Annotated in this window: 56 protein-coding genes (1 of these 56 running past the window's edge); 21 read left to right on the top strand and 35 right to left on the bottom strand. The window is 51.8% G+C overall.

Going from position 1 to position 57127, the window contains the following annotated elements:
• Positions 1-242: 242 nt before the first annotated feature.
• The 3 genes from shiA to FDX24_RS21760 all read left to right on the top strand — a co-directional run bounded on the left by shiA (position 243) and on the right by FDX24_RS21760 (position 4926).
• Positions 243-1559 carry a shikimate transporter gene (shiA, locus tag FDX24_RS21770; RefSeq protein ID WP_061068116.1) on the top strand — a complete coding sequence of 439 codons (1317 nt, stop codon included), beginning with the start codon at positions 243-245 and terminating at the stop codon, positions 1557-1559.
• A gap of 118 nt (positions 1560-1677) precedes the next feature.
• Positions 1678-3132, top strand: a complete 1455-nt coding sequence (locus FDX24_RS21765) for an AMP nucleosidase (RefSeq protein WP_005128994.1) — start codon at positions 1678-1680, stop codon at positions 3130-3132.
• 15 nt (positions 3133-3147) lie between these two features.
• Positions 3148-4926: an aminopeptidase P family protein gene (locus FDX24_RS21760; protein WP_137364902.1), complete on the top strand. Its 1779-nt coding sequence runs from the start codon at positions 3148-3150 to the stop codon at positions 4924-4926.
• Between the two features lie 55 nt (positions 4927-4981).
• On the opposite strand, the gene ptsG is transcribed toward FDX24_RS21760, so the two are convergent.
• From ptsG to yceD, 14 genes are all read right to left on the bottom strand, one after another.
• The gene (gene ptsG, locus FDX24_RS21755; protein ID WP_005128998.1) at positions 4982-6415 is read right to left on the bottom strand and encodes a PTS glucose transporter subunit IIBC; all 1434 of its coding nucleotides are present in this window, start codon (positions 6413-6415) and stop codon (positions 4982-4984) included.
• 293 nt (positions 6416-6708) lie between these two features.
• Complete coding sequence (locus FDX24_RS21750; protein ID WP_137364901.1) at positions 6709-7506, bottom strand: metal-dependent hydrolase; 798 nt, start codon at positions 7504-7506, stop codon at positions 6709-6711.
• Between the two features lie 10 nt (positions 7507-7516).
• Complete coding sequence (gene holB, locus FDX24_RS21745; RefSeq protein WP_048211241.1) at positions 7517-8521, bottom strand: DNA polymerase III subunit delta'; 1005 nt, start codon at positions 8519-8521, stop codon at positions 7517-7519.
• Complete coding sequence (gene tmk, locus FDX24_RS21740) at positions 8518-9159, bottom strand: dTMP kinase (RefSeq protein ID WP_048211240.1); 642 nt, start codon at positions 9157-9159, stop codon at positions 8518-8520. Before tmk ends, holB begins: the two co-directional genes overlap by 4 nt.
• The gene (yceG, locus tag FDX24_RS21735) at positions 9149-10171 is read right to left on the bottom strand and encodes a cell division protein YceG (RefSeq protein WP_061068119.1); all 1023 of its coding nucleotides are present in this window, start codon (positions 10169-10171) and stop codon (positions 9149-9151) included. Before yceG ends, tmk begins: the two co-directional genes overlap by 11 nt.
• A 2-nt stretch (positions 10172-10173) precedes the next feature.
• Positions 10174-10983, bottom strand: a complete 810-nt coding sequence (pabC, locus tag FDX24_RS21730; RefSeq protein WP_061068120.1) for an aminodeoxychorismate lyase — start codon at positions 10981-10983, stop codon at positions 10174-10176.
• Positions 10984-11113: 130 nt separating this feature from the next.
• A complete protein-coding gene (gene fabF / locus FDX24_RS21725; RefSeq protein ID WP_005129014.1) occupies positions 11114-12355 on the bottom strand; it encodes a beta-ketoacyl-ACP synthase II in 1242 nt (413 codons plus the stop codon).
• A gap of 86 nt (positions 12356-12441) precedes the next feature.
• Positions 12442-12678, bottom strand: coding sequence for an acyl carrier protein (acpP, locus tag FDX24_RS21720; protein ID WP_000103754.1), 237 nt, complete (start codon positions 12676-12678; stop codon positions 12442-12444).
• Positions 12679-12833: 155 nt separating this feature from the next.
• Entirely contained in the window at positions 12834-13568 is a 735-nt protein-coding gene (fabG, locus tag FDX24_RS21715) for a 3-oxoacyl-ACP reductase FabG (protein ID WP_003036255.1), read from the bottom strand.
• 12 nt (positions 13569-13580) lie between these two features.
• Positions 13581-14510, bottom strand: coding sequence for an ACP S-malonyltransferase (fabD, locus tag FDX24_RS21710; protein WP_061068121.1), 930 nt, complete (start codon positions 14508-14510; stop codon positions 13581-13583).
• Between the two features lie 15 nt (positions 14511-14525).
• Positions 14526-15479 carry a beta-ketoacyl-ACP synthase III gene (fabH, locus tag FDX24_RS21705; RefSeq protein WP_137345648.1) on the bottom strand — a complete coding sequence of 318 codons (954 nt, stop codon included), beginning with the start codon at positions 15477-15479 and terminating at the stop codon, positions 14526-14528.
• 78 nt (positions 15480-15557) lie between these two features.
• Entirely contained in the window at positions 15558-16637 is a 1080-nt protein-coding gene (gene plsX, locus FDX24_RS21700) for a phosphate acyltransferase PlsX (protein WP_071887359.1), read from the bottom strand.
• A gap of 122 nt (positions 16638-16759) precedes the next feature.
• Positions 16760-16933 carry a 50S ribosomal protein L32 gene (gene rpmF / locus FDX24_RS21695; RefSeq protein ID WP_003036242.1) on the bottom strand — a complete coding sequence of 58 codons (174 nt, stop codon included), beginning with the start codon at positions 16931-16933 and terminating at the stop codon, positions 16760-16762.
• A gap of 16 nt (positions 16934-16949) precedes the next feature.
• Positions 16950-17471, bottom strand: a complete 522-nt coding sequence (gene yceD, locus FDX24_RS21690; protein WP_003036239.1) for a 23S rRNA accumulation protein YceD — start codon at positions 17469-17471, stop codon at positions 16950-16952.
• A 197-nt stretch (positions 17472-17668) separates the two neighbouring features.
• Between yceD and FDX24_RS21685 the strand changes: the two genes are divergently transcribed.
• On the top strand, positions 17669-18253 hold the full coding sequence (locus tag FDX24_RS21685) for a nucleoside triphosphate pyrophosphatase (RefSeq protein ID WP_137364900.1): 585 nt from the start codon (positions 17669-17671) through the stop codon (positions 18251-18253).
• A 116-nt stretch (positions 18254-18369) separates the two neighbouring features.
• On the opposite strand, the gene rluC is transcribed toward FDX24_RS21685, so the two are convergent.
• Positions 18370-19323: a 23S rRNA pseudouridine(955/2504/2580) synthase RluC gene (rluC, locus tag FDX24_RS21680; RefSeq protein ID WP_170927351.1), complete on the bottom strand. Its 954-nt coding sequence runs from the start codon at positions 19321-19323 to the stop codon at positions 18370-18372.
• Between the two features lie 699 nt (positions 19324-20022).
• Between rluC and rne the strand changes: the two genes are divergently transcribed.
• Positions 20023-23283, top strand: a complete 3261-nt coding sequence (gene rne, locus FDX24_RS21675) for a ribonuclease E (protein ID WP_137364899.1) — start codon at positions 20023-20025, stop codon at positions 23281-23283.
• Between the two features lie 41 nt (positions 23284-23324).
• Here rne and FDX24_RS21670 read toward each other — a convergent pair whose 3' ends face one another.
• Positions 23325-24260 carry a LysR family transcriptional regulator gene (locus FDX24_RS21670; protein WP_048211232.1) on the bottom strand — a complete coding sequence of 312 codons (936 nt, stop codon included), beginning with the start codon at positions 24258-24260 and terminating at the stop codon, positions 23325-23327.
• Positions 24261-24371: 111 nt separating this feature from the next.
• On the opposite strand from FDX24_RS21670, the gene FDX24_RS21665 reads away from it, so the two are divergent.
• The gene (locus tag FDX24_RS21665) at positions 24372-25571 is read left to right on the top strand and encodes an MFS transporter (RefSeq protein ID WP_137364898.1); all 1200 of its coding nucleotides are present in this window, start codon (positions 24372-24374) and stop codon (positions 25569-25571) included.
• 78 nt (positions 25572-25649) lie between these two features.
• Here FDX24_RS21665 and flgL read toward each other — a convergent pair whose 3' ends face one another.
• From flgL to flgB, 11 genes are all read right to left on the bottom strand, one after another.
• Positions 25650-26603: a flagellar hook-associated protein FlgL gene (flgL, locus tag FDX24_RS21660; protein ID WP_048211231.1), complete on the bottom strand. Its 954-nt coding sequence runs from the start codon at positions 26601-26603 to the stop codon at positions 25650-25652.
• 14 nt (positions 26604-26617) lie between these two features.
• Positions 26618-28276, bottom strand: coding sequence for a flagellar hook-associated protein FlgK (flgK, locus tag FDX24_RS21655; RefSeq protein WP_048211230.1), 1659 nt, complete (start codon positions 28274-28276; stop codon positions 26618-26620).
• A 64-nt stretch (positions 28277-28340) separates the two neighbouring features.
• Positions 28341-29291: a flagellar assembly peptidoglycan hydrolase FlgJ gene (gene flgJ / locus FDX24_RS21650; RefSeq protein WP_137364897.1), complete on the bottom strand. Its 951-nt coding sequence runs from the start codon at positions 29289-29291 to the stop codon at positions 28341-28343.
• On the bottom strand, positions 29291-30367 hold the full coding sequence (locus FDX24_RS21645) for a flagellar basal body P-ring protein FlgI (RefSeq protein ID WP_086523801.1): 1077 nt from the start codon (positions 30365-30367) through the stop codon (positions 29291-29293). The genes flgJ and FDX24_RS21645 overlap by 1 nt, the downstream gene beginning before the upstream one ends.
• Before the next feature lie 33 nt (positions 30368-30400).
• Positions 30401-31099 carry a flagellar basal body L-ring protein FlgH gene (gene flgH / locus FDX24_RS21640; RefSeq protein ID WP_003836756.1) on the bottom strand — a complete coding sequence of 233 codons (699 nt, stop codon included), beginning with the start codon at positions 31097-31099 and terminating at the stop codon, positions 30401-30403.
• A gap of 57 nt (positions 31100-31156) precedes the next feature.
• Positions 31157-31939 carry a flagellar basal-body rod protein FlgG gene (flgG, locus tag FDX24_RS21635; RefSeq protein WP_005129045.1) on the bottom strand — a complete coding sequence of 261 codons (783 nt, stop codon included), beginning with the start codon at positions 31937-31939 and terminating at the stop codon, positions 31157-31159.
• Positions 31940-31952: 13 nt separating this feature from the next.
• Positions 31953-32708, bottom strand: a complete 756-nt coding sequence (locus FDX24_RS21630) for a flagellar basal body rod protein FlgF (protein ID WP_048211227.1) — start codon at positions 32706-32708, stop codon at positions 31953-31955.
• Between the two features lie 20 nt (positions 32709-32728).
• Positions 32729-33940: a flagellar hook protein FlgE gene (gene flgE, locus FDX24_RS21625; RefSeq protein WP_048211226.1), complete on the bottom strand. Its 1212-nt coding sequence runs from the start codon at positions 33938-33940 to the stop codon at positions 32729-32731.
• 26 nt (positions 33941-33966) lie between these two features.
• Positions 33967-34665 carry a flagellar hook assembly protein FlgD gene (gene flgD / locus FDX24_RS21620; protein WP_040230672.1) on the bottom strand — a complete coding sequence of 233 codons (699 nt, stop codon included), beginning with the start codon at positions 34663-34665 and terminating at the stop codon, positions 33967-33969.
• A gap of 11 nt (positions 34666-34676) precedes the next feature.
• On the bottom strand, positions 34677-35081 hold the full coding sequence (gene flgC / locus FDX24_RS21615; RefSeq protein ID WP_045441655.1) for a flagellar basal body rod protein FlgC: 405 nt from the start codon (positions 35079-35081) through the stop codon (positions 34677-34679).
• Positions 35082-35084: 3 nt separating this feature from the next.
• Complete coding sequence (gene flgB, locus FDX24_RS21610) at positions 35085-35501, bottom strand: flagellar basal body rod protein FlgB (RefSeq protein ID WP_137364896.1); 417 nt, start codon at positions 35499-35501, stop codon at positions 35085-35087.
• A 157-nt stretch (positions 35502-35658) separates the two neighbouring features.
• On the opposite strand from flgB, the gene flgA reads away from it, so the two are divergent.
• From flgA to flgN, 3 genes are all read left to right on the top strand, one after another.
• Complete coding sequence (flgA, locus tag FDX24_RS21605; RefSeq protein WP_061068834.1) at positions 35659-36318, top strand: flagellar basal body P-ring formation chaperone FlgA; 660 nt, start codon at positions 35659-35661, stop codon at positions 36316-36318.
• Between the two features lie 93 nt (positions 36319-36411).
• Positions 36412-36705, top strand: a complete 294-nt coding sequence (flgM, locus tag FDX24_RS21600) for a flagellar biosynthesis anti-sigma factor FlgM (RefSeq protein WP_005129057.1) — start codon at positions 36412-36414, stop codon at positions 36703-36705.
• 3 nt (positions 36706-36708) lie between these two features.
• Entirely contained in the window at positions 36709-37131 is a 423-nt protein-coding gene (gene flgN, locus FDX24_RS21595; RefSeq protein WP_048211225.1) for a flagella biosynthesis chaperone FlgN, read from the top strand.
• 88 nt (positions 37132-37219) lie between these two features.
• On the opposite strand, the gene murJ is transcribed toward flgN, so the two are convergent.
• From murJ to rimJ, 4 genes are all read right to left on the bottom strand, one after another.
• A complete protein-coding gene (murJ, locus tag FDX24_RS21590; protein WP_048211224.1) occupies positions 37220-38755 on the bottom strand; it encodes a murein biosynthesis integral membrane protein MurJ in 1536 nt (511 codons plus the stop codon).
• 223 nt (positions 38756-38978) lie between these two features.
• Entirely contained in the window at positions 38979-39902 is a 924-nt protein-coding gene (locus FDX24_RS21585; protein WP_061068125.1) for a Gfo/Idh/MocA family protein, read from the bottom strand.
• 1 nt (position 39903) lies between these two features.
• A complete protein-coding gene (locus FDX24_RS21580) occupies positions 39904-40551 on the bottom strand; it encodes a YceH family protein (protein WP_137364895.1) in 648 nt (215 codons plus the stop codon).
• 35 nt (positions 40552-40586) lie between these two features.
• The gene (rimJ, locus tag FDX24_RS21575; RefSeq protein WP_005129064.1) at positions 40587-41171 is read right to left on the bottom strand and encodes a ribosomal protein S5-alanine N-acetyltransferase; all 585 of its coding nucleotides are present in this window, start codon (positions 41169-41171) and stop codon (positions 40587-40589) included.
• A gap of 260 nt (positions 41172-41431) precedes the next feature.
• On the opposite strand from rimJ, the gene mdtH reads away from it, so the two are divergent.
• The 9 genes from mdtH (at position 41432) to FDX24_RS21530 (ending at position 48352) form a co-directional block, all read left to right on the top strand.
• On the top strand, positions 41432-42640 hold the full coding sequence (mdtH, locus tag FDX24_RS21570; RefSeq protein ID WP_048211221.1) for a multidrug efflux MFS transporter MdtH: 1209 nt from the start codon (positions 41432-41434) through the stop codon (positions 42638-42640).
• Between the two features lie 116 nt (positions 42641-42756).
• On the top strand, positions 42757-43317 hold the full coding sequence (locus FDX24_RS21565; RefSeq protein ID WP_061068127.1) for a lipoprotein: 561 nt from the start codon (positions 42757-42759) through the stop codon (positions 43315-43317).
• 105 nt (positions 43318-43422) lie between these two features.
• Positions 43423-44469, top strand: coding sequence for a dihydroorotase (gene pyrC / locus FDX24_RS21560; RefSeq protein WP_137364894.1), 1047 nt, complete (start codon positions 43423-43425; stop codon positions 44467-44469).
• 74 nt (positions 44470-44543) lie between these two features.
• The gene (dinI, locus tag FDX24_RS21555; protein ID WP_048211218.1) at positions 44544-44789 is read left to right on the top strand and encodes a DNA damage-inducible protein I; all 246 of its coding nucleotides are present in this window, start codon (positions 44544-44546) and stop codon (positions 44787-44789) included.
• A 339-nt stretch (positions 44790-45128) separates the two neighbouring features.
• A complete protein-coding gene (gene bssS / locus FDX24_RS21550; protein ID WP_003036154.1) occupies positions 45129-45383 on the top strand; it encodes a biofilm formation regulator BssS in 255 nt (84 codons plus the stop codon).
• Positions 45384-45662: 279 nt separating this feature from the next.
• Positions 45663-46778, top strand: a complete 1116-nt coding sequence (gene solA / locus FDX24_RS21545; RefSeq protein ID WP_115643183.1) for an N-methyl-L-tryptophan oxidase — start codon at positions 45663-45665, stop codon at positions 46776-46778.
• Between the two features lie 55 nt (positions 46779-46833).
• On the top strand, positions 46834-46947 hold the full coding sequence (locus FDX24_RS21540) for a YceO family protein (protein ID WP_071887361.1): 114 nt from the start codon (positions 46834-46836) through the stop codon (positions 46945-46947).
• Positions 46948-47208: 261 nt separating this feature from the next.
• Positions 47209-47775, top strand: a complete 567-nt coding sequence (locus FDX24_RS21535) for a cytochrome b (RefSeq protein WP_005129081.1) — start codon at positions 47209-47211, stop codon at positions 47773-47775.
• A gap of 1 nt (position 47776) precedes the next feature.
• Positions 47777-48352, top strand: coding sequence for a YceI family protein (locus tag FDX24_RS21530; protein ID WP_061068131.1), 576 nt, complete (start codon positions 47777-47779; stop codon positions 48350-48352).
• Positions 48353-48399: 47 nt separating this feature from the next.
• Here the strand turns inward: FDX24_RS21530 and FDX24_RS21525 are convergent, their stop codons facing one another.
• A complete protein-coding gene (locus FDX24_RS21525) occupies positions 48400-49452 on the bottom strand; it encodes a rhodanese-related sulfurtransferase (protein ID WP_040230660.1) in 1053 nt (350 codons plus the stop codon).
• A gap of 219 nt (positions 49453-49671) precedes the next feature.
• On the opposite strand from FDX24_RS21525, the gene FDX24_RS21520 reads away from it, so the two are divergent.
• Together FDX24_RS21520 and mdtG are read left to right on the top strand one after the other, a co-directional pair.
• Positions 49672-50592: a Kdo(2)-lipid IV(A) acyltransferase gene (locus tag FDX24_RS21520; protein ID WP_137364893.1), complete on the top strand. Its 921-nt coding sequence runs from the start codon at positions 49672-49674 to the stop codon at positions 50590-50592.
• 154 nt (positions 50593-50746) lie between these two features.
• Positions 50747-51967: a multidrug efflux MFS transporter MdtG gene (mdtG, locus tag FDX24_RS21515; protein WP_005129095.1), complete on the top strand. Its 1221-nt coding sequence runs from the start codon at positions 50747-50749 to the stop codon at positions 51965-51967.
• Positions 51968-52060: 93 nt separating this feature from the next.
• On the opposite strand, the gene FDX24_RS21510 is transcribed toward mdtG, so the two are convergent.
• Positions 52061-53392 (bottom strand): sensor domain-containing diguanylate cyclase, encoded by a 1332-nt coding sequence (locus FDX24_RS21510; RefSeq protein WP_115602400.1) that lies wholly within the window; start codon positions 53390-53392, stop codon positions 52061-52063.
• Positions 53393-54054: 662 nt separating this feature from the next.
• Between FDX24_RS21510 and FDX24_RS21505 the strand changes: the two genes are divergently transcribed.
• On the top strand, positions 54055-54435 hold the full coding sequence (locus FDX24_RS21505) for a MysB family protein (RefSeq protein ID WP_061068133.1): 381 nt from the start codon (positions 54055-54057) through the stop codon (positions 54433-54435).
• On the opposite strand, the gene FDX24_RS21500 is transcribed toward FDX24_RS21505, so the two are convergent.
• Both FDX24_RS21500 and mdoH read right to left on the bottom strand, forming a co-directional pair.
• Positions 54436-54675: a YceK/YidQ family lipoprotein gene (locus FDX24_RS21500; protein ID WP_202927478.1), complete on the bottom strand. Its 240-nt coding sequence runs from the start codon at positions 54673-54675 to the stop codon at positions 54436-54438.
• 62 nt (positions 54676-54737) lie between these two features.
• Positions 54738-57127, bottom strand: the 3' portion of a protein-coding gene (gene mdoH, locus FDX24_RS21495) for a glucans biosynthesis glucosyltransferase MdoH (RefSeq protein ID WP_040230656.1). The gene runs 139 nt beyond the window's last position; only the last 2390 of its 2529 coding nucleotides appear in the window; its start codon lies beyond the right edge, outside the window; the stop codon is at positions 54738-54740.

Below are 57127 nucleotides of genomic sequence, written 5' to 3'. Positions count from 1 at the left end.
GGTTCGAGTCCAGTCAGAGGAGCCATATTTAGAGAAGCCCGCTTAAGGAAACTTAAGCGGGCTTTTTGCTTATTAATTTCTTCAATCGTCTTATTTTTCATCTTGTCCTCTTGTAAGGGATAAAATCGTTTTATCTTCTCGTCTGTCGCGGTAGTCTCATTACAGTCGTTTATACCTCGACTGCAATGTGCGTAACCTAACTCCAATACTAATAATTAAAAAACAGTACAGACAGGATAACTATGGATTCCACCCTCACCTCCACGGGTCCCCAGCAGGACACCTCATCGCTTAACCGTGCCCGACGTGCCGCACTCGGCAGCTTCGCGGGTGCCGTGGTCGACTGGTATGATTTTCTGCTTTATGGCATCACCGCCGCGCTGGTCTTTAATCGCGAGTTTTTCCCGCAGGTTAGTCCGGCGATGGGAACACTTGCCGCATTCGCCACCTTTGGCGTCGGATTTTTGTTCCGTCCGTTAGGCGGGATAATCTTCGGCCACTTCGGCGATCGTCTGGGCCGCAAACGTATGTTGATGCTTACCGTCTGGATGATGGGTATTGCCACTGCGCTGATCGGGATTATTCCCTCTTTTGACACCATTGGCTGGTGGGCTCCTGTGCTACTGGTGACGCTGCGCGCCGTTCAGGGATTCGCCGTTGGCGGTGAATGGGGTGGCGCGGCGTTGCTCTCGGTCGAAAGTGCGCCGAAAAATAAAAAAGCCTTCTACAGTAGCGGCGTTCAGGTCGGTTACGGCGTCGGGCTACTGCTCTCTACGGGGCTGGTCTCGCTGATTAGCTCGCAAACAACCGATGAGCAGTTCCTGAGCTGGGGCTGGCGCATTCCGTTCCTGTTCAGCATTGTGCTGGTTCTGGGCGCGTTGTGGATGCGCAACAGAATGGATGAATCGGCTGAATTCGAACAGCAAAAACAGGCCCCTCAACCGGTGAAAAAGCGGCTGCCGGTTATCGAGGCGCTCACCCGTCACCCAGGAGCATTTCTGAAAATTATCGCCCTGCGTCTGTGTGAGCTCCTGACGATGTACATCGTCACCGCATTTGCTCTCAACTACTCCACGCAGAACCTGGGGCTGCCGCGCGAATTGTTTCTGAATATCGGGTTACTGGTTGGTGGGCTGAGTTGTTTGACCATCCCCTGCTTTGCCTGGCTTGCCGATCGCTTTGGCCGTCGGCGCGTCTATATTACCGGTGCGCTGGTCGGTACGCTGAGCGCCTTCCCATTCTTCATGGCGCTGGAAGCGCAGTCCATTTTCTGGATAGTGTTCTTCGCGATTATGCTGGCCAACATTGCGCACGATATGGTGGTCTGCGTACAGCAGCCTATGTTTACCGGCCTGTTTGGCGCAAGCTATCGCTACAGTGGCGCAGGCGTGGGTTATCAGGTTGCCAGCGTTGTCGGCGGTGGTTTTACGCCTTTTATTGCCGCTGCATTAGTGACTTTCTCCGGTGGCGACTGGCACAGCGTTGCCATTTACCTGATGGCCGGATGCCTTATTTCGGCCGTGACCGCAATGCTGATGAGAGATAAGCAACACGCGTAAACCTTTATGCGAAGGCCATCGGGTCTTCGCATAATCTTCCTCAACGTCTGACTTTTGTTTCACATTCCTGTGACATACTATCGGGAGAGCAGTACATCTGTGGAACAAGGAGACAGACATGAACAATAAGGGCTCCAGCCTGACCCCGGCTCAGGCATTGGATAAACTGGACGCGCTGTACGAGCAGTCGGTTAAAGCACTGCGTAGCGCCATTGGTAAGTATATTGAAACAGGGACGCTCCCTGACGACATCGCCCGCCAAAACGGTCTTTTTGTTTACCCATCGCTTTGTGTCACCTGGGATGGCAGCGCCACCAATCCCCCCAAAACCCGCGCCTATGGCCGTTTTACCCATGCAGGCTGCTATACCACAACCATCACCCGCCCGTCGCTTTTTCGCCCTTATCTTGAAGAACAACTGACGCTGCTGTATCAGGATTATGATGCGCATATTTCCGTCGAGCCGTCGCAACATGAAATTCCCTATCCGTATGTCATTGACGGCTCTGAACTGACGCTCGACCGCTCGATGAGCGCCGGATTGACGCGCCATTTTCCGACCACCGAGCTGTCACAGATTGGCGATGAAACTGCGGATGGTACCTATCATCCGGCGGAGTTCTCCCCGTTGTCGCACTTCGACGCGCGACGAGTCGATTTCTCGCTGGCGCGACTGCGTCACTACACGGGAACGCCGGTTGAGCACTTTCAGCCCTTTGTACTGTTCACCAACTACACCCGCTACGTCGATGAGTTCGTGCGCTGGGGTTGCAGCCAGATCCTCGATCCGGACAGCCCGTATATCGCGCTGTCATGCGCGGGCGGGATCTGGATCACCGCGGAAACTGAAGCGCCGGAAGAGGCCATCTCCGATCTGGCGTGGAAAAAACACCAGATGCCCGCCTGGCATTTAATTACCGCCGACGGTCAGGGGATCACGCTGGTTAATATCGGCGTCGGCCCTTCTAACGCCAAAACCATTTGCGATCACCTGGCCGTACTGCGTCCTGACGTCTGGCTGATGATTGGTCACTGCGGCGGTCTGCGTGAAAGTCAGGCAATTGGCGACTATGTTCTGGCCCACGCTTATCTGCGTGACGACCATGTACTGGATGCCGTATTGCCGCCGGACATTCCGATTCCGAGCATTGCGGAAGTGCAACGCGCCCTGTATGACGCTACCAAAGAAGTCAGCGGCATGCCCGGCGAAGAGGTTAAGCAGCGTTTACGTACCGGAACCGTCGTCACCACCGACGACCGTAACTGGGAGCTACGCTATTCCGCTTCTGCGCTACGTTTTAACCTCAGCCGCGCGGTAGCTATCGATATGGAGAGTGCCACCATCGCCGCTCAGGGCTACCGCTTCCGCGTCCCTTACGGCACGCTGCTATGTGTTTCCGACAAACCACTGCATGGCGAGATCAAACTGCCTGGTCAGGCCAACCGTTTTTATGAAGGTGCCATTTCTGAACACCTGCAAATAGGTATCCGGGCTATCGACCGTCTGCGTGCTGAAGGCGACCGACTGCACTCCCGTAAATTACGTACGTTCAACGAACCGCCGTTCCGTTAAGGCCTGAAGGTAACTATGCACAACTCAACTCCTCTTTCCGCCCTGCGCAGTCTGCTGTTAGCGCATGGACTGGATGGCATGATTGTTCCGCGCGCCGACGCTCACCAAAGTGAAGATTGTACGCCACATGACAATAAACTGGCCTGGCTCACCGGCTTTAGCGGTTCCGCTGGTCTTGCATTGGTACTTCGCGATCGCGCGCTGATGTTTGTCGATGGGCGCTATCAGGTCCAGGTGCGTAACGAAGTCTCTCTCGATGATTTTGAAATCCATCATTTGCACGAGGAACCTCTGGCCGACTACTTGCAGGCTTACGTCACCTCTGGTGCGCGTATCGGCTTTGAACCTCTGCTGATGGTCAACAGCCAATTTGAAGCACTGTCGGCCACTCACTGCAAACTGGTTCCGATGGAACGCGATCCCTTCGACCAGATCTGGCTCGACCGTCCAGCCGCCCCCTGTGGTGTAATTCGTGAAATGCCCGTTGAGATAAGCGGCGAAAGCAGCGCACATAAGCGCGAACGAATAGTGGAACAACTGGCCCAGCATCAGGCCGACGTGCTGGCGATCACGCTGCCGGATAACATCGCCTGGCTGCTGAATGTGCGCGGTTCGGATCTGGCTATGGTGCCAGTGCCGTTTTCGTTTGCCCTGCTCCATCGCAGCGGCGAACTGGAGTGGTTTGTTGATAATAATAAGACGCAGCAGCTGCCTGCATCGTTGCTGGAGACGATCACGCTGGCCCCGCAAGAAAACTTTCTTCCGCGCTGCCAGCAACTTGCCCAAGGAAAGCGTTTCCTGGTTGATAAAGACTATGCGCCAGTCGCGCTGCGGTTCGCCATTGAACAAAACGGAGGAGAGGTTCTCTGGACCCCCGACCCCATCACATTGATTAAAGCTCATAAAAATGATGTTGAACTGGCAGGGTATCGGGAATGCCATGAACAGGATGGCGCCGCATGGGTAAACTTTCTGGCCTGGCTGGCGCATGAGGTTCCGCTGCGCGAGGCAGCAGGTAATCCTGTCACTGAACTGGAAGCACAAGCCAAGCAGCTGGCGTTTCGCCAGCAGCAGCCAGGATTTATAGAGCAAAGTTTCAGTACTATTTCCGCCTCTGCCAGCAATGCGGCGATGTGTCATTACCATTCCAGCGAGAAAACAAACACCCCCATCAACACACAGGCAATGTACCTGAATGATTCCGGCGGCCAGTATCAAAATGGCACTACAGATACAACAAGAACGCTCGCCTTTGGTCCACAGGATCCGCAGCGTCGTCTGCATTACACCGCCGTGTTGAAAGGCTTTTTATCGCTTATCTCACTGCAGTTTCCCACCGGTACTCAGGGACATCAACTGGATGCCTTTAGTCGTCGGGCGTTGTGGGATTTAGGTCTGGATTTTGATCACGGTACCGGCCACGGTGTGGGTCATCAGTTACTCATCCATGAGCAACCCCATCGCATCGCCAAAAAAGTAAACCCCTGGCCTCTGGTTGCGGGCAATATCATTACCATCGAGCCGGGTTATTATCTGGCCGGACAATATGGGATCCGTATTGAGAATCAGGTGGAGATTATCAACAGTCGCCCTGGCTTCTGTCGTTTCTCAACGCTGACGCTGGTGCCGATTGATTTGAATCTGGTTGAACTGCATTTGCTCAGCGATGCAGAAAAACAGTGGATTGATGATTACCACCAGCAGGTCAGAGAGACGTTATCCCCCCGCGTGAACGCAGAGGCTCGTCCGTGGCTGTTCGCCGCCACCGCGCCGATTCGCGTTCAGGCCAATTAAGGCAATAAAAAAGGCAGCCCGCAGGCTGCCTTAGTTCTCCCCAACGTCTTACTGCTTAGCTGTTACGGATGTACTCATCCATTTCAGTTTTCAGGTTATCGGACTTGGTACCGAAAATAGCCTGAACACCAGAACCCGCGACAACAACGCCCGCCGCACCCAGTTTCTTCAGGCCAGCCTGATCCACTTTGGCAACATCAGCAACGCTGACGCGCAGACGCGTGATGCACGCATCGAGGTTAGTGATGTTTTCTTTACCGCCGAACGCGGCAACCAGGGCAGGCGCCATTTCGCCAGTCGCGCCCGCTTTGTTGTCTTCAGTCGCATCTTCACGACCCGGCGTTTTCAGGTCCAGCGCTTTGATCAACACACGGAAAATGGTGTAGTACACGATCGCATAACCGATACCGACAATCGGGAACAGCCACAGTTTGCTGCTGTTACCGGACAGAACGATAAAGTCGATCAGACCGTGGGAGAATGATGTACCGTCGCGCATACCCAGCAGAATACAAATCGGGAATGCCAGACCAGCCAGGATAGCGTGGATGATGTACAGGATCGGCGCCACGAACATGAAGGAGAACTCGATCGGCTCGGTAATACCGGTCAGGAACGAGGTCAACGCAGCGGAGATCATGATACCGCCCACTTTCGCGCGGTTTTCTGGTTTAGCAGAATGCCAGATAGCGATAGCAGCAGCCGGCAGACCGTACATTTTGAACAGGAAGCCACCGGACAGTTTGCCCGCAGTCGGGTCACCCGCCATATAGCGAGGGATGTCGCCGTGGAATACCTGGCCTGCAGCGTTGGTGTATTCACCGATCTGCATCTGGAATGGAACGTTCCAGATATGGTGCAGACCAAACGGCACCAGGCAGCGCTCAATGAAGCCATAGATACCGAACGCCACGACCGGGTTCTGGTATGCAGCCCACTGGGAGAACGTCTGAATAGCAGTACCGATCGGCGGCCAAATGAAGGACAGAACCACACCTGTGAAGATGGCAGCCAGACCAGAAATAATAGGAACGAAGCGCTTACCGGCAAAGAAGCCCAGATACTCAGGCAATTTGATACGGTAGAAGCGGTTGAACATATACGCTGCGATCGCACCGGAGATAATCCCCCCGAGAACACCCGTATCAGCAAGGTGTTTAGCGGCGATCTCTTCAGCAGGTAAATGCAGAACCAACGGCGCAACAACAGCCATGGTCTTGACCATGATGCCGTAAGCAACAACGGATGCCAGAGCGGATACGCCGTCGTTGTTGGTGAAGCCTAACGCAACACCGATAGCGAAAATCAGCGGCATGTTCGCAAAAACAGAACCGCCTGCTTCTGCCATTACGTGCGATACAACGGCTGGCAGCCAGCTGAAGTTAGCGGAACCGACGCCCAGCAGGATACCTGCGATAGGGAGTACGGATACCGGCAGCATCAGCGATTTACCGACCTTTTGCAGGTTAGCAAATGCATTCTTAAACATAATTAGGAGTGCTCCTGAGTATTTGTGCTTTTCTACGTTCTCACGCATTGGCGAGGGGAGAGAACCTCGCCGTGGACAGGGTATCTAAGTACCCTTTATTTATTACACAGAGTAAAATAATTCAGTTCGTTTTTGTTTGACGGCTATCACAATTCAGCTGTGGATGGCCGAAAAACTCGCACATTCCGATAAAATGAGTATCTGAATGTTTCAAACTGGTTATTCACCGCCCATTTAATGGCGGTGAACTTTACTCGCTTTGTTTATTAATTACGAGCTTTAAAAAAACTCAGTTAGCGTACTGATTGCAGGCGAGAGGCGTCGATGTGAAACAGGCGGGCAAAGTTATCTGTGGTGATTTGCGCCAGTTCTTCAACGGCAACACCTTTCACTACGGCCATGTACTCTGCAACGTCACGAGTCATGGCGGGCTGGTTCTCTTTTCCACGATGCGGTACAGGCGCAAGGTAGGGAGAATCCGTCTCGAGCAATAACCGGTCCAGAGGCACATAGCGGGCGGCATCACGGAGCTGCTCTGCATTTCGGAACGTGACGATGCCGGAAAACGAGATATAAAATCCGAGATCCAACAATTTGCCCGCCGTTTCTCTGTCCTCTGTAAAACAGTGTAGTACGCCGCCACAATCCGTCACTTTTTCTTCGTGCAGAATAGACAGCGTATCAGCACGCGCATCGCGGGTATGAACAATAACCGGCTTGTGTAACTCACGGCCAATCTGGATGTGGTGGATGAATGATTCCTGTTGGCGAACTTTAGTTTCCGGGGTGTAAAAATAATCCAACCCCGTTTCACCCATCGCAACTACGCCCTCTTCGGCGGCAAAACGACGCAAATCCTCGACATCATAGGTTTCGTCCTGATTTAACGGATGCACGCCGCAGGAGAAAACCACATTGTCACGCTCACCAACCAGTTTGCGCATACTGCGGTACCCCGGTAGCGTGGTGGCAACGGCAAGGCAGAATTTCACATCGCGTGCGGCCGCTTTCGCCAGCACGTCATCCACGTCCTTATGCAGAGAATGATAATCCAGGCCATCAAGATGGCAGTGCGAGTCGACTAAAAACATAATGTCTCTCTCAAAGATGGGGAACAGGCAGTATGGTGCCTGGTTGCAGATAATGCTCAGTACGGAGAATAAGATCGGTTAATACCAGTTCACGGTTTACGCCTGTCACGTTCAGCAATTGCTGACGACAGTGACAAACGTCACCGAGTATCGCCTGTATCTGCGCGACGGATAACCGCTCAGCGATGGACGATATCAACGTCAGAGCATCAGGATTGGTTAAATGGGCAACACCATACGGACGTTTGAGGGCATCTGTAAACAACGTTGCCAGCCAGTGTAAACGGGTCGCAGCTTGCTCATGGTTGAGTGCTGCCAACAGGATATACCAGTCGTCGGACTGCAATGTGTTCGCCAGTGCCGCACAGAAGTCGGTCCGGTGCGCCCAGCTTTCGGCCTGTAACAGCGAGAGTGCCGCACCGGGCGAACCTGCACTAAGGCGTAACGCGCTCAACAACGCTTCTGACGACGCTGTTACTTCACGGGCAAGCCAGGAAATTGCATACGACTCAGGCGGCGGCGCAAGATGGTGTAACCGGCAGCGGCTACGTAATGTCGCCAGCAGGCGAGCTGGCTCTGTGCTGGCAAGAAAAAACCAGGTTTGCGCGGGCGGTTCTTCCAGCGTTTTCAGCAACGCATTGGCGGCGGCATCGGTTAACTGAGCGGCATCCGGGATCCACACCACTTTCGCACCGCCAAGGCGTGAATGCTCGTACAGCTTCTCGCTGACTTCACGTACCGCATCAATACCCAGCGTGCTTTTGCCTTTTTCCGGCAGCAACGAATAGTAGTCCGGGTGTGTACCTGCCTGCATCAATTGACAGCCACGGCACTGTCCGCAGCTTTTATGTCCTTCTGGCTGCTGGCACATTAAATAGCGGCTAAGAGCGTAAATCAGCGCGTCGTCACCCATGCCGGGTAACGCCTGAATCAGTAGCGCATGGTGACCACGACCCGCCTGGTAGCTGGCTACCAGTTTTTCAAAATCCGGTCGTAACCATGGATACCATTTCATGCGCCCTGCTCCTTCACCCACTCGGTGATGGTAGTGCGGATATCCTCCATCACGACATCAAGCGGCTGTGTTGCATCAATTGTACGAATGCTGGCGTCTTGGGCAGCCAGTTCAAGGTAGCGTGCGCGGGTGCGATTAAAGAAATCGAAAGACTCCTGTTCAATACGATCCAGTTCGCCACGTGCTCGAGCGCGTTTTAGTCCTACCTCAGGTGTCACATCCAGATACAGAGTCAGGTCAGGGCGAAAATCACCAAGCACGGCATCACGCAGTGTTGCCAGCATGTGTTGATCGATGCCACGACCGCCGCCCTGATACGCCTGGGTCGACAGATCGTGACGATCGCCAATAACCCATGCGCCTTTTGCCAGCGCCGGCTTAATCACCGTTTCAACCAGTTGTACGCGCGCGGCATAAAACATCAGGACTTCGGCTTTATCGGTAATCACCTCATCGCCGACCGATTTAATGTCCAACACCAGACTTCTTAATTTCTCCGCAAGCTGCGTTCCACCGGGCTCGCGGGTAAATACCATGTCGCGAATCCCGAGTTGCTCAAGAGTCTCTACCACCACATTACGCGCAGTAGTTTTTCCGGCGCCTTCCAGGCCCTCGATAACGATATAGTTACTGCCCATTTTTTTCCTTAAGCACTTTCAGATAATCCTGCACGGAGCGGTTGTGGCTGACAAGATTAGTGTTAAACGTGTGGCCGCCTTTACCGTCAGCCACGAAATAGAGATACGGCGTTTTGGCCGGATGCGCTGCGGCCTGCAACGAAGCCTCACCCGGCATGGCAATCGGGCCCGGCGGCAAACCTGTGATGGTATAAGTGTTATAGGCTGTCGGCATTTCCAGATCCGCACGCGATAATTTGCCATTATACCGTGCCCCCATACCGTAAATCACGGTCGGATCGGTCTGTAACCGCATACCGATACGTAAGCGGTTAATAAAGACCGAGGCCACCTGATCACGCTCACTGGCAACAGCGGTCTCTTTCTCAATAATTGAGGCCATCGTCACCAGTTGATTTTTGTCTTTATACGGCAAGCCGTCAGCACGACTTTCCCAGACGGTGTCCACCGCTTTAACCATTTTTTGATGCGCACGTTTTAGCAACGCCACGTCGGTGGTATTCGCGGTGTACATCCAGGTATCTGGCCAGAACCAGCCTTCCACCCATTGCGGGTTTTCCAGCTTCAGCGCCTGGGCAACGGTCTCGTAGTTATCATCACTCAGCGTATGCTTGATATACGGCGCATCGCGCAGTTGTTTGAGGTAATCGCTCAGGCGCATCCCTTCAACCAGGCGCAACGGGAACTGTGCCTCTTTACCGCTTTCCAGCAGTTGCAGCATGTCCCGCACCGTCATGTCGGGCGTAAAACGGTAGGTTCCGGCTTTAAAATGCGACAGGTCGGGTTCCACACGTAGCAGCCACTGGAACACGCGCGGGCGATTGATAACCTTGTCCGCATACAGCTGTTCGCCAAGGGCCAGACGGCCCGTACCCGCTTTCAGCGTAAAAATCGTCTCTTCTTTAATCAATAACTTACTGTCCGCCAGATGGCGAACTTTCCACATTCCCACTCCCGCGGCAATGCCCAGCACAACCAGCAATAACAGGACAACGAGTAACAGTTTTTTCATGACTAATTCGGGTGCTCACAAAGTGGGGCTAAAAAATCGAATAACAAACGTGATGACAGCAATGTGTCGCCACAGGCACGCACGGGAATAACAGGCATTAACGCATTACAGACGACGATTTCATCGGCCTGCATAACCTCTTCCAACCCGGCATACTTTTCGACAATACTGAACGGCGATTGTGCCAGCATCCGGATACAGAATTGTCGCATAATGCCGTTCACGCCAGCCTGATCCAGCCGGGGAGTGTAAACCACATCACCCTTACGCCAGAACAAATTAGCCGCACAGCATTCCGTAACCCATCCCTCACTGTCAAGAACCAGTGCTTCATCTGCGTCCGTCTGCTCAAGATGAGAGCGAATCAACACCTGCTCGAGTCGATTCAAATGTTTAAGCCCGGCAAGCATCGGATTGCGCCCCAGACGAACAGGACTTAACGCCAGCACGATGCCTTGCTTTCGCCAGCTATCATAATGCGCAGGGTAAACAGAGACGGAGAGGATACGGGTCGGCTCATGGCAGCTTGCCCCACTGTAACCGCGACCGCCACTGCCACGACTGATAATCACTTTCAGTACGCCACGCGCATGCCCTGCAGCCAGTTTTCCCATTTCAGCTTGCAGTTCTGACCACTTATCGAAGGGGATAAACAATGTTTGGCATGCGTCCTGTAAACGCTGGAGATGCGCTGCAAAAAAGCAAATTTCGCCGTCGGTAATACGCGCAGTGGTAAAGCAGCCATCGCCAAACTGCGTCGCCCGATCGCTTGCAGCCAGCATATCCTGCTCACGGCCATTAATTAAGAACATAGTGGCTCCTTATTCGTGGTCCGCTAGTTTGGCAGGATGAGTCAACCAGGACAAGGACTGAAAGCTGAATAAAAAAAGGCCCGACAAGCGGGCCTTTTCTCTTAGAGCCAGGTAAGTTACCTGCTGGTGCTTAGATCTTTTTGAAGATCACAGAACCGTTGGTGCCACCGAAGCCAAAGGAGTTACACAGTGCGTATTCCATACCGCTAACCTGACGCGCCTCGTGCGGAACGAAATCCAGGTCACAACCTTCATCTGGGTTATCCAGGTTGATGGTTGGTGGAACAGCCTGATCGCGCAGCGCCAGAATAGAGAAAATAGACTCTACCGCGCCCGCAGCACCCAACAGGTGTCCGGTCATGGATTTGGTTGAACTAACCATCACGCTACGTGCAGCATCACCAAACACCGATTTCACGGCCTGGGTTTCTGCTTTATCACCTGCTGGTGTGGACGTACCATGCGCATTGACATAGCCAATACGACCAGGTTCAATCGCCGCATCACGCAGCGCATTGACCATCGCCAGTGCAGCACCTGCACCATTTTCCGGAGGTGATGTCATATGGTAAGCATCGCTGCTCATACCAAAGCCAACCACTTCAGCATAGATTTTTGCGCCACGTGCTTTCGCATGCTCGTACTCTTCCAGCACCACCATACCTGCGCCGTCGCCCAGCACAAAACCGTCACGCTCTTTATCCCACGGACGGCTTGCCGCTTGCGGGTTATCGTTACGCGTAGACAGCGCACGTGCTGCGCCAAAACCACCCACACCCAGCGGTGTACTGGCTTTTTCTGCACCACCCGCAACCATCGCGTCCGCATCGCCGTATGCAATGATACGCGCGGCATGACCGATGTTGTGCACGCCTGAAGTACAGGCCGTGGCGATGGAGATGCTTGGCCCTTGCAGGCCGTACATGATGGTCAGATGACCCGCCACCATGTTAACAATCGTCGACGGAACGAAGAACGGGCTGATCTTACGCGGTCCACCATTTACCAGAGAGGTATGGTTTTCTTCGATAAGACCGAGACCGCCAATACCGGAGCCGATAGCGGCGCCAACACGGTGAGCGTTCTCTTCCGTAATTTCGAGGCCAGAATCCTGCATGGCCTGAACGCCAGCGACAATTCCATATTGAATGAAGGCATCCATCTTGCGCTGTTCTTTGCGCGAGATAATGTCGTCACAGTTAAAATCCTTTACTAAGCCAGCAAATTTCGTTGCATAGGCGCTAGTATCGAAATGGTCGATCAGGCTGATGCCACTCTGACCGGCAAGGAGAGCTTTCCAGGTAGACTCTACGGTATTGCCGACAGGAGACAACATGCCCAGTCCGGTCACAACTACACGACGCTTAGACACGGTTGTCCTCCAGGGAGGGAAAAATAATTCAAGTGGGAAAAAAAGATAAAACTCAGGCGGTCGAATGACCGCCTGGAGATGTTCACTTACGCCTGGTGGCCGTTGATGTAATCAATGGCAGCCTGAACGGTAGTGATTTTCTCAGCTTCTTCGTCCGGAATCTCAGTATCAAACTCTTCTTCCAGAGCCATTACCAGCTCAACGGTGTCAAGAGAATCCGCGCCCAGGTCTTCAACGAAGGAAGCATTGTTAGTAACTTCTTCCTGCTTAACGCCAAGCTGTTCGCCGATAATTTTCTTAACGCGTTCTTCGATAGTGCTCATACTCTTAAATTTCCTATCAAAACTCGCTTTCGCGATGGTTTTCGTAGTGTATAAAATGTTGAAAAATTTGCAACTAAATCCCGGCAGGTCTTACCACGATTTTGCGCTATTTTGAGGCCATTCACCCTAATAACGCAAATATTTTTCAATCGTGGTTAAACCATGTACATCCCGCCGTTGACGTGCAAAGTCTCACCTGTGATGTAACTTGCTTCGTCGGAAGCTAAAAATGCAACCGCACTGGCGATTTCCTGAGCGCCACCAAGGCGACCCGCAGGAACCTGCGCCAGAATACCCGCACGCTGATCATCTGACAGCGCACGCGTCATGTCCGTTTCAATAAAGCCCGGAGCAACAACGTTTACAGTAATACCACGGGACGCGACTTCACGCGCCAGTGATTTACTGAAGCCGATCAGACCCGCTTTCGCCGCAGCGTAGTTAGCCTGACCCGCATTTCCCATGGTACCAACCACAGAACCGATAGTGATAATACGACCATGACGCTTTTTCATCATAGCTCGCATTACCGCTTTTGACAGACGGAAAACAGATGACAGGTTGGTTTCGATGATATCGTTCCACTCGTCATCTTTCATGCGCATTAACAGGTTATCACGAGTAATCCCGGCATTATTGACCAGGATATCGACTTCACCAAATTCTGCACGAATATTTTCCAGAACCGATTCGATAGATGCAGGGTCGGTCACATTCAACATCAGACCTTTGCCATTTGCACCTAAGTAATCGCTAATGGCCTGCGCGCCGCTTTCGCTTGTGGCAGTACCGATAACTTTCGCGCCACGGGCAACGAGTGTCTCAGCAATTGCGCGGCCAATGCCACGGCTTGCACCGGTAACCAGCGCGATTTTTCCTTCAAAACTCATGGTTTTCCTCTTTTATTGCTCTAGCGCCGCAGACATCGCCGCCGGCTCATTCAGTGCCGAAGCAGTCAGGGTGTCAACAATACGTTTCGTCAAACCGGTGAGGACTTTACCCGGACCGACTTCATACAGGTGCTCTACGCCCTGAGATGCCATAAATTCAACGGTCTTAGTCCACTGAACCGGGCTGTAAAGCTGACGAACCAGCGCATCGCGGATAGCATCGGCAGTGGTTTCGCACTTCACGTCAACGTTGTTCACAACGGAAACAGTCGGCGTGTTAAAGGTAATTTTTTGCAGTTCAACAGCCAGTTTCTCGGCTGCAGGCTTCATGAGCGCACAGTGAGATGGAACGCTAACCGGTAACGGTAACGCACGCTTAGCGCCAGCAGCTTTACAAGCTGCACCTGCACGCTCTACAGCTTCTTTGTGCCCGGCAATAACCACCTGACCCGGTGAGTTAAAGTTTACCGGTGAAACCACCTGACCTTCAGCAGACTCTTCGCACGCTTTCGCGATAGCGGCATCATCCAGACCGATGATAGCAGACATGCCACCTGTGCCTTCCGGTACGGCTTCCTGCATAAATTTGCCACGCAGTTCAACCAAACGTACGGCATCGGCAAAACCGATAACACCCGCACATACCAGCGCAGAGTATTCACCCAGGCTGTGACCTGCCATCAGCGCAGGCGTTTTACCACCCTGCTGCTGCCATACGCGATACAGCGCGACAGATGCGGTCAACAGCGCTGGCTGCGTCTGCCAGGTTTTGTTCAGTTCTTCTGCCGGACCTTGCTGAGTCAACGCCCAAAGATCATAGCCCAGCGCCGCTGAAGCTTCAGCAAAAGTTTCTTCAACAATTGGGTAGCTTGCTGCCATATCAGACAACATTCCAACGGTTTGGGAACCCTGACCGGGGAACACAAATGCAAATTGCGTCATGTTAAAATCCTTATACTAGAAACGAACCAGCGCGGAGCCCCAGGTGAATCCACCTCCGAAGGCTTCAAGCAATACCAACTGCCCTGCTTTAATTCGCCCGTCGCGGACGGCTTCGTCCAACGCGCACGGTACGGAAGCAGCGGACGTATTGCCATGTCTGTCCAGCGTGACGACGACATTATCCATCGACATCCCCAGCTTTTTCGCTGTTGCGCTGATAATGCGAAGGTTTGCCTGATGCGGCACCAGCCAGTCCAGCGCAGAACGGTCGAGGTTATTTGCTTCCAGCGTTTCATCAACGATGTGCGCAAGCTCGGTCACCGCGACTTTAAAAACTTCGTTACCCGCCATCGTCAGGTGAATCGGGTTTTCCGGGTTCACGCGATCGGCATTAGGCAGCGTCAGCAGTTCACCATAGCTACCGTCAGCGTGCAGATGGGTGGAGATAATACCTGGCTCTTCTGATGCGCTCAGTACAACTGCACCCGCGCCATCACCAAAAATAATGATCGTCCCACGGTCGGTTGGATCACAGGTGCGCGCCAGCACATCCGATCCGACAACCAGCGCATGTTTGACCGCGCCAGATTTTACATACTGATCGGCAACACTAAGTGCATAGGTAAAACCAGCACAGGCCGCTGCAACATCAAACGCCGGACAGCCTTTAAGCCCCAGCATACTTTGGATCTGGCATGCCGCGCTTGGAAATGCGTGGGTTGATGACGTGGTAGCAACCACAATCAGACCAATTTGTTCTTTGTCGATGCCGGCCATTTCAAGTGCACGGTTAGCGGCGGCAAAGCCCATCGTCGCAACGGTTTCATTTGGCCCAGCAATATGGCGTTCGCGGATACCTGTACGAGAGACGATCCACTCATCAGATGTCTCGACCATTTTTTCCAAATCGGCGTTAGTACGCACTTGTTCAGGCAGATAGCTGCCAGTACCAATAATCTTCGTATACATGTACGCTCAGTCACTTTTTGGTTATATACCGCCACGAGCAAATCGCTGGTACGTTGACAGCACCCTCAGCCGGCACTGTTACCTGTGCACTCGTGAGTTGATACTTTCGCCACCGTCCAGCAGTTCGAATCCAGCTGGGTATACAGATTCCAGGCGAGCGGCAATTCGCTGAGGAACTTGTCGCTGCACCGCCTGCACTGCCTGTTCAATCGCGACTTCAAATGCTCGCTGATTGGCAGCACCATGACTCTTAATCACCGTGCCGCGCAATCCTAACAGACAGGCGCCATTATACTGGTCGGGGTTGAGGTGACTAAATCGCCTTGTCAGGCTTTTTTGTAACCAACGTTTTAATAACAGCAGCCACCACGACCGTTTTTTGCCCTCACCCTGAGATTTCAGCAGTGAAAGGAACATTCTGACAACACCTTCCATCGTCTTTAATGTGACATTACCTGTAAAGCCGTCACAGACCAACACATCCGTTTTGCCAGTCAGCAACTCATTGGCTTCAAGATAGCCTATATAATTGATAGAAGGGATTGTTTTTAGCACAGCAGAAGCGTCCCGAATACTGTCGAGACCCTTAGTTTCTTCTTCGCCTATATTGAGTAACGCAACGCGAGGCCTGGCAATCCCAACCACCTCTTCTGCCAACACGGAACCCATAACGGCAAATTGCACCAACATCGTACTGTCGCAATCCACGTTGGCGCCTAAATCCAGCACCACCGTTTTGCCCTTTTGCTGATGCGGTAAAACCGTGACCAGCGCAGGACGCTCAATACCCTCAAGGGGTTTGAGCAAGAGTTTCGCAAGACCCATTAGTGCGCCCGTATTACCAGCGCTGACACAGGCTTGCGCTCGACCTTCTTTCACGAGCTCCAGGGCAACACGCATTGAGCTTCCACGACTGGCGCGGATTGCTTGCGAGGGCCGGGCATCACTGGCAATAACTGACTGAGCAGGGATAATCTGCAGACGTGAACGTTGTTCGAAGTCAGCTTTGGCAAGTAATGGCGTGATTGTATCGGGATCCCCGACTAAAAGAAGTGTGAGTTGCGAATTAGAATTCAGTGCCTGCAATGCTGCAGGCACTGTCACGGTAGGGCCAAAATCTCCCCCCATGACATCTAACGCCAGGGTTAGACGTGTCAAGGTATCGTCGCTGCCCGGTTAGGTGTTTCCCCAGTTACCCGGGGAAAGCCTCACTAAGCTTCATCACGCGTGTACTCTTTGTTTTTCTCACCAAAGTGGGAAATCCATTGAGTCATGCGTGATTACTTAGCGATTACCTTACGGCCACGGTAGAAACCGTCGGCAGTGATGTGGTGACGCAGGTGTTGTTCACCAGAAGTTTTGTCTACAGACAGGCTGGTGACTGCGGTCAGAGCGTCATGAGAACGACGCATGCCACGTTTGGAACGGGTTGGTTTATTCTGTTGTACGGCCATGGACCTTACTCCTCAATTACTTACGCTTTAAGCTGGCTAATACGGCAAATGGGTTTGGTTTTTGCGCTTCATCAGGCAATTCGCCAAAGACCATGTCCGCCTCGGACACTTCACAGTGTTCAGAATCATGCACCGGAACTACCGGCAAGGAGAGGATAATCTCATCTTCAACCATTGCAAGCAGATCGATTTCACCGAATTCGTTAACCTCAATCGGCTCATACGCTTCCGGGAGTGCTTCAGCCTGCTCGTCAGAACGGACAGGACTAAAACAATATGTTGTGTGAACATGAAGTGGGAACGGTTTCCCGCAACGCTGACACTCGAGCGTAACCGAAACCTTCGCATCACCGGTTATAACGGCAAGGCGCTGGTTATCGATAGCGAACGACATGGAGCATTCCACATCACTGTCCACACTGACTACAGAATCGGCGACGCGCTCAACCAGATCAGAAGTATAGATACCTTCATAATCGAGGCGTTTTTGAGCCGTACGAACCGGATCAAGAGTCAGGGGTAATTTTACCTTTTGCATAGGGCGCGCATATTAACTTTGTAACGTCATATAGTCAAAGAAAAAGGCAGCCTGTGGTTGCCTTTTGCCAATAATTCGCACACATTGCGGGTCATCGACTTAAAATCGATCACGACAAGCCATCGCAGCCAGCTTGAAGGACGCAGTCCATAGTTTAAAATGGCTCTCATCATTACGCTATATGCGGGGGAAAAAATATGCCTCAACTTATTCTTGCGTCTACCTCTCCCTGGCGTCGCGCTTTGCTCGAAAAATTGGCCATCCCGTTTGAATGCGCAGCCCCAGAGGTTGATGAAACCCCCTTACCCGGCGAAACACCCCGGCATTTAGTGTCACGCCTGGCACAGGAAAAAGCGCAATCCCTTGCCCATCGGTTTCCATCACATTTGATAATTGGGTCTGATCAAATTTGTGTTCTTGATGGTGAAATAACCGGCAAGCCGTTAACGGAAGAAAACGCCAGACAACAATTAACCAAAGCCAGTGGAAATATTGTCACGTTTTATACCGGGCTGGCGCTTTATAATTCAGCTAATGGTCATCTACAAACCGAAGTTGAACCGTTCGATGTCCATTTTCGCCATTTAAGTGAAATGGAAATTGAAGATTACGTGCGTAAAGAACGCCCGTTACATTGCGCAGGTAGTTTTAAAAGTGAAGGATTAGGTATCGCACTCTTTGAGCGTCTGGAGGGCCGCGACCCTAACACACTGATTGGCTTGCCGCTGATCGCGTTGTGTCAGATGCTGCGCAGGGAAGACATGAACCCGCTGAACGCCTGATTAAAGAACTCCTGTACAGGCGTAATCAAGTAGGCCTGATAAGCGCAGCGCCATCAGGCGCGACGTAAATGTCTTATCCGGCCTACGGGTTTAACGCGATAAAATCGCAACGCGCATCAGGCTTTGCTGCGTAATACCTCGAGGCAGCGCTTCAACTGTTTATCTATTGGCGCTTCAATACGCATCACTTCCCCCGTACCCGGATGAGTAAACTTCAACGCTGCGGCATGCAGAAACAGACGGTTCAACCCCGTACCCGCCAGTTGCTTATCGAACTCACGGTCGCCATAGCGGTCATCAAAAGCAATCGGATGTCCGGCATATTGCGTATGCACACGAATCTGGTGCGTGCGTCCGGTCACGGGGCTGCAGCGGACAAGCGTGGCAAACGCATAGCGCTCCTCCACTTTAAAACGGGTTTCCGACGGTTTCCCTTCCTGATTTACCCGCACGATACGCTCGCCGCTTTGCAGAATGTTCTTTAACAAAGGTGCCTGCACAGCTTTGACATGCGATTGCCACTGACCCCTTACCAGCGCCAGATAGTCTTTTTGCATCCCTTTTTCACGCAATTGTTCATGTAGTGAACGCAGCGCCGAGCGCTTTTTGGCGACCAGCAAAACACCGGAGGTATCACGGTCCAGGCGATGCACCAGTTCAAGGAAACGCGCTTCCGGACGTAAGGCACGTAAACCTTCGATCACACCAAAGCTTAATCCGCTGCCGCCATGGACGGCGGTGCCAGAAGGTTTGTTAAGCACCAAAATATGGTCATCTTCATACAAAATGACATCCGTCAGCGCAGCGACCTTCTGCAAATTCGGAGAAATCGCTTCTTCTTCACGCTCAGCGACACGCACTGGCGGAATACGCACAATATCCCCGTCTTCGAGTTTGTACTCAGGTTTGATGCGTTTTTTATTCACCCGCACTTCGCCTTTACGCAAAATGCGATAAATCATACTTTTCGGCACGCCTTTAAGCTGGGTGCGCAAAAAGTTGTCGATGCGTTGCCCTGCTTCATCGGCAGTAATGGCAACTATTTTTACGGCTGGAGTCTCTGTTTTCATGGGGGCCGATTTTAAATAGCCATCAAGATTCGCGCCACACATTTTTCTATGCTTATATTAACTGCTATACCTGATTACTTAAGTTTGACAGAACCGATTTGGTGGTTATTAAAGCAATCACCAGGCGGAAGTGTAAAAACTGTGAGTAACCGGGTGATAAATGGCAAAAGTCATCTTGCTATAACAAGGTTAGCAGTGGAATAATGAGCTTGTTTCCGTGTTGAATCTTGTTAAAACAAGAACTTTTCCGGAATGACCCAATTTTGCCCGACCGATCATCAACGCAGCAATGGCGTAAGACGTATTGATCTTTCAGGCAGTTAGCGGGCTGCGGGTTGCAGTCCTTACCGGTAAGTGCTCTATGGATTTCGCGTTGTAGGAAGGCGGCAAGTCTGGGAACCCCCAGAAGCTTACTCCTGTAAGTGTCTGGGGTGAGAAGATGAAGCCAACGCACCAACAGCGTGAAAGACGACAAGCACAATGGAAGCTTCTCTGGAGAGTAATACCCAGACTGTTCCCCTGATAATTGCGCTGTGTTTCCGTATGAAATACAGGCAACCGACACTCTGCGCCTCTTTGAGCTGACGATAACCGTGAGGTTGGCGACGCGAATAGACACGAGGCCATCGGTTCACACCCGGAAAGGCATTTCTCTGCCCGCAGCTTAGTCGTCAATGTAAGAATAATGAGTAAGTTACGATGAAAAGAATGTTAATTAACGCAACTCAGCAGGAAGAGTTGCGTGTCGCCCTTGTAGATGGGCAGCGTCTGTACGATCTGGATATCGAAAGTCCTGGACACGAGCAGAAAAAAGCCAACATCTATAAAGGTAAAATTACCCGTATTGAACCGAGTCTGGAAGCTGCTTTTGTTGATTACGGCGCTGAACGTCACGGTTTCCTCCCGTTAAAAGAAATTGCCCGCGAATATTTTCCTGCAAACTACAGTTCCCATGGCCGCCCCAACATTAAAGATGTGTTGCGTGAAGGTCAGGAAGTTATCGTTCAGATAGATAAAGAAGAGCGCGGAAATAAAGGCGCAGCACTGACAACCTTTATCAGTCTGGCAGGCAGCTATCTGGTTTTGATGCCAAACAACCCGCGTGCGGGCGGTATCTCTCGTCGCATTGAAGGCGATGACCGTACCGAATTAAAAGAAGCGCTGGCAAGCCTCGAATTGCCTGATGGCATGGGGCTTATCGTACGTACCGCGGGTGTCGGTAAATCGGCCGAAGCACTGCAGTGGGACCTGAGCTTCCGTCTGAAACACTGGGAAGCCATTCAAAAAGCGGCTGAAAGCCGTCCTGCCCCGTTCCTGATCCACCAGGAAAGCAACGTTATCGTGCGTGCCTTCCGCGACTATCTGCGCCAGGACATCGGCGAAATCCTCATCGACAACCCAAAAGTCATGGAGATGGCGCGTCAGCACATCGCTGCGCTGGGTCGTCCGGATTTCAGCAGCAAAATCAAACTGTACACCGGTGAAATCCCGCTGTTCAGCCACTACCAGATTGAATCCCAGATTGAATCCGCCTTCCAACGTGAAGTGCGTCTGCCTTCCGGCGGCTCAATCGTTATCGACAGCACTGAAGCGCTGACTGCTATCGATATCAACTCCGCACGCGCAACCCGCGGTGGCGACATCGAAGAAACAGCGTTCAACACTAACCTTGAAGCTGCCGATGAAATTGCGCGTCAGTTGCGTCTGCGTGACCTTGGTGGCCTGATCGTCATCGATTTTATCGATATGACCCCGGTTCGCCACCAGCGTGCGGTAGAAAACCGTCTGCGTGAAGCCGTTCGTCAGGACAGAGCGCGTATTCAGATCAGCCATATTTCTCGCTTCGGTCTGCTGGAAATGTCCCGCCAGCGTCTGAGCCCGTCGCTGGGTGAATCCAGTCACCACGTCTGCCCGCGTTGCTCCGGCACCGGTACCGTACGTGATAACGAATCACTGTCGCTGTCTATTCTGCGTCTGATCGAAGAAGAGGCGCTGAAAGAAAATACGCAGGAAGTTCACGCTATTGTTCCTGTGCCGATCGCATCCTACCTGCTTAACGAAAAACGTACCGCGGTCAATGCCATCGAGACGCGTCAGAACGGCGTGCGCTGTGTGATCGTGCCAAACGATCAGATGGAAACCCCGCACTACTCCGTGCTGCGTGTACGCAAAGGGGAAGAAACGCCTACCCTGAGCTACCTGCTGCCGAAACTGCACGAAGAAGCGATGGCGTTGCCGACGGAAGAAGAATACGTTGAGCGTAAGCAACCTGAACAACCGGCACTCGCCACTTTCGCGATGCCTGATGTTCCGCCTGCCCCTGCACTGCAGGAGCCAGCCGTTAAAGCTGCCGCGCCTAAAGCTGCTGCCGCGACCGCACCTGTCGCTGCGCAGCCGGGTTTGATTAGCCGTTTCTTCGGCGCGCTGAAGTCCATCTTTGGCAGCAGTGAAGAAGTGAAACCGGTTGAACAACCGGCACCGAAAGCTGAAGAGAAAACGGAACGCCAGCAGGATCGTCGCAAACCGCGTCAGAACAATCGTCGTGACCGTAACGAGCGTCGTGATAATCGTGACAACCGTGGTGACCGTGACAACCGTAATGAGCGTTCAGAAAACGGCGAAAACCGCGATGAAAATCGTCGTAATCGTCGTCAGGCGCAGCAGCAGACTGCTGAAACTCGTGACAACCGCCAGCAGTCCAGCGATGTAGCAGACAAAGCGAAATCCGGTGACGAGCAGCAGGCTCCTCGTCGCGAACGCAACCGCCGTCGCAACGATGACAAACGTCAGGCGCAGCAGGAAGTTAAAGAGCTGAACCTGGCTGAACAGCCTGCGCAGGATTCCGAGCAGGAAGAACGCGTGCGTCAGCCGCAGACTCGTCGTAAACAGCGTCAGTTGAATCAGAAAGTTCGATTCACTGACAGCGCGCCGGTTGAAGCTGAAGCGGCGACCGCAGCCATTGTTGCTGAAACCGCCGTTGCTCAATCTGTTGAACAGTCCGCCCCGGCTCAACGTACCGAACTGGCTAAAGTCGATTTACCCGCAGTCGTTGCATCAGAGCAAGAAGACAACAACGAAGCACGTGATAATAACGGTATGCCTCGTCGCTCGCGTCGTTCTCCTCGCCATCTGCGCGTAAGCGGGCAGCGCCGTCGTCGCTATCGTGACGAACGCTATCCGGTTCAGTCGCCGATGCCGTTAACGGTTGCCTGTGCTTCTCCGGAATTAGCGTCCGGCAAAGTCTGGATTAGCTACCCTGTTGCCCGTACTCAGGACATGCAGGTTGAAGAACAGCGCGAACAGAAACTGGAGTTGGAACAAAACGCATCTGTGGCAGTAGAGCCTCAAGCCGCTGCAGCTGTCGTTGAGCACATCGTGGATGTCCCTGCACAGGCAGACGTCGCGCAACCCGATGTTAGCGTAGTGGAAACGCAGACCGTTGTGGCTGAAACGGCACACCCGGAAGTGATTGCTACTCCGGTCGAGCAGCAACCGCAAATTATCGCTGAATCTGACGCACCGGTTGCCGAGGAGATCGCTGCGAAAGCCGAACCTGTGGCTGAAGTTGTGGCTGAAGTTGTGGCTTCGCCGGTTATCGAAGAACCTGCGGACGTCGTTGTCTCCCAGCCTGAAGCGGTTGAAGAGATTGTCGAGGTTGTGGAAACAGCGCCTGTTGTTGAAGAGGTTGCAGCGCCGCAAGAAGTTGTTGCAGCACCTGTCGTCGAAACCGCAGTCGTTAAGTCTGACGCTGTCGCAACCCGTGTTGACGCAGAACATCTTCACAGCCATGCGACCGCACCGATGACCCGCGCTCCGGCTCCGGAATATGTGCCTGAAGCGCCGCGTCATAGCGAGTGGCAGCGCCCGGCATTCGCCTTTGAAGGCAAAGGTGCTGCAGGCGGACACAGTGCCAGCCATCAGGCAACCGCGCCAGCAACGCGACCGCAGTCTGTTGAGTAAGTCCTAAGCAATGAAAAAGCCGACCTCAGGGTCGGCTTTTTTTATACGTCGTGAACGCCCCTCATCCCTGCTACCTGTGGCATAACATCTTTCATCAACGCCAGAAATTTGCGTAAGCGGGTTGGATAATAACGAGCCCAGGGATAAACCAAATGCACGGGCAATGACGACGCATGCCAGTCAGGTAATAGCGTAATCAATCTTCCGCTGGCGATATCGTCTTCAACCATCCAGCTTGAGACAAGCGTAACCCCCAGCCCCGCAAGTGCAGCATTTCTGGCGACATAAATACTGTCGGTACTTAATCTGGGAGAAATATTTAACGTGATAGCTTCGTTACGCCGGTGGTGAAGTAACGACACGCTGTGCTGATAAAATGTATTTACCGCGATCCAGGGCAGCGCCGATAGCTGTTCAGGGTGAGTCAAAATCCCAAATTGCGCGAGAAGCTCAGGGCTTGCCACCATACTTCGCGGGACTTCAGCCAGTAAAACCGAGACCGTAGCAGGATCAACCTCAGCCCCAACCCGGATAGCGCAGTCGATATTGTCGCTGAGAAAATCAACGGTCTTATCATTCAGCATCCACTCAACAGATAACTGTGGATAGCGGGAAAGGAACTGCAGAAGCGGCTCAAGGAGTTGTTGTTGGCCGAACGCATGTGGCGCCCGAACCCGCAACGTCCCCACCGGTTCATCCTCCGTGATGTTCAGTCCGTCCTCCAGCGCCAGCCAGGCATCAATAATGTGTTTGGCATGCTGATACCCTCGCTCACCATCATCAGTCAGCTTCATTGCATGGGTGGTACGCATAATCAGCTTAACGCCCAACAGCGTCTCAAGGGATTGTAACCGCCGACTGACAGTTGCCTGGGTGGTGCCCATTTGCTTTGCCGCCGCTGAAAGCGAACCGGCCTCGACGATGCGCACAAACGTGCGCATCAATTCCACCCTATCTATACGTTCAGTTTTTATCATTTAGTCGTTATTCATACGCGTAACGTATAACTGTTTTACCACTGCGCTCGCTACCGTGCTACCGGTTGAAGGATAAAAATAGCCGCACATCCCGTGATTGAGGAATCATTTGTGAACACACACACCGCACTTTCCCGTTGGGTTATTTTTGTTCTGGCACTGGGCGCTGGGTTCAGCGTTGCCGCAATCTATTATGCCCAGCCTCTTTTACCTTTAATGGGTCAGGACCTGGCCTTAAGCGTCACCGGCATGGGGCTTGTGCCAACGCTCACCCAGGCAGGATACGCGCTGGGCATTTTGTTTTTGTTGCCGCTGGGCGACCGTTATGACCGCCGGACATTAATCCTGCTAAAAAGCGTCTCTCTTGCCGCGCTGCTGTTGGCCTGCAGCTTTACCGGTCAGTTGCATTCGCTACTGCTGGTTAGCTTATTGATGGGGATGGCAGCGACCATGGCTCAGGATATCGTGCCAGCCGCAGCCATCCTTGCGCCTGAGGGCAAGCAGGGAAAAACAGTAGGTACCGTCATGACCGGTCTTCTGCTGGGGATCCTACTCTCGCGGACCATCAGCGGGCTGGTAGGTGAAGCCTATGGCTGGCGGGAAATGTACCAACTTGCCGCCGTCAGTATTGCCGTGATTGCCGTACTGATGTGGAAAATGCTGCCCCGCTTTACGGTCTATTCCACGCTGAGTTATCCGGCATTAATGTTCTCCATGGCGCAACTGTGGCAGCGTTATCCTGCACTGCGCCGGGCGGCGTTGGCACAGGGCTTCCTGTCTATTGCCTTTAGCGCCTTCTGGTCAACACTGGCGGTTATGCTCTCTGAGCATTACCACATGGGCAGTGCGATGGCGGGAGCATTTGGTATTGCAGGGGCAGCCGGGGCGCTGGCAGCCCCTATGGCAGGTCATCTGGCAGATAAAGTAGGTGCCGGACGGGTAACACAGTTGGGGGCGCTGTTCGTCACGCTTTCATTTGCCCTGATGTTCTTGCTTCCGGCCCTGCCAGTACAGGGGCAGTGGCTGCTGATTGCCCTGTCAGCGATAGGCTTTGATCTCGGACTGCAATCCAGCCTGGTCGCCCACCAGAACCTGGTTTATAGCCTGGAGCCTCAGGCAAGAGGTCGTCTGAATGCGTTGCTATTTACCATGGTGTTTATCGGCATGGCGCTGGGTTCTGTACTCGGAAGTCAGGCCTATGCGCTGGCAAACTGGGAAGGCGTGGTGACACTGGCCACTTTCAGCGGCGTTGTTGCGCTGGTAATTAGACTGACCGGTAAATTGCCTGTTAGCCAGACAACTGCAGCCTAAAAAAATGCCCGCTCCGGGGTGTATGTGGAGCGGGCAGACAAACATATCCAGTTTCATGATATGTTTCAAAAAGGATCGTTACCGGTTGAGCTGGAACAGTGACATTCCCTGCATATCGGTAAACGTTTTATACGATGCCTGTAGCGCAGCCTGCTGCATAACATACGAAGAAATCGCCGCATTCCAGTCAACATCAACCAGATTGCTCATCTGCTGCGTTTGACCCAACGCGCGATCGGCCCCCAGCGAGTCCAGAGCGCTAAGTTCACTGAGTTGCGTACCGAGTTCAGCACGAACAGACAGCACGTTATTCAGTGAGTTCTTCAGACCACGGTTGGATTTATCGATGGCTGCTTTGGCTGCATCTCTTGCCGCATCATCGCCTTCAATCGGCGTATTCAGGGCCGCAATAGCGGAATCCAGCATGGCGAATAAGTTCGTTTCTGACTTGCTTCCATCTGGCTCCGGAACCGCGTTGCTGGTCACCGAGTCAAAAATCTTATCCCCGGTATGACCAATCACCATTGACCGAGCGGCATCGACCTGTTGGGTAATATTTTGCGTTCCACCACTATAGGCACCATCAGTCTGGGCAAATGGTGGGGCTTCCGTTTTGTAGCCGCCAAAGATATAACGACCATTACCGTCGGTACTGTTCGCCAGATTCATTAACTGATCGCGGATCCCTTGCAAATCAGTTGCCAACGATGCCCGGTTATCATCACTCAATGTCCCATTGCCAGCATTGACAATTTTTTCCTGTGCCGCGGTAATAGCGGTCGTCGCCCGGCTTAACACGTTCTCTTCCAGTGACACTTTTTGCGTCGCGAAAGTACGCGCCAGCGTATATTGGCTGTTCTGTGCCTGAGCCTGTGAAAGCACCACGGCCTGTGATGCGGCAATCGGATCGTCAGACGGGTTGTTCACGCGTTTCCCCGTTGACATCTGCTCGCCAAATTTCAACCATTCAGCCTGAGAGTTGGTGATGCCGCGCATATTCTGCTGGTACATCATCTGAGTACTGATACGCATTGAGTTCCTCTCCCTTAGCGAATATTCAGCAGTGCATCAAAGAGCGAATTCGCCGTTTGCAGTACCTGAGCGTTGGCCAGGTAATACTGCTGATAACGCTGCAAATTCCCGTACTCTTCGTCGAGGTTAACCCCGGAAATAGACTGTTGCTGATTTGAAAGCTGCGTGACCACGTTGTTTTGCGTGGTGCTGCTGGTTTTTAAGGTCGCCGTTTTGTTCCCGACATCGCTCACCAGCGTAGCGTAAGCATCGTTAAAGGTTTTATTCCCGATGGTTGCCTTGGTTTGCAGATCCAGCAGTTTCTGGCCGTTACGGTTATCGCTTTTACCTTTATCAACATTGGGATCAGTGTCATTTTTGGACACTTCAGCCATGGCGATTTTCGACTCATCGGTCACCGCCACTTTCATATTAATAATGGCGTCACCCACGGGTTTCACCGTAAAGCTGTCATTTGCCAGCGCACCATTTTTGACGGTGATTTCCAGCCCATCAAACGACATTTTTCCGCCAGTAACCGTCGGCTTAAAGCTGGTATTGTCAGCCAGACGGGTTACCTGCCAGTCAGTACCATCAAACGTAATTTTATAGTCGGTTGCCTGCACCGACGAGCTATCCGTCATTTTAACATCAAGCGCACCGGTCCCTTTATTCTTCGTATTGCTAAGGACTGCCGGGCCACCAATATCGAAAAAGTTTTTGCCCGGGTCGCCGTTGGCATCAAAACCTTCTTTGTGCTGCGTGTTAAACGCATCAGCAAAGGCGAGGGCCAACTGACCAAGGGTATTACGCGTCTGGTCGAGTTCCTGCGAACGGAACGTCAACAGCCCGCCCAGCGAACCGGTCGTGATCAGTTTTTCCGGGATGGCAACTTCTCCGGCCACGCCGTCAACATAAGCGACGGTCGTGCGAGAGGGATCATCGCTGGAAGGTACAGCAGCCAGTTGGCGAGCATTGCTGCCTTGCACCAGCGAATAGCCATTCGCCATGGTCACGTTGTAGGTGCCGCCGTCCTGAATGCTGACTTCCACACCGACAATCTTGTTCAGATCACTCACCAGTTGATCGCGCTGATCGAGCAGATCGTTAGGTGATGCACCCGCACCAACGCCGGTCAAACGGGAGATTTGGTCGTTAAGGCTGGCAATTTGCTTCGAATAGTTGTTGATTTGATCGACGCTGGCCTTAATCGCAATATTGACCTGCTTATCCTGATCGCGCAGATATTGGTCCGTCGTTCTGAACTGATTGACTAAGCCATCAGCTTTACCGATAAGTGCCTGACGCGCCGCCGGATCTTCTGCGTTACTCACCAACGTCTGCAGGCTGGTAAAAAAGCCCTGCATCGACGTTGAGATCGAACTGGTTTTGCTGGCGAGCAGGTTGTCGATTTTTGACATTTGCTCGTAACGTGTCGTCAGACCGCTGCTCTGGTTCTGCGCCGCACGTAACTGATTAGTGATAAATGAGTCATACTCACGCTGTACGCCAGAAACATAGACACCATTGCCGACCCAGCCCCCCGCACCCAGCGTGCTGTTCGCTTGCGCCATAATTGTCGTTTGTCGGGTATAGCCGGCAACGTTATAGCTGGAGATGTTATTACTGGCAGTGTTCAACGCGGCCTGCGCTGCGCTGAGTCCACTCATCGCGTTATTAATCAAGCTGGACATGGAGGTTCCTTGTAATCCTTCAATACTCGGTATTATCGGCAGCAGGTCAGCAGACTTGAGCTATTTAAAAGAGATTATCGAGATTCGTGCTGTAGGTTTTACTCACCTTTTCGCTCATCGATTTTAGCTGCTGGATCATGCTGGTTAATTTGCGCGCATAGTTAGGGTCAGTGGCGTACCCCGCATTCTGCAATGCCTGGGCACCCTGCTCTGCGGTCGCGGCACCGGTCACCGCTGCGTAACGCGGATTGCGGGATATCAGACCGACATAATCCGACAGTGCTTCAAGATAGGAGCTATAAACACGGAATTTAGCTTTCACTTTTTTCGCCTCACCGTTTTCGTATTCGGTGGTGGTGATTTCAGTGGTCGGCCCTTTCCAGCTTCCCGAGGCTTTCACACCAAAAATGTTAAAACTCGGCTCGCCGTTCTCCCGTCGAATTTGTCGTTGCCCCCACCCGGACTCCAGCGCCGCCTGCGCCAGAATCAGATGATGAGGAACCCCACTCTGCTGACTGGCCAGTTTTGCCGGCAGCGAAAGTTGAGCCAGGAAGTCTTTGCTGTCACCCGACAGCGGCTCATCATTGCTTTCCGTCGCCCGGGGAATGGCTTTACGCACCAGTTGCGTCAGCGCCTGATTTTGATAGCTGGTCACCGTTTCCAGCGAGAACTTCATCGGCACCTGCGGCGCATCATCCGCAGGTTGCACCTGCCCTTCGGTCATCTGCTTGACCATCATTTCAGCCAGCCCCAGACCTTTTCCTGCCGTCATCTGCTGGGCGATCTGTTGGTCATACATGCTGGTGTATAAACGCGTGGAGTCGCTGCTAAACACACCGTCTTTTGGCAACGCCTCGCGCATACTTTTCAGCATCATTTGCACGAACATCCCTTCAACCTGGCGGGCGACCGGGCGGATATTTGCCGCCGGGTCCTGACCCGCTTTCGCTTTCAGTTCGTTCAGTGATTGTGCATCCCAGGCGGCGCTGGTCAGCAGTTTGCTATCACCAATCATCAGATGATTTCCAGTTTGGCGCGCAGACAACCCGCACTTTGCATGGATTGCAGGATAGACATCAGGTCCATCGGTGTTGCTCCCAGCGCATTCAATGCACGTACGACGTTGTTCAGGTTGGCGCTGGAACGAACGCTCTGCAACGAACCACCGCTCTGGCGCAGATCGATCTGCGTTTGTGGCGTCACCACGGTTTGTCCACCACCAAACGGTGTATCCGGTTGGCTGACATTCGCCTGGCGGTTAACCGTAATCGACAGATTGCCTTGTGCAACAGCGCAACTATCCAGCGTCACCTCGCGGTTCATGACCACCGATCCCGTACGGGAGTTAATAATCACCTTCGCGTCCTGCGGCGTGACGTTCACTTCCATATTCTGGATATCCGCGAGGAAACGTACCTGCGAGCTATTGCCATTCGGGACGCGTACCTGGATCGTGCGTGCATCCAGCGCTGTTGCGCTGCCAAAGCCGCGCGAGCGGTTAATGGTGTCGGTAATTTGCTGTGCCATGGTGAAATCTTCATTATTCAGCTGCAAATTAATGGTGTTACCGCCGCCGAACTGGCTGGGTAATTCGCGTTCGATGGTCGCGCCGTTGGTAATACGTCCGCCATTGAGCTGGTTCACCTGCACGCTGCTACCACCCGCTGCGGCGCCTGCACCACCGACCAGAATATTCCCCTGCGCCAACGCATACACCTGGCTATCGACCCCTTTCAGCGGCGTCATCAGCAGCGTTCCGCCGCGCAGGCTTTTGGCGTTACCCATTGAAGAGACCACTACGTCAATAGTTTGCCCCTGACGACCAAAGGCCGGGAACTGCGCGGTGACCATTACCGCTGCCACGTTTTTCAGCTGCATATTGGTGCCGGTAGGCACGGTGATCCCCAACTGCGACAGCATGTTATTCAGCGTTTGTGTCGTAAACGGTGTCTGGGTGGTCTGGTCACCCGTACCGTCCAGCCCGACCACCAGCCCGTAGCCTATCAGCGAGTTTTCCCGCACGCCCTGCACGCTGGTCAGATCACGAATGCGATCGGCATGCGCAAAGGTGGTAGCCAGTACCAGTACCATTCCAACAAGAGTTTTAAACACTGGATACCTCGCTTACATCGGCGATAAATTAAGGAAGAAACGCTGCAACCAGCCCATATTCTGCGCTTCATTGATATAGCCGTTACCGACATATTCAATACGCGCATCCGCAACCTGCGTTGACGGTACAGAGTTGCTGCCGCTAATGGTGCGCGGGTTAACAACCCCAGAGAAGCGAATGAATTCAGTGCCCTGGTTAATGGCGATCTGTTTTTCACCCACGACATGTAAATTGCCATTCACCAGTACCTGGTCAACCGTCACAGTCAACGTACCACTGAAGGTGTTCCTGGCGTTCGCGCCGCCTTTGCCGTTAAACGAGTTGCCGCCAGAAGCCTCTACGTCGGCGCGCTCGTTGCCAAATAATCCCTGCAGGTAACGTGGTACCGTGTCAAACCCAAAGTTAGTTTTGCCATCACGACTGGCATTCGCCGAGGAGCTTTTGCTCGCACTGACGTTTTCCTGCAATACGATAGTCAACGTATCGCCAATATTGCGCGGACGGCGGTCTTCAAATAACGGCTGGTAGCCATAATTAATCGGCTGCGCAGACTGAAATATTGATCCATTCGCCACCGGCGTCGGGCCTGGAACTGGCTGGGCAGTCGTCGCGCCCTGCACGAGCGGAGTGGCCGGGATCCAGGCGCATCCTGTCAGTGAAACCACCAGCAGGGCCAAAATCGGGTATGGGTGAAGCGCGTATTTTCGCATTGCCTTCATCTTCAAAATCAGTGCGCCGGTGAGGTTTTCACCCCACCGGACGTCACTTTAGAGTTGCGTCAGTTTCTGCAGCATCTGATCGGTGGTCGATACCGCTTTACTGTTGATTTCATAAGCACGTTGAACCTGGATCATGTTGACCAGTTCTTCCGCCACGTTGACGTTAGAGGTTTCCACATAACCCTGGTACAACAGGCCCGCACCGTTCAGCCCCGGCGTGCTTTCGTTCGGTGCGCCGGACGATTGCGTTTCGGTGTACAGATTCTCACCAATACTTTCCAGACCGGTATCATTCATGAAGGTCGTCAGGTTGAGCTGTCCCACCTGAACAGGCGCAGCCTGGCCCTGCTGAGTCACACTGACAATACCGTCGCGTCCAATGGTGATGCTCAGCGAGTTAGCCGGAATAGTGATTGCAGGCTGCACCTGAAACCCCCCCGCCGTTACCAACTGACCGTTCTGATCCACCTGGAAAGAGCCATCACGAGTATAAGCTGACGTGCCATCTGGTAGCATGACCTGGAAAAACCCCTGGCCTTTAATCGCCACATCTTTACTGTTGTTGGTCTGCGACAGGTTGCCCTGACTGTGTAAACGTTCGGTCGCAACCGGACGCACACCGGTACCAATCTGCAAACCAGACGGCAGCGTTGTCTGTTCAGAAGACTGAGCGCCAGGCTGGCGAATCGTCTGGTACAGCAGATCTTCAAACACCGCACGCTGGCGTTTAAAACCATTAGTACTGACGTTTGCCAGGTTGTTGGCAATCACATCCATGTTGGTTTGCTGCGCGTCCAGGCCGGTTTTGGCGATCCATAATGAATTGATCATAAAATGTCCTGTATTAACTCATCGACAGCAGTTGGTTGGCACGGCCTGCGTTATCATCCACGCTACTGATAATCTTCATCTGCATTTCGAAGCGGCGAGCGCTGGCGATCATATCGCTCATCGCGGCAACCGGTTTGACGTTACTGCCTTCCAGTACGCCCGACATCACGCGGATGCTGGGGTCGGCTTGCAGTGTTGGTCCCCGGGTAGCCTGCGCTGCCGCACTCAGACGGAACATACCGTCATCACCACGTTGCACTTCACTTCCCGTCGCTTTAACCAGCTTCAGACGTCCTACTGGCGCCACCGTATTCGCGGGATCGCCGGGGTTGAGCGCCGAAATCGTTCCGTCAGCGGCGATAGTCACTTCCGACCCTTCCGGTACCGCTATAGGCCCAGCTTCGCCGATCACCGGATGTCCCTGAATGGTCAGTTCACCGGTTGGACTCACCTGAATTGCGCCATTGCGGGTGTATCCTTCGCTACCATCGGCGGTCTGCACAGCCAACCAGCCATCCTGCTGCAAAGCCACATCCAGCGGACGGGAGGTATAATCCATCTGGCCTGGCGTCATATCGGCCCCAGGCGTGGAGGCGACCACCAGCGTACGCGTTGGCAGCGAAAGCCCTTCTACGGGAACCGCACGCAGCGCGTTGAGCTGAGCACGAAAACCCGGTGTGGAGGCATTTGCCAGGTTGCTGGCCGTCACCGCCTGTTGATTCAGCGTCTGACTGGCCGCGCCCATGGCGGTATATATTGCGTGATCCATTAAGCCATCCCGTCAGGCGCTTAGCGCAGGTTGACCAGCGTGTTAAGGATCTGATCCTGGGTTTTGATGGTCTGCGCATTCGACTGATAGTTACGCTGAGCGACGATCATATTCACCAGTTCTTTACTCAAATCCACGTTAGAAGCTTCCAACGCACCGTTGGTCAGCTTGCCGAAGTTACCCGTACCCGCGGTACCCAGCAGCGCCACACCGGAAGCCTGAGTTGCTGCCCAGACGTTATCGCCCTGAGACGCCAGACCTTCGTTGTTGGCAAAGTTTGCCAGCACGATCTGTCCCAGAACCTGTTTCTGTTCGTTGGAGTAGTTACCGACTACGGTACCGTCATTGTTAATCTGGTAGCTCACCAGATCGCCTGGTTTGTAGCCGTCCTGGTTAGTGGCAACAATGTTGTTTGCACCGGTGTTCTGCTGCATGGAGTTCTGGAAACTCATTGCGAAGGTGACGGCCGGTGCGCCATTGAGCGCAGCTGTGGTGATATTGAATGTACCGCCGCCGATTAGCGCCCCATTGGTATCAAATTCCAGCGTGGACGTCGGTGCGGTTGGTACAGCAGCCTTAGGATCGCTGCTATCAATGGTATAGACAGCCCATTTGTTATCAGGCTGTTTTACAAAATAGGCGTTAACTTCGTGGGCATTGCCCAGGCTGTCATAAACGGTGACAGGGCCTTTTTTGTTATAGCTGTCAGCATCTTTCGGATCGAACTTTGTCGTTGTCGGGATTTTATCCGACGAGTTCAGGTTGATCTGCATTGAGGCCTTGCTGGTTGCCTGTGCCGCCATCAATGTATTGGGGATCGTGATCGGCCCCGGGTTCGCACCCTGCTGAACTGTCGGCGGCGTACCGGTCGCCGGATAGCCCGTCAGTTTCAGTCCCTGCATGTTAACGATATTACGGTTTTCATCGAGCTTGAACTGACCGTTACGGCTGAAGAAAACAGAACCATTGCTGTCAACCATACGGAAAAAACCGTTCTGGCTGATAGCCACATCCAGCCCACGTCCAGTGTTGGTGGTGGTACCATCGGTAAAGTCCTGGGTAATACCCGCAACTTTAACGCCCAGACCCACTTTAGAACCGGCGAACATATCGGCAAAGGATGCCGTACCGGATTTAAAACCGTAAGTGGCGGAGTTGGCGATGTTGTTACCAATGACATCGAGGTTGGTCGCTGCAGCGTTCAGACCGCTGACCGCTTGTGAAAAGGCCATGACTTACTCCTGATAAGTGTGAAGGCTTAAATTATCTGCCGTACTTCGTCGAGGGTGGTGGTTCCATAGGTGCCCAGGTCCAGCGTATTACCGCCGTTACTGCGGATAACACCCTGCACCAGCGCAAACTGTAGAGGCTGCGCCACAAGTTGCGTTCCGGCGTTGCTGGCCGCAATCGAAACGTTATACGAACCGCTCGGCGCATCCGTGCCGTCCGTCATGGTGCCATCCCAGGTAAAGGTGTGAACGCCCGCTTTCAACCCGCCAATATCAATGGTGCGTACCACCTTGCCGTCTTTATCGGTAATGGTTGCGGTAACCTTATCTGCCGGTTGCTGCAGCTCAACGCCAAACGGTGTCGTGGTCGTCGTTGCCCCTTCTTCCGCACCTTTACCGGTCAGAATGGTGGTCCCCGGGATCATGACGCCATGACCAATCAGCGTACTGGCCTGTAACGACTGGCTGCTATCGATCTGTCCGGAGATCGATCCCAGCGTGGTATTCAATTTTTCAATGCCGCTTACGGTACTAATTTGCGCTAACTGGGTAGTCAACTCATTGTTTTGCAGCGGGTTGGTCGGGTCCTGGTTTTTTAACTGCGCGACCAGAAGCGTCAGAAAGCTGCTTTGCAGATCAGCCGCGTTGCTCCCTGTCAGCGAACTTTTGCCAGTGGCAGCATTAACACCCGACGTACTCGGGTCATTCATTTTTACAGCAACGGACATGTGCGCCTCCTTTACTGGCCCAGCGTCAGCGTTTTAAGCATCAAGCTTTTTACGGTATTGAGCACTTCAACGTTTGCCTGATAACTGCGTGAAGCAGACATGGTGTTAACCATCTCGCCGACCACGTCGACATTCGGCATTTTTACATAGCCATTCGCATCCGCCAGCGGATTGCCCGGCTCATAAACCAGCTTGTCCGGCGCCTGACTTTCAATGACGTCAGCGACTTTTACGCCACCGGTTGCTGCGCCTGGCGCTGCATCGACCTGAAAAACAACCTGTTTTGCGCGATACGGCTGACCATCAGGTCCGGTCACGCTATCGGCGTTCGCCATGTTGCTGGCAGCCACGTTCAGACGCTGAGACTGAGCCGTCAGCGCAGAACCTGCGATATCAAAAATATTGAGCAACGCCACGGGTTAGTTCCCTCCTTGCAGCACGTTCATCATGCCCTTGATTTGCCCACCTAACGCGGTAAGCCCCATCTGGTACTTCAGGCTGTTATCCGCAAACTGCGTACGCTCCCGGTCCATATCCACCGTGTTGCCATCCAGAGACGGTTGGTCAGGAATGCGATAGAGCAACTCCGTAGATGGCACCGAGACAGTCTGGGCAGGAATGTGTTGTGCAGAGGTCAGCGTCAACGAAACACCGCCGGTTTCTTCCCGCCCGCGCACCATGACTTTTTTTAATTCACTGGCGAAATCCAGGTCGCGCGCCTGATACCCTGGCGTGTCGGCATTGGCAATGTTGGCCGCTAATATTTCCTGGCGTTGGGCGCGCAAATTCAGCGCTTCCTGTTGAAAACGTAAGGCGGCGTCGAGCTTATCGAGCATATCTCCTCCGCAAATGACAAAATTCAGCCGACAGCTTAAATCCCATCACGCGCGCGTTATCGCCGGAATAAACGCAAAATGCGTCGCTATTTGTTGCGTTGATGGCTGCGTCACACAGGTAGAATCCTGCCACTACCTGAAAAAGCGCGAGGTTTTGATGCAAACGTTTAAACGTGGAATAGTTGTGGCAGCACTGCTGTTCAGCCCTATGACGCTGGCACAAGACCTGAATTCGCAGTTAACCGCGTGGTTTTCCCAGCGCCTGGCCGGGTTTAGCGATGAGGTGGTCGTCACTGTCCGTACGCCGCCAAACTTGCAGCCCAGCTGTGACCAGCCTGCGCTGAGCGTGTCCGGCAGTGCGAAACTGTGGGGTAACGTGAACGTACTGGCCCGCTGCGCCAATGAAAAACGCTATCTGCAGGTCACTGTGCAAGCCACCGGCAACTATGTTGTCGCAGCGGCCCCTGTTGCCCGAGGAAGCGCCCTGAACGCGGCCAGCGTAACGCTAAAACGAGGTCGTCTGGATCAACTGCCGCCACGCGCCGTACTGGACATTAATCAGGTTCAGGATGCCGTGAGCCTGCGCGACCTGGTTCCCGGTCAGCCAATCCAGCTCACAATGTTGCGCCAGGCATGGCGGATAAAAGCGGGTCAGCGCGTGATGGTTATCGCCAACGGAGACGGCTTTCGGGTCAATGCCGAAGGTAAAGCGCTCAACAATGCAGCCGTCGCGCAAAACGCACGAGTGCGGATGATTTCGGGTCAGGTGGTGAGTGGAATCGTCGATTCTGATGGGAATATTCTTATTAACCTATAATAGGTTAAAGATTTTTTAGCGAGTGCCGATAGATAATCAACCAATGATTAAAGCGGGTCGCTATAGCGTAACCCCTCGATGAGGATAGAAAAAATGAGTATTGATCGTACCTCACCATTGAAGCCAGTAAGCACTGTCCAGCCACGCGAAACCAGCGACTCGCCGGTACAAAAAGCGCGGAAGGAAAAAACAGCGACGACAAACAGCACCAGCGTAATGCTGAGTGACGCTCAGGCCAAACTGATGCAGCCCGGCACCAATGACATCAACATGGAACGTGTCGAAGCGCTGAAAACCGCGATCCGTAACGGCGAGCTGAAAATGGATACCGGAAAAATTGCCGACTCGCTGATCCGCGAGGCACAGAGCTACCTACAGAGTAAATAAAGTATGACTCGTTTGTCAGAAATACTTGATCAGATGACGACCGTCCTCAATGACCTGAAAACGGTGATGGATGCTGAGCAGCATCAGCTTTCTGCAGGGCAGATCAACGGTAGCCAGCTACAGCGAATTACAGAAGAAAAAAGTTCTTTGCTGGCCACCCTCGATTATCTGGAACAGCAGCGCCGCCTGGAAAATGATGCCACGCGCAGCGCCAATGATGAGATTGCCGAGCGCTGGCAGACTATCACCAGGAAGACACAGCATTTGCGCGATCTCAACCAGCACAATGGTTGGCTGCTCGAAGGGCAAATCGAACGCAATCAACAGGCAATTCAAGTGCTGAAACCGCACCAGGAGCCGACGCTGTATGGCGCGAACGGCCAGACCTCTGCGGCACATCGCGGCGGGAAGAAATTCTCTATTTGATGATTGCCTGATGGCCTTGTGCTTATCAGGCAACGCTATTCTGTTGGCCGGATGCGGCGTTGCGCCGCCATCCGGCATCGGATGTTCATTACGCCGTCCGGCGTACAAACTCTTTCACTTTAAAGCCCAGCACGGCGAGAGCAGCAAAGTAAGCTGCAATACCTGCCACCACGACGGCCATCAGACGCAACAAACGCCATAACATCGTACCTTGAGACCAGTCCGGCATCATGTAAAGCATCCCTACCAGCGCGGCCGACATCACCAGCACAGAAATCACCAGTCGCATCAGGAACCAGGCCCAACCCGGTTGGGGAGTAAAGATTTTCTGCTTACGCAACTGCCAGTACAGCAATGACGCGTTCAGACACGCTGCCAGACCAATCGACAGCGACAGCCCGGCATGCTTCAGCGGCCCGATAAACGCCAGGTTCATTACCTGGGTCATAATCAGCGTTACAATGGCAATCTTTACCGGCGTTTTAATATCCTGGCGCGAATAGAAACCTGGAGCCAACACTTTCACCACGATCAAGCCAATCAAACCAACCGAGTACGCCACCAGCGCACGCTGGGTCATGGCAGCATCAAAGGCGGTAAATTTACCGTACTGGAACAGAGAAACCGTCAGCGGTTTAGCCAGAATACCCAACGCTACGGCGCTCGGTAATGCCAGCAGAAAACACAAACGCAGGCCCCAGTCCATCAAACGGCAATACTCGTCATGATTACCGCTGGAAAAGCTTTTGGACAGCGATGGCAGCAGGATAGTCCCCAATGCTACGCCGAGTACGCCAGACGGAAACTCCATCAGGCGGTCGGCATAGTACATCCATGAAACCGAGCCGGAAGCCAGAAATGAGGCGAAAATCGTATTGATGATGAGAGAAATCTGGCTGACAGAGACCCCAAGGATCGCCGGGCCCATTTGCTTCACGACGCGCATCGCCCCGGCATCGTGGAAGTTCACGCGCGGCAGCACCAGCATGCCAATTTTCTTCAAATGTGGAAGCTGATAAACCAATTGCAGCACACCGCCCACGGTGACAGCCCACGCCAGCGCCAGCACCGGCGGATGGAAATAAGGCGCGGCAAACAGCGCGAAGCCGATCATACTGATATTCAGAAACGTGGGCGCAAACGCCGGAATGGAAAAGCGGTTCCAGGTGTTCAGGATTGCCCCCACCAGCGAAGCCAATGAGATCAGCAGAATATAAGGAAAGGTAATTCGCAGCAGTTGGGTGGTCAGTGTGAACTTATCTGCAGTATCGGCAAACCCTGGCGCGGTGACCATTATCACCCACGGCGCAGCAAGCATCCCGGCCACCGTGACGACGGCCAGCGCCAGCGTCAACAGCCCGGAAACATAGGCGACAAACACGCGGGTGGCGTCTTCGCCCTGCTTACTTTTGTATTCGGCAAGAATCGGTACAAACGCCTGAGAGAACGCTCCCTCAGCAAAAATGCGGCGCAGCAGGTTAGGAAGTTTGAATGCCACAAAAAAGGCATCTGTCGCCATCCCTGCGCCAAAGATTCTGGCGACAATCGCATCACGTGCAAAACCCAGCACACGTGAGAACATCGTCATCGAGCTGACGGCTGCCAGCGATTTTAATAAATTCATCTATGTTGTATTCCAGACTCTGAGGCAGAACCCCGCATAATCAGCCCATTTACCGGATAAGACATAAGCGCCGGTATCCGATAATTTCGCAGTGCCTGCTGGCAACGCCTTTGCGTCTTATCAAGCCAACAAACCAGCCAAGGGTTGAAAAGAGGTGTTATTTTTGAGTTGGCATATAGTACCTGGATTACATTGAATTACTACCGCCAGATGTTACAGGGGGTTATTCCGCCATCGCCTCCCGCCACAGCATTTCGACAACGCGCTGGGCCAGTAGCGCCTGTTCGCCTGCCGTCTGCGGAACCGTCTGATTTTGCACGCACTCAATAAAATGGCGTGCGCATCCGGCAAAACCACGCTGTTCCAGGGTGGTTTGCCAGCCTGCTACCGGCTTGTGCACTACGCCTTGCCCACGTTCCTCGCGCCATTCACGCATATCCGTAACGTCAATCAGGCCACCGTCCGTCACCGCCTGCACGCTCTCGCGTTGGCTACCAGCACGGCGGTGCATACTGGTGGTTATCTGTAGCTGATCGGCAGAAAAATGATGTTCAGCATAAAGCATTTCACCGATGTCATTTGTTAACAGCGTGCCGCCATTAAGTTGAACCTTTCCTCCTGCCAGCCACAGCGCGGTGTCTATCACGTGCAGATAATCATCCAGCAGCGTAAAACGCAGATCGTGCGGCCCGACGCTGTTCGTACGGTGCTTGTCCATACGGACTGACGCCGCATTGCCCAACTGCACCTTTAGATCCTGATACAGCGGCGCAAAGCGACGATTAAATCCAACCATTAGCGTCAGTTTTTTCCGCGCCGCCAGCTCCACCAGTTGTTCAGCTTCGCGCAGATTTTCTGCCAGCGGCTTGTCCACACAAACATGAACGCCGGCATTCAGCAACTCACTCACTACGGCGTAGTGAGTGGCGGTACTGGAATGAACGAAAACGGCATCACAGGTTGCCGCTAAATTCTGTACGGAATCAACGTATGGCATTCGCCAGGTCTCACAAATACGCTGCGCTTTTTCCCGCGAGGGGGACCATGCGCCCTGCAGCGTCCAGTCCGCAGATGCGCCCAACACTGGCAACCATGCCTTTTGCGCGATGCCCCCTAACCCGACCACGCCAATACGCAATTTTCCCACGTTAGTCTCCCAGGTGTGCCAATAACGAATCGAGCCGCTGTTTCAACTCTGCCACTTCGGTTTCCAGCGCTTTAACACGCGCCTGCAAATCTCCGGACGCCGCCTGCGGTTCATCTGCCGCAGCGAGTGACTCATCAACCTCGCCACAAAACAGGTGCATATATCGACTTTCTCGTTTCCCAGGTTCACGCGCCAGGCGGACCACATAAGGGCCATCTTCCCGGGTAGCCAGTTTCTCCAGCGTCGACTCCACTTCCGCCATATCGCTGAACTCATACATGCGGGATGCGCGGCTACGTAATTCACCCGGTGTTTGAGCACCACGGAGTAACAGCGTGGTGATCAATGCCACTTCACCCGCGCTAAGCTTAAGATTGCCAAACTCTGAATTACAGAACCGCTGTTCGTATTTGGTCACGCGATTACCAAAGCCGCTCACCGTACGCAGAAAATGTCGCTTAACCAGGTTATCCAACTGCTCCTGCACGTCGGCTTCCGATAGATTCATCACCGGTTCACGGTTGGTTTTTTGATTACACGCGGTCACCACACCATTCACGGAAAGGGGATATTGTTCCGGTGTAGTAACCTGCTTTTCTAATAAGCAGCCAATCACACGGGCTTCGGTGGCGGTTAATTCGTATTTCATCGTCTTCTCCATTATTCAGGCCGTGCGCCTGAAACTTAGCGACCGGGGGTCCATTCTGATGTTGTCAACGCCGTCAGCACATGATCGCGCCACTGTCCATCAATCAGCAGATAGTCTTTTGCATACCCTTCTTTCTCAAAGCCGAGTCGCGCCAGCAAATCGCCGCTACGCTTATTGTGTGGCATGTAGTTCGCCATAATGCGGTGAATATGTTGCGTCCGCTGCACATAACGAATAGCGGCGGTCAGGGCTTCGTACATCAGCCCCTGCCCTTGCCACTTCTGCGCAATGGAATAACCGAGATAACAGGCGTGGAAAGATCCGCGCACCACGTTCGAGAAGTTCGCAACGCCGATAATTTCTTTTTCGTCAGGATCGAGCAACGCGAAATACCAGGCTGTGCCTTGTTTATGGAATTCAGAGATCATGCTCAGACGCGCCTGCCAGCCAGAGGGGTAGCAGTGGCTTTCATCGCGGATAGGTTCCCAGGGCTTTAAGAAATGACGATTCTCTGCGTAATAATCTGCCAGACGCCAGGCATCACGCTCATGCACCAAACGCACGACCAGGCGGTCCGTGGTTAAGCGCACTTTTGGCACGTTACTGCGATAGCCAAACATTCTATACCTACTCCTTCCCGTAACGTCTTCAATACGCAATTCGCATTACTATACCTGTGCAAATACACCCTGTGAAAAGAGCAAAATGCCATTTTTTGAATTATTCACACATTTTGATGAAAACTCTCTATCAAGACTGACTTTTGATAAAAAAATATTGTCCCGCCAAGGGTGGGAAAAGCACAAACGACACCGCAGAATAGAAGGTGCTTATCTTTTAAACTCTCCACCGAGTGACGAGTTTTTTCCCTGGAGGGGAAATGTCGCAAGTCTCGCAGGCAAGGAACCTGGGTAAATATTTCCTGCTCATCGATAATATGCTGGTCGTGCTGGGTTTCTTTGTCGTTTTCCCACTGATCTCTATCCGTTTCGTCGACCAAATGGGCTGGGCCGCCGTGATGGTCGGTATCGCACTTGGATTGCGCCAATTTATCCAGCAAGGTCTGGGGATTTTTGGCGGCGCAATTGCTGACCGCTTTGGCGCCAAACCGATGATTGTGACCGGTATGCTGATGCGTGCCGCCGGGTTCGCCACGATGGGGATTGCACACGAACCCTGGCTATTGTGGTTCTCCTGTTTCCTCTCCGGTTTAGGTGGTACGTTATTCGACCCGCCCCGCTCGGCGCTGGTGGTCAAACTGATCCGCCCGGAAAAGCGCGGGCGTTTTTTTTCTATTCTGATGATGCAGGACAGTGCCGGTGCCGTGGTCGGCGCATTGCTCGGCAGTTGGCTGTTACAGTACGATTTCCGTCTGGTTTGCGCCGTAGGCGCGATTTTGTTCGTTCTTTGCGCCGCGTTTAACGCCTGGCTACTTCCGGCATGGAAGCTATCTACCGTGAAGATTCCCGTGCGCGAAGGCATGAGCCATGTGATGCATGACAAACGCTTTGTCACCTATGTCCTGACGCTGGCGGGGTATTATATGCTGGCGGTACAGGTTATGTTGATGCTGCCGATTATGGTTAATGACATTGCCGGTTCGCCGGCCGCCGTGAAGTGGATGTATGCCATCGAAGCGTGTCTCTCTTTAACGCTGCTCTACCCTATCGCCCGCTGGAGTGAAAAACGTTTTCGTCTTGAACATCGGCTGATGGCAGGCCTGCTGATCATGTCTCTTAGCATGATGCCCATCGGTCTGGTCGGGAATTTACAGCAGCTTTTCACCCTGATTTGCACCTTCTATATCGGTTCTATCATCGCCGAACCGGCGCGCGAGACGTTGAGCGCGTCGTTGGCAAATGCGCGCGCACGGGGCAGTTACATGGGCTTTAGCCGCCTCGGATTAGCCATCGGCGGTGCCATCGGTTATATCGGTGGCGGCTGGCTGTTTGACATGGGTAAAGCACTGTCACAGCCAGAACTCCCGTGGATGATGCTCGGCATTATCGGCTTTATCACCTTCCTCGCGCTGGGTTGGCAGTTTAGCCATAAACGCCCGTCACGCGGCATGCTGGAACCTGATGCCTGATAGCTGACCAGACGTCCCGGACTCAATTTCAGTTTTTTCTGCTGGTGCCCGGGCCGCTGGTGCTGGATGCTGCTTTGTGTCACGATTACGCCACAAGTATCATGTTGAGGAACCCCATGAAAAAGATTTTTTTTGCTGCTGCACTGATTGTCAGCGGCCTGTTGGTTGGTTGTAATCAACTCACACAATACACGGTTAGCGAGCAAGAGATTAATCAGGCACTGGCTAAGCATAACGACTTCTCGAAAGATATTGGTCTGCCTGGCGTTGCTGAAGCCCACATCGTACTGACCAATCTCGCCAGCCAGATTGGTCGCGAAGAACCGAATAAAGTGACTCTGACAGGCGACGCCAATCTGGATATGAATTCCCTTTTTGGTAGCCAGAAAGCGACCATGAAGTTGAAGTTAAAAGCATTGCCAGTCTTCAATAAAGAAAAAGGCGCGATTTATCTGCAAGAAATGGAAGTGGTCGATGCGACCGTCACACCAGAGAAAATGCAATCTGTACTGCAAACTCTGATGCCCTACTTAAATCAGTCGCTGCGGAATTACTTTAACCAGCAACCGGCCTACATTCTGCGTGAAGACAGCAGCAAAGGCGAAGCATTGGCGAAAAAACTGGCGAAAGGGATTGAGGTTAAACCGGGTGAAATCATTATCCCGTTCACCGATTAATAAACAACAGGGCGCTAATGCGCCCTTTTTTTTCGTGCAAACGAAAACGTTTCCGCTTATCCTTTGTTTCCGGCAAAAAAGACTATCCTCAGCCGGAGCATATTAATGACTGCACCATCCCAGGTTTTAAAGATCCGCCGCCCAGACGACTGGCACCTTCACCTTCGCGATGGCGACATGTTGAAAACTGTCGTGCCTTATACCAGTGAAACTTATGGTCGCGCGATCGTTATGCCAAACCTCGCTCCGCCGGTCACGACAGTTGATGCGGCCATTGCGTACCGTCAGCGCATTCTGGACGCTGTCCCCGCCGGACATAACTTTACTCCGTTAATGACCTGCTACTTAACGGACACGCTGGATCCTAATGAACTTGAGCGTGGATTCAATGAAGGCGTCTTCACCGCCGCGAAACTTTATCCCGCTAATGCAACAACCAACTCGACACAGGGTGTAACCTCGGTCGATACCATTATGCCGGTACTGGAGCGCATGGAAAAATTGGGGATGCCACTGTTGGTGCACGGTGAAGTGACGCACGCTGATATCGACATTTTCGATCGCGAAGCACGTTTCATCGAAACGGTGATGGATCCCTTACGTCAGCGTTTAACCGCGCTAAAAGTGGTGTTTGAACATATCACGACCAAAGATGCCGCCGAATACGTGCGCGATGGCAACGAGCTTCTTGCAGCAACCATCACACCGCAGCATTTAATGTTTAACCGCAACCATATGCTGGTCGGTGGAATTCGTCCGCATCTGTACTGCCTGCCAATACTCAAACGTAACGTTCACCAGCAGGCGCTGCGTGAACTGGTTGCCAGCGGATTCAGTCGTGCATTCCTGGGTACCGACTCCGCACCGCATGCGCGTCATCGTAAAGAGTCCAGTTGCGGCTGTGCGGGCTGCTTTAATGCGCCAACCGCGCTGGGCAGCTATGCCACTGTGTTCGAAGAGATGAACGCCCTGGACCATTTCGAAGCCTTCTGCTCACTCAATGGCCCACAGTTCTATGGTTTGCCGGTGAATGAGACCTTTATTGAGCTGGAACGCGTGGAGCACCTGGTCCCGGAGAACATTGCGTTGGAAAACGATACGTTGGTGCCTTTCCTTGGCGGTGAAACGGTACGCTGGTCAGTAAAACGCTAAAAAAGTGTAGCCTCCTGTTGTCAACTGGCGCAGTTAACTGTATAAATAACCAGTATAAACAACAGGGGGCTATTATGCGTATTGAAGTCACTATTGCCAAAACTTCACCTTTACCAGCCGGTGCTATCGACGCGCTGGCAGATGAACTCTCCCGCCGTATTCATCATCATTTTCCGGATAACGAAGGTAACGTTACCGTTCGTTATGCCGGTACCAACAACTTGTCGGTTATTGGCGCAACAAAAGAGGACAAAGAACGCATCAGCGAAATCCTACAGGAAACCTGGGAAAGCGCGGATGACTGGTTCATCAACGAATAAAAAATGATATGCAGTGATGTTTGTTTGCCGGGTCGCCCCGGCTTTTTTATGCGTGCATCCTTTAAATCAATCTTGCATTCACCACGCTAGCAGATAATTTATATTAAACACACTGATTATCTTTTAATCAAAACACCAAAATAATTGCACAACATGCTAAAAAAAAATGAATGACATGTTGTTTTATTAATCATATAACACTGAAAACAAAAAATTTATGCGCCGCCCTCTTTAAATTTTCAATGAATACCCTTATTTATTGATATACTGAAGTTGCTTCAGAAAAAAACGCATTGAACCTCGAAAACCGTTGTCTAGTAACACGAATTAGGGGGCATGATGGAAAAGAATAATGAAGTCATTCAGACTCATCCGCTTGTAGGATGGGACATCAGCACTGTTGATAGCTACGATGCGCTGATGCTGCGTTTGCACTACCAGACCCCGAATCGTCCGGACCCGGATGGGACTGAGGTCGGTCAAACGCTCTGGTTAACCACTGATGTTGCCAGGCAATTTATTTCGATATTAGAAGCCGGAATCGCTAAAATTGAATCTGGCGATTACCAGGTAAATGAGTATCAGCGACATTAAACCTGATACATCACACCATCAAAAGGCACCTTCATGGTGCCTTTCTTATTTGCAGGTTGAATATTCCGGGTCAGTTATTTACTCTGCTATACCTGTCATACTTCAAGTTGCATATGCGTTGGCTTTATTACTCGGCCCATCCCTGGGATTCGCTGCGTCGCCGCGTGATTCGGCCTTACGGCCTCACCCCTTCGGGGGCGCTGTTCAAAACGGCCCGGGCGTTTGGTCCTGCAACTCGAATTATTTAAGGTATACTATCGCGATTGCAGAGAGAAGCGGATGAAATACGACTTAATCATTATTGGCAGCGGTTCCGTGGGCGCCGCAGCCGGATACTACGCCACTCGCGCCGGTCTCAACGTTCTGATGATCGATGCGCATATGCCACCGCATCAACAGGGCAGCCACCACGGCGATACACGATTAATTCGTCATGCGTATGGCGAAGGTGAAAAATACGTTCCGCTGGTGCTACGTGCGCAAACATTGTGGGATGAACTTTCCGCACAAAATGAAGAGCCTGTTTTTGTTCGCTCTGGCGTTATCAACCTGGGTCCTGCAGATTCGACCTTTTTAGCGACCGTAGCGCAAAGTGCCAAACAGTGGCAACTCAATGTCGAACAGCTGGATGCAGCAGCCATCATGACTCGCTGGCCAGAAATTCGCGTGCCTGAAAACTATATCGGGCTGTTTGAAGCCGAATCCGGTTTTTTGCGCAGTGAGCTAGCCATTAAAACCTGGATTCGCCTGGCTGAAGAGGCAGGTTGTGCGCAGTTGTTTAAATGCCCCGTCACGGCAATTCATCACCACGATGATGGCGTAACGGTTGCAACAGCCGATGGTGACTACCACGCGAAAAAAGTTGTCGTCAGCGCCGGCACCTGGGTCAAGGCATTATTGCCTGAACTGCCGATACAGCCGGTGCGTAAGGTATTCGCATGGTATCAGGCTGACGGGCGCTACAGTGTCAAAAACAAATTCCCGGCATTTACCGGCGAACTGCCTAATGGCGATCAATACTACGGTTTTCCGGCTGAAAATGACGAGTTAAAAATTGGCAGGCATAACGGCGGACAGGTCATTCATTCACCTGAAGAACGTAAACCGTTTGCCGCTGTCGCCAGCGATGGTTCGGAAGCCTTCCCATTCCTGCGCGCTATTTTGCCTGGCATCGGCTGTTGTCTGCATGGCGCATCCTGTACTTACGATAACTCGCCAGATGAAGACTTCATTATCGATACGCTGCCAGACCATGACAACACGCTGGTGATTACCGGACTCAGCGGACACGGTTTTAAGTTTGCTTCCGTACTGGGCGAAATTGCGGCTGAGTTTGCCCAGGGTAAACCGTCAGCCTTTGACCTGACGCCATTCAGGCTGTCCCGTTTTAAGTGATAATTGATCAATGGCCTCGTTGGTGAGGCCATTTTTAATAACAGGAATAACATTGATGCGCCGCATCTTTAACTATCTGGTTAATAATATTCGCGAGCATTTCATGCTCTACATTATTTTATGGTCGCTGCTCGCGATTATGGACGTCATATATATTATGTTCTTCTAATCTATATGCGCTGACATTAATTGACAAAAACTGATAATTTTTTAATTTCATTGCAATAAATTGAATAACATAATTTTCATCCCTCCTTGTTTTCAAGCCCTTCTCAATGGCCACTCACACTAACGATTTGATGATTGCGCCTTTAATCAATCAATTTTATTGAAATAAAAACAAATATCATCACCATTATTATTTATTAGTTGCATTAATGTCTTTTACGCGCCATTTTCATTCACTTCTGAAATATCTAACGGTGTATTTATGCAATTCAATAATAGTCCACAGCGCTATGGCGTGGTGTCTGCCGCATTACACTGGCTGGTCGCTATTGCCGTCTATGGCATGTTTGCTCTGGGTTTATGGATGGTAACACTCAGTTATTACGATGGTTGGTATCACCAGGCGCCTGAACTGCATAAAAGTATCGGTGTGTTGCTGATGATGGGACTGGTTGTCCGCATTGTCTGGCGGGTTGTTTCCCCTCCCCCTGCCGCACTGAAAAGCTATTCCCGTTTAACCCGTATTGCGGCGGCATTGGGCCACCTCACGCTGTATACCCTGCTTTTTTCTATTGGCATCAGCGGCTATCTGATCTCTACCGCAGACGGTAAAGCAATAAGCGTATTTGGTTGGTTCGATGTTCCCGCCACGTTTGCCAATGCAGGCGTGCAAGCCGACATCGCCGGTAGCGTGCACCTGTGGCTCGCGTGGGCCGTGGTGGTTTTATCACTTCTGCATGGGTTAATGGCCCTGAAACATCACTTTATCGATAACGACGATACCCTTAATCGCATGTTGGGAAAATCGTCATCTGACTATGGAGCTTAAAATGAAAAAAAACCTGCTGGGACTCACACTCGCCTCTTTATTATTCACGACCGGCTCTGCTATCGCGGCGGATTACAAAATTGACAAAGAGGGACAGCATGCCTTTGTTAATTTCCGCATTCAGCATCTGGGATACAGTTGGCTGTACGGCACATTTAAAGACTTCGACGGTACATTTACCTTTGACGAGAAAAATCCGGCTGCCGATAAAGTCAATGTCACCATCAACACCAACAGTGTTGATACCAATCATGCCGAACGTGACAAACACCTGCGTAGTGCAGAATTCCTCAATGTGAGCAAGTTCCCGCAGGCCACCTTTACGTCCACCAGCGTGAAGAAAGAGGGCAACGATTTAGATATCACCGGTAACCTGACCCTGAACGGCGTCACCAAACCGGTAACACTGGATGCAAAGTTGATGGGTCAAGGGGGCGATCCATGGGGTGGCACACGCGCCGGTTTTGAAGCTCAAGGGAAAATAAAGCTGAAGGATTTCAACATTACCACCGATCTCGGTCCCGCTTCGCAGGAAGTCGAATTAATTATCTCGGTGGAAGGCGTACAGCAGAAATAACATCCTATTGATGCCGGATGAGGCTTTTGCCGCCATCCGGCATCGTGTTATTGCGCAGGATCGGGAATACCGAGCTTAGTATTTAAACGACCACGCGATTTATTAAAGATCTTATTGCCATTCTCACGCCCCGCGCGACGGCGGCGCTGCTCTTCTTCCGGCAGTTCGCTCTCTTCACAACACAGTTCACTACAGCAGCCTTTATACTTTTGCGCACAGGCTGGACATTGTATAAACAGCAGATGGCAGCCATCGTTTTTGCAATTGGTATGGCTGTCACATGCGGTACCGCACTGATGACAATGCGAAATCACATCGTCAGAGATCCTCTCTCCCATGCGTTCATCGAAAACAAAATTTTTGCCGATAAAACGCACAGGCAGCCCCTGCTCACGCGCTTTGCGGGCATACTCAATAATGCCGCCCTCAATGTGCCAGACTTTGCTAAACCCGTTATGTTTCATCCAGGCACTGGCTTTCTCACAACGAATCCCCCCGGTACAATACATAACGATTTTTTTATCCTTATGCTCCTGCATCATTTCTACCGCTTTCGGCAGCTGATCGCGGAAGGTGTCTGCCGGGATCTCCAGCGCATTTTCGAAGTGACCCACTTCATATTCATAGTGGTTGCGCATATCAATAAACACCGCATCCGGATCGTCCAGCATGGCATTCACTTCAGCTGCCTTCAGATAATCACCCACGTTGCTGGCGTCAAAATCAGGATCATCAATGCCATCCGCAACAATTCGCTCACGGACCTTCATGCGCAGAACCCAGAAAGATTTGCCGTCATCATCTAATGCAATATTGAGACGCAACCCGGATAATGCAGGATCAAATGCGTATAACTGTTGGCGAAACGCATCAACGTTACTTTGCGGTACACTGATTTGTGCGTTAATGCCTTCCCGTGCAAGATATACGCGGCCAAACACATTCAGTGTAGTGAACAGTTGATACAGTGCATCACGCGTTTGCTGAGGATCAGCGATGGTGAAATATTTATAGAATGAAATCGTCGTGCGCGGCTCAGATTCCGCCAGCATTTTAGCTTTGAGCGCGTCATTCGAAATGCGGTTGTGTAACACTGGCATGGTGTACGTATCCTGCAATCAGTAAAAATGAAAATCGGCCGGCATGATAAAGCAAACTTCGCCAATTTACATCCACACATTTTACGCTACATTTCATACTTCACGATAAAAACGCAACAACAATTGATGGTTTAATCACCACTCTCCCGTCGTAAATTTTAGATACGCGCAAAAAAATGCGACAATACAGGGAATTGGTCGTTAGAAGACAGGATAGACATGACGAATTTACCCAAGTTTTCGGCTGCGCTACTGCATCCGCGTTATTGGTTAACCTGGCTGGGTATTGGCATCCTTTGGTTAATCGTACAGTTACCCTACCCAGTGCTCTATAAATTGGGATGCGCATTAGGCCGTCTGGCATTACGCTTGATGAAACGTCGGGCAAAGATTGTTTCCCGCAATCTGGAACTGAGCTTCCCGCAAATGAGCGAGCAGGAACGCCAGCAGATGATGGTAAAAAACTTTGAGTCTGTCGGTATGGGCGTAATGGAAACCGGCATGGCCTGGTTTTGGTCCGACAGGCGAATATCACGCTGGACTGAAGTTATCGGAATGGAGCATATCCGGGACGTTCAGGCACAAAAGCGTGGGATCCTGTTAGTTGGTCTGCACTTTTTGACCCTCGAGTTGGGTGCACGCCAGTTTGGCTTACAAGAGCCGGGAATTGGTGTGTATCGTCCTAACGACAATCCTCTGCTCGACTGGCTACAAACCTGGGGGCGTATGCGCTCCAATAAATCAATGCTCGATCGTAAAGACCTGAAAGGGATGATTAAAGCGTTGAAGAAAGGTGAAGTGGTCTGGTACGCGCCGGATCATGACTATGGCCCTCGCGCCAGTGTATTTGTGCCTTTGTTCGCCGTTGAACAGGCTGCGACGACGTCCGGAACCTGGATGCTGTCCCGAATGTCGAATGCCTGCCTGGTGCCATTTGTTCCCCGTCGCAAACCTGACGGCAAGGGGTATCAATTGATCATGCTGCCACCGGAGTGTTCACCACCGCTGGACAATGCTGAAACAACGGCGGCCTGGATGAATAAAATCGTTGAAAAATGCATTATGATGGCCCCCGAGCAATACATGTGGTTACATCGCCGCTTCAAGACACGCCCTGAAGGCTCCCCGTCTCTGTACTGAGTCTTTGTTGCAGTCCTGTGGGCTGCAACACCTTCTCTCCCCTTTTAGGTTTAACTGCTATCCGCATTGCAGCAACTATCAACCAGGCGCATAATTAGCCTGCTTATTTATATTTACTCGATAGCGCAAACAGCGCATCACACTGCGGATCGCTATGTCACCCTCTGATGTCCCCATAAACTGGAAACGCAACCTTACCGTTGCCTGGCTGGGCTGTTTTTTAACCGGCGCAGCATTTAGTCTGGTCATGCCATTTTTACCCCTTTACGTCGAGAGTCTTGGCGTGACGGGTCACAGTGCCCTGAATATGTGGTCAGGGCTGGTATTCAGTATCACCTTCCTGTTTTCAGCGATTGCCTCACCTTTCTGGGGCGGACTGGCCGATCGTAAAGGCCGGAAAATCATGCTCTTACGCTCGGCGCTGGGCATGGCCATCGTCATGCTGCTGATGGGGCTGGCGCAAAATATCTGGCAATTCTTGATCCTGCGCGCCCTGCTGGGTTTGCTCGGTGGATTTATTCCTAATGCCAACGCACTGATCGCAACCCAGGTGCCACGCAATAAAAGCGGCTGGGCGTTGGGGACACTTTCCACCGGCGGCGTTAGCGGTGCTTTACTTGGGCCACTGGCGGGCGGGTTACTCGCCGATCAGTATGGTCTGCGCCCTGTATTTTTCATCACAGCCCTGGTGCTGTTGATCTGTTTTATTCTGACACTCTTTTTTATCCGTGAACGCTTCCAGCCAGTGAGCAAGAAAGAGATGCTGCACGTTCGCGAAGTCGTGACGTCGTTAAAGAATCCAAAGCTGGTGCTGAGCTTGTTTGTCACTACCCTGATAATTCAGGTTGCAACCGGCTCCATTGCGCCAATCCTGACGCTGTATGTACGGGAGCTTGCAGGTAATGTCAGCAATATCGCGTTTATCAGTGGGATGATTGCCTCTGTACCCGGTGTTGCGGCCTTAATCAGTGCACCAAAGCTCGGCAAATTGGGTGACAGGATTGGTCCGGAGAAGATTCTGATCGTTGCATTGGTTATCTCCGTACTGCTGCTGATCCCAATGTCATTCGTCCAGACGCCCTGGCAGCTAGGCGTGCTGCGCTTTTTACTGGGTGCCGCTGATGGCGCATTGCTGCCTGCCGTACAGACCTTGCTGGTGTATAACTCAACCAACCAAATCGCCGGGCGTATCTTTAGCTACAACCAGTCGTTTCGTGATATAGGCAACGTTACTGGGCCGTTAATGGGAGCTGCTATATCGGCAAATTATGGCTTCCGTGCCGTCTTCTGCGTCACCGCTGGTGTTGTGTTATTCAACGCAATCTACTCATGGAACAGTCTGCGCCGCCGCCGGGGATCTCAGGTCCTGGGATGATTTTGTGTATTCATTCTCAACGGTCCCCCTAACATATCGATTGGCTTAATATGGGGGATACGCAGAGTGAACTCAATAACGCTTAATATTATTCTAGCTGTTATAGTAAACCACTTTATTTCTCCCTGAGTTTTTCGCATCATACAGCGCAGCATCGGCATATGATACGACTTTGTCAGCAGAATAATCATCAGATTTACTACAATATACACCGATGCTGATTGTCATTTTCTCTTTCAGGCCATATATATTGGGCTCCGCTGTTTCAGTCTCAACATTTTTTCTTATTCTTTCCGCAACAAACATTGCTTCAGCTTTATCTTTACATTTAATCAGGAGCCCAAACTCTTCCCCACCAATTCTCGCAAAAATGTCTGAGTCCCTGATCGATTTATTGACAATATCAACAATGCTCTTTATAACGTGATCGCCTTCCTGATGGCCATAAGAATCATTGATGCGTTTGAATTTATCTATATCCAGTATCATTATACAAACAGCACCTTTTACTAAAGATGATTTTAGTGCCTTATAGAATAATTTCCGGTTATATATCTTAGTCATCGCATCTTTTATTGCTGAATCCGCCTCTCTCTTAAGAATAATGAACGTGTTGTACATTAATATAGATATGATACTTAAGGTGCTGATAACTTCGATTCCCCTACTGACATACCAAATATACATACTATATTCATCCAGACTCAACAGCAGAACATTCGTCAGGATTGCAGAGCAACACAGTAACGCGATGCTTTTCCATAAGATACCATGCATTTTTGTTTTCACTGACAGATACAACAAAACCATTCCCCATGCAATAATCAGTGAATATATGTAGCCAATATGCCAGTGCACCGTTTTATTGTCAGTTTTGTGACTGGTAATTTCAATCGTAACATCAGCGTTATAACTTGATAAGTTATGCGAAAGGAATGCAATTGCCAGCATAATCAACAATGCTATAATTATGTAGCATGGTTCTCTTTCTTTAGTCTCAATAACTGTAGAAGCCGCTTTATAAGCTTTCAATGATACAAAAAGTAATGCGATAAAACTAACTTGCCTAAAATAATAGAAGATAGCGATATCATTTGTGCGTTTTTCTATCAAAACGCTATCATTAATTAAATCCTGAACGATATATATAGTTTCTATAAGATAGATATTATTACTAAGGAATGCCATTCCTAATATCATCAGGTATGTTAGATCTTTCCTACAAAGGTATTGAAAAAGCATAAAAAGAAAAACAATGCCGTACAGAAAAAATAACCCAACGATGATTATTAAATATGTTGTTTGAGGTACACTCTGCACTTCTAACTGATACTGAGAAAGACACACACCAGCAATAAAATAGCTGACTAAGCAAGTAATGTAAAAGTTCATCAACCTGCTATTGTTTGAATTACTATTATCCATAACAGCCCTGGCAAGAATCCTATTTTGCATTTTATATATTAAGCCATTACCTTTTGCAAATTAATAATTTATCATTCTTTCAATAATGATAATCTTATTTATAACGCATGTTATTATTCATTGAATGTTATGGATGTTTTCTTATACTTTGTTATACATTAACATATTTATCACATATATAATGATTAACAATATCATTTATGGATATCTAACTTAAACAAATATCGATACTTTAAGACGTAATACTCACGCGCGTCACTTTTTGCCTTACTCTTTAATTTCAATTAGTTATAATAAAAACATTATATAAATTATATTGTTTCATCCGCTATAAAGTATGGCTTGCAGTCTATTCAATCACCCCCTTTAAACTATGACATTCTCACTCATGGTGCTCCTGCATAACCGCTTGAGTTTAATACACTCCAACCGATTCTTAAAAACTTAAGGTTTGCTGTTCATGAAACGTATTGGCGGTAGGGTTCCCCCGTGTTTTTGTTGTTCCAGGAAGCACCACAACCGAGTGGTTATGGTAAGAAACACTCGATGCTTCAAGCCGTTGCATACCTGAAACTTCGCGATAAACGAATGCTTTGACAGTTCTCACCACACCACCTATATCTTTTTATTAAGCCAATCACCCATGCGATCAGGATGCGAATATGAATGCCTTGTACCCCACCCTTGAAGAAGCCATTGATGCAGCACGTGAAGAGTTTCTGGCTGATAATCCAGGTCTTGAATCTGACGAAGCCAGCGTCCAGCAGCTGAACGTACAAAAGTACGTGCTACAGGATGGCGATATCATGTGGCAAGCTGAGTTTTTTGCCGACGAAGATGATGGCGAAGGCGAATGTTTACCCATGCTGAGCGGTGAAGCGGCACAAAGCGTTTTTGATGGTGACTATGATGAGATTGATATTCGCCAGGAGTGGCAGGAGGAAAATACGCTCCACGAATGGGATGAGGGTGAATTTCAACTGGAGCCTCCCCTTGACACAGAGGAAGGCCAGACCGCAGCCGATGAATGGGATGAACGATAGTTACTCGTAAGGCCCATGGTGTATATCGAGCGGTAATAGCAACGTATCAAACACCAGCGAAAACGGCAGATCCAGGATGGTGACGTAACGCCACGCAGAGTCCCGGACATCCCATTGCACGCCTGGATAGTATTGATTTCCGTGTCCTTGTCCGGGGATCGTCCGGCTAATAATGCTGCCGCATCCGCTCAGAAGAAAGACCATCATTCCCACAGCCAGTATTCGCACTGGATACCTCATGACTTTTATATTCAGTATAAAAAAATACCGGCTCCAGGCCGGTATTTTTACGTTTCACACGCTTATTTTTTCCTGAGTGCCAGTGGGTTCAGGGAGATCCCCTGATAATAATTAACCCATGAAGAATACTTATCTGGTGAATTCCAGACGCGATAATGTAAACGCGCCATGGTCACCGGATCGCTCAACAGAACCAGGCGACGATCGCGATTCAGTTTCTCCGGCGTTTCATTCAGCGCCTGCTCGACATGGCGATCACGTGCGATTTCAAGCACGTTACTCGCACGATGGCGCGCGGTAGCCATTGCCGTTGCCAGCGCGTTAAACGACGGGTTAAACACAGCGTGCATGAAACCATCATCCAGCGAACGATTACGGTTCAACTCCAGATAGTTATCCGTGTCCACCAGCACCTTCGGCGGAGAATACTCTTCCGGGATCAGGAACAGTTTCCAGCGTTTGGTACGTAACCCAACCGTTGAACGACTGGAAATGACGGAAACAAACGGCGACAGGATTAGTGAAAAGACAATCGGAGCCAGCCAGAACAGGAAACGCAGATCCAGCCAGGCCATCCCTACTGCCCACACCAGGCCCAACAACAGCTGAGATCCGTGACGCATAAACGCCTCGCCCCACGGAGTGGAGTCGTCATCGCGTTGCGGCGAATTCCACACCACTTCCCATCCGAGGAAGGCACTCACCACGAAAACGGTATGGAACAACATACGCACCGGCGCCAGCAGCACGGAGAACAGAACCTCCAGCAGCAGCGACAACGTGACGCGAATAAATCCACCGTACTCTTTCGTGCCTTTGCACCAGATAAGCAAAATACTCAGCAGCTTCGGCAGGAACAACAGCACCATCGTTGAGGCAAACAACGCGATAGCCAGCTCAGGGCGCCACTGCGGCCAGACCGGGAACAGCTGACGTGGTTGCAGGAAGTACTGCGGTTCCGTCAACGCATGGACCACCTGTAATGCGGTCGACAACGCGAGGAACATGAACCACAACGGTGCTGACAGATAGGACATCACACCGGTCAGGAACACCGCGCGATGAACCGGGTGCATCCCTTTAACCAGGAACAGACGGAAGTTCATCAGGTTACCGTGGCACCAGCGACGGTCACGCTTGAGCTCATCCAGCAGGTTCGGTGGCAGCTCTTCATATGAACCCGGCAGATCGTAAGCAATCCACACGCCCCAGCCCGCACGACGCATCAATGCCGCTTCCACGAAGTCATGGGAGAGGATCGATCCCGCAAACGAGCCTTCGCCCGGCAGCGGTGCAAGCGCACAGTGTTCAATGAACGGTTTCACACGAATAATCGCGTTATGACCCCAGTAGTGCGACTCACCCAACTGCCAGAAGTGAAGTCCGGCGGTAAACAGCGGGCCATAAACGCGGGTAGCAAACTGCTGGCAGCGCGCGTACAGGGTGTCCATACCAGACGCTTTCGGCGAAGACTGGATAATCCCGGCATTCGGGTTCGCTTCCATCAGGCGTACCAGACCGGTCAGACAGTCTCCGCTCATCACGGAATCAGCGTCCAGCACCACCATATAGCTGTACTGGTTGCCCCAGCGACGGCAGAAGTCATCAATGTTACCGCTTTTACGCTTCACACGACGACGACGACGACGGTAGAAAATCTGTCCTTCGCCCTGCACTTCGGCAATCAGCTCCATCCACGCCTTTTGTTCCGCAACGCAGATATCAGGATTGTAGCTGTCACTCAAAATGTAAACATCGAAATGCTCCGCATTCCCCGTGGCTTTAACCGACTCCCACGTAGCGCGCAAGCCCGCGAATACGCGGTCAACGTCCTCGTTACAGATAGGCATGATTAGCGCAGTGCGGTGCTCAGGATTCAGCGGCTCATCCCCTACCGTTGAGGCAGAGATACTGTACTTGTCACGCCCAATCAGCAACTGCAGGAAGCCCATCAGCGCGGTCCAGAAACCGGCTGATACCCAACAAAAAAGCACGGCAAACAGAATGAGGATACCGGTCTGCAGCACATAAGGCAGCAACTGCATAAAGGAAACCCACAGGTTCTGCCCCATCATATCTGCTGGATTAATGAACGCCCATCCCTGATAAGGAAGGATCGTCTTCATATACCAGGTCGCTACGACCGTTTGCGCCAGCGTTAAGATCAACAGCGTATAACGGCGGATCGTGCCGACGGTACGCCATTTCTGCTCACTTTCTTGTTCTTCTTTCGTCAAACGAGAAAGATAACGCGGTGTGACATCGCGCCCGCGCAGGCGATCCCAAAAACGGCCAACCGGGTTAGTACGCCAGGGATCGGGAAACATTGAAGTACGTGTCGCTTTCGGCATTGCCTGCAGTTGGTCACGCCCTTCATCATCCTTTATCAACTGATCTTTGGCCAGAGAGTCTGGCCAGGCTTGCTCAAGGCGAGCTTTTACAGAACCCTGCG

The organism is Citrobacter sp. wls716 (genome assembly GCF_005280975.1).
Taxonomy (GTDB): domain Bacteria; phylum Pseudomonadota; class Gammaproteobacteria; order Enterobacterales; family Enterobacteriaceae; genus Citrobacter; species Citrobacter youngae.
The sequence above is the reverse complement of the archived record's forward strand: the minus strand, read 5'-3'. Positions and strand labels throughout refer to the sequence as shown.

What these genes read in the sequence shown, in the direction of transcription:
- flgB (WP_137364896.1), bottom strand. Translation starts at nt 35,501, where the DNA reads ATGCTCGATAAGCTCGACGCCGCCTTACGTTTTCAACAGGAAGCGCTG.
- rimJ (WP_005129064.1), bottom strand. Translation starts at nt 41,171, where the DNA reads ATGTTTGGCTATCGCAGTAACGTGCCAAAAGTGCGCTTAACCACGGAC.
- rne (WP_137364899.1), top strand. Translation starts at nt 20,023, where the DNA reads ATGAAAAGAATGTTAATTAACGCAACTCAGCAGGAAGAGTTGCGTGTC.
- FDX24_RS21645 (WP_086523801.1), bottom strand. Translation starts at nt 30,367, where the DNA reads ATGGTACTGGTACTGGCTACCACCTTTGCGCATGCCGATCGCATTCGT.
- flgJ (WP_137364897.1), bottom strand. Translation starts at nt 29,291, where the DNA reads ATGATTGGTGATAGCAAACTGCTGACCAGCGCCGCCTGGGATGCACAA.
- fabD (WP_061068121.1), bottom strand. Translation starts at nt 14,510, where the DNA reads ATGACGCAATTTGCATTTGTGTTCCCCGGTCAGGGTTCCCAAACCGTT.
- flgD (WP_040230672.1), bottom strand. Translation starts at nt 34,665, where the DNA reads ATGTCCGTTGCTGTAAAAATGAATGACCCGAGTACGTCGGGTGTTAAT.
- FDX24_RS21580 (WP_137364895.1), bottom strand. Translation starts at nt 40,551, where the DNA reads ATGAAATACGAATTAACCGCCACCGAAGCCCGTGTGATTGGCTGCTTA.
- FDX24_RS21505 (WP_061068133.1), top strand. Translation starts at nt 54,055, where the DNA reads ATGAATGCCTTGTACCCCACCCTTGAAGAAGCCATTGATGCAGCACGT.
- flgL (WP_048211231.1), bottom strand. Translation starts at nt 26,603, where the DNA reads ATGCGTATCAGTACTCAGATGATGTACCAGCAGAATATGCGCGGCATC.
- fabH (WP_137345648.1), bottom strand. Translation starts at nt 15,479, where the DNA reads ATGTATACGAAGATTATTGGTACTGGCAGCTATCTGCCTGAACAAGTG.
- solA (WP_115643183.1), top strand. Translation starts at nt 45,663, where the DNA reads ATGAAATACGACTTAATCATTATTGGCAGCGGTTCCGTGGGCGCCGCA.
- flgE (WP_048211226.1), bottom strand. Translation starts at nt 33,940, where the DNA reads ATGGCCTTTTCACAAGCGGTCAGCGGTCTGAACGCTGCAGCGACCAAC.
- yceG (WP_061068119.1), bottom strand. Translation starts at nt 10,171, where the DNA reads ATGAAAAAACTGTTACTCGTTGTCCTGTTATTGCTGGTTGTGCTGGGC.
- FDX24_RS21535 (WP_005129081.1), top strand. Translation starts at nt 47,209, where the DNA reads ATGCAATTCAATAATAGTCCACAGCGCTATGGCGTGGTGTCTGCCGCA.
- FDX24_RS21760 (WP_137364902.1), top strand. Translation starts at nt 3,148, where the DNA reads ATGCACAACTCAACTCCTCTTTCCGCCCTGCGCAGTCTGCTGTTAGCG.
- flgG (WP_005129045.1), bottom strand. Translation starts at nt 31,939, where the DNA reads ATGATCAATTCATTATGGATCGCCAAAACCGGCCTGGACGCGCAGCAA.
- fabG (WP_003036255.1), bottom strand. Translation starts at nt 13,568, where the DNA reads ATGAGTTTTGAAGGAAAAATCGCGCTGGTTACCGGTGCAAGCCGTGGC.
- rpmF (WP_003036242.1), bottom strand. Translation starts at nt 16,933, where the DNA reads ATGGCCGTACAACAGAATAAACCAACCCGTTCCAAACGTGGCATGCGT.
- flgA (WP_061068834.1), top strand. Translation starts at nt 35,659, where the DNA reads ATGCAAACGTTTAAACGTGGAATAGTTGTGGCAGCACTGCTGTTCAGC.
- flgK (WP_048211230.1), bottom strand. Translation starts at nt 28,276, where the DNA reads ATGTCCAGCTTGATTAATAACGCGATGAGTGGACTCAGCGCAGCGCAG.
- FDX24_RS21750 (WP_137364901.1), bottom strand. Translation starts at nt 7,506, where the DNA reads ATGTTTTTAGTCGACTCGCACTGCCATCTTGATGGCCTGGATTATCAT.
- mdtH (WP_048211221.1), top strand. Translation starts at nt 41,432, where the DNA reads ATGTCGCAAGTCTCGCAGGCAAGGAACCTGGGTAAATATTTCCTGCTC.
- bssS (WP_003036154.1), top strand. Translation starts at nt 45,129, where the DNA reads ATGGAAAAGAATAATGAAGTCATTCAGACTCATCCGCTTGTAGGATGG.
- FDX24_RS21525 (WP_040230660.1), bottom strand. Translation starts at nt 49,452, where the DNA reads ATGCCAGTGTTACACAACCGCATTTCGAATGACGCGCTCAAAGCTAAA.
- pabC (WP_061068120.1), bottom strand. Translation starts at nt 10,983, where the DNA reads ATGTTCTTAATTAATGGCCGTGAGCAGGATATGCTGGCTGCAAGCGAT.
- flgN (WP_048211225.1), top strand. Translation starts at nt 36,709, where the DNA reads ATGACTCGTTTGTCAGAAATACTTGATCAGATGACGACCGTCCTCAAT.
- FDX24_RS21530 (WP_061068131.1), top strand. Translation starts at nt 47,777, where the DNA reads ATGAAAAAAAACCTGCTGGGACTCACACTCGCCTCTTTATTATTCACG.
- dinI (WP_048211218.1), top strand. Translation starts at nt 44,544, where the DNA reads ATGCGTATTGAAGTCACTATTGCCAAAACTTCACCTTTACCAGCCGGT.
- flgH (WP_003836756.1), bottom strand. Translation starts at nt 31,099, where the DNA reads ATGCGAAAATACGCGCTTCACCCATACCCGATTTTGGCCCTGCTGGTG.
- FDX24_RS21765 (WP_005128994.1), top strand. Translation starts at nt 1,678, where the DNA reads ATGAACAATAAGGGCTCCAGCCTGACCCCGGCTCAGGCATTGGATAAA.
- flgM (WP_005129057.1), top strand. Translation starts at nt 36,412, where the DNA reads ATGAGTATTGATCGTACCTCACCATTGAAGCCAGTAAGCACTGTCCAG.
- FDX24_RS21510 (WP_115602400.1), bottom strand. Translation starts at nt 53,392, where the DNA reads ATGGATAATAGTAATTCAAACAATAGCAGGTTGATGAACTTTTACATT.
- murJ (WP_048211224.1), bottom strand. Translation starts at nt 38,755, where the DNA reads ATGAATTTATTAAAATCGCTGGCAGCCGTCAGCTCGATGACGATGTTC.
- yceD (WP_003036239.1), bottom strand. Translation starts at nt 17,471, where the DNA reads ATGCAAAAGGTAAAATTACCCCTGACTCTTGATCCGGTTCGTACGGCT.
- FDX24_RS21685 (WP_137364900.1), top strand. Translation starts at nt 17,669, where the DNA reads ATGCCTCAACTTATTCTTGCGTCTACCTCTCCCTGGCGTCGCGCTTTG.
- FDX24_RS21670 (WP_048211232.1), bottom strand. Translation starts at nt 24,260, where the DNA reads ATGATAAAAACTGAACGTATAGATAGGGTGGAATTGATGCGCACGTTT.
- rluC (WP_170927351.1), bottom strand. Translation starts at nt 19,323, where the DNA reads ATGAAAACAGAGACTCCAGCCGTAAAAATAGTTGCCATTACTGCCGAT.
- FDX24_RS21565 (WP_061068127.1), top strand. Translation starts at nt 42,757, where the DNA reads ATGAAAAAGATTTTTTTTGCTGCTGCACTGATTGTCAGCGGCCTGTTG.
- holB (WP_048211241.1), bottom strand. Translation starts at nt 8,521, where the DNA reads ATGAAATGGTATCCATGGTTACGACCGGATTTTGAAAAACTGGTAGCC.
- pyrC (WP_137364894.1), top strand. Translation starts at nt 43,423, where the DNA reads ATGACTGCACCATCCCAGGTTTTAAAGATCCGCCGCCCAGACGACTGG.
- ptsG (WP_005128998.1), bottom strand. Translation starts at nt 6,415, where the DNA reads ATGTTTAAGAATGCATTTGCTAACCTGCAAAAGGTCGGTAAATCGCTG.
- FDX24_RS21630 (WP_048211227.1), bottom strand. Translation starts at nt 32,708, where the DNA reads ATGGATCACGCAATATATACCGCCATGGGCGCGGCCAGTCAGACGCTG.
- acpP (WP_000103754.1), bottom strand. Translation starts at nt 12,678, where the DNA reads ATGAGCACTATCGAAGAACGCGTTAAGAAAATTATCGGCGAACAGCTT.
- tmk (WP_048211240.1), bottom strand. Translation starts at nt 9,159, where the DNA reads ATGGGCAGTAACTATATCGTTATCGAGGGCCTGGAAGGCGCCGGAAAA.
- FDX24_RS21540 (WP_071887361.1), top strand. Translation starts at nt 46,834, where the DNA reads ATGCGCCGCATCTTTAACTATCTGGTTAATAATATTCGCGAGCATTTC.
- shiA (WP_061068116.1), top strand. Translation starts at nt 243, where the DNA reads ATGGATTCCACCCTCACCTCCACGGGTCCCCAGCAGGACACCTCATCG.
- FDX24_RS21520 (WP_137364893.1), top strand. Translation starts at nt 49,672, where the DNA reads ATGACGAATTTACCCAAGTTTTCGGCTGCGCTACTGCATCCGCGTTAT.
- FDX24_RS21500 (WP_202927478.1), bottom strand. Translation starts at nt 54,675, where the DNA reads ATGAGGTATCCAGTGCGAATACTGGCTGTGGGAATGATGGTCTTTCTT.
- mdtG (WP_005129095.1), top strand. Translation starts at nt 50,747, where the DNA reads ATGTCACCCTCTGATGTCCCCATAAACTGGAAACGCAACCTTACCGTT.